The sequence below is a fragment of the Mycobacterium sp. IDUB_24 genome, from assembly GCF_055419385.1.
This window is the reverse complement of record NZ_JBVAXO010000005.1, coordinates 395202-451458: the sequence shown is the minus strand read 5'-3', so window position 1 is coordinate 451458 and position 56257 is coordinate 395202. Positions and strand designations below refer to the sequence as shown.

57 protein-coding genes (1 of these 57 running past the window's edge) are annotated in these 56257 nt (G+C 65.4%); 31 read left to right on the top strand and 26 right to left on the bottom strand.

Annotated features, from left to right (window positions below; translation table 11 throughout):
* The 6 genes from ACZYZF_RS20195 to ACZYZF_RS20170 form a co-directional block, all read left to right on the top strand.
* Positions 1–515, top strand: partial view of a steroid 3-ketoacyl-CoA thiolase gene (locus ACZYZF_RS20195; protein WP_463744065.1) — the 3' portion only. Its footprint begins 637 nt before the window's first position; 515 of the gene's 1152 nt are visible here — the last part of the coding sequence; its start codon lies off the left edge, out of view; the stop codon is at positions 513–515.
* The gene (locus ACZYZF_RS20190; RefSeq protein WP_463744064.1) at positions 515–913 is read left to right on the top strand and encodes a DUF8021 domain-containing protein; all 399 of its coding nucleotides are present in this window, start codon (positions 515–517) and stop codon (positions 911–913) included. Before ACZYZF_RS20195 ends, ACZYZF_RS20190 begins: the two co-directional genes overlap by 1 nt.
* Positions 914–923: 10 nt before the next feature.
* Entirely contained in the window at positions 924–1403 is a 480-nt protein-coding gene (locus ACZYZF_RS20185; RefSeq protein ID WP_463744063.1) for a nitroreductase family deazaflavin-dependent oxidoreductase, read from the top strand.
* A 196-nt stretch (positions 1404–1599) separates the two neighbouring features.
* On the top strand, positions 1600–3063 hold the full coding sequence (locus ACZYZF_RS20180) for a histidine phosphatase family protein (RefSeq protein ID WP_463836613.1): 1464 nt from the start codon (positions 1600–1602) through the stop codon (positions 3061–3063).
* A gap of 248 nt (positions 3064–3311) precedes the next feature.
* Positions 3312–4748 (top strand): histidine phosphatase family protein, encoded by a 1437-nt coding sequence (locus ACZYZF_RS20175; protein ID WP_463836612.1) that lies wholly within the window; start codon positions 3312–3314, stop codon positions 4746–4748.
* A 265-nt stretch (positions 4749–5013) separates the two neighbouring features.
* Positions 5014–6249 carry a histidine phosphatase family protein gene (locus ACZYZF_RS20170; protein ID WP_463836611.1) on the top strand — a complete coding sequence of 412 codons (1236 nt, stop codon included), beginning with the start codon at positions 5014–5016 and terminating at the stop codon, positions 6247–6249.
* 70 nt (positions 6250–6319) lie between these two features.
* Here the strand turns inward: ACZYZF_RS20170 and ACZYZF_RS20165 are convergent, their stop codons facing one another.
* Entirely contained in the window at positions 6320–7225 is a 906-nt protein-coding gene (locus ACZYZF_RS20165; protein ID WP_463744201.1) for an SDR family oxidoreductase, read from the bottom strand.
* A 21-nt stretch (positions 7226–7246) separates the two neighbouring features.
* Entirely contained in the window at positions 7247–8029 is a 783-nt protein-coding gene (locus tag ACZYZF_RS20160) for an SDR family oxidoreductase (RefSeq protein WP_463744059.1), read from the bottom strand.
* Positions 8030–8088: 59 nt separating this feature from the next.
* Between ACZYZF_RS20160 and echA20 the strand changes: the two genes are divergently transcribed.
* From echA20 to narI, 10 genes are all read left to right on the top strand, one after another.
* Positions 8089–8847 carry a (7aS)-7a-methyl-1,5-dioxo-2,3,5,6,7,7a-hexahydro-1H-indene-carboxyl-CoA hydrolase gene (gene echA20, locus ACZYZF_RS20155; protein WP_463744058.1) on the top strand — a complete coding sequence of 253 codons (759 nt, stop codon included), beginning with the start codon at positions 8089–8091 and terminating at the stop codon, positions 8845–8847.
* Positions 8844–9731, top strand: coding sequence for a cholesterol ring-cleaving hydrolase subunit IpdA (ipdA, locus tag ACZYZF_RS20150; RefSeq protein ID WP_463836610.1), 888 nt, complete (start codon positions 8844–8846; stop codon positions 9729–9731). The genes echA20 and ipdA overlap by 4 nt, the downstream gene beginning before the upstream one ends.
* Positions 9728–10477, top strand: a complete 750-nt coding sequence (gene ipdB / locus ACZYZF_RS20145) for a cholesterol ring-cleaving hydrolase subunit IpdB (protein ID WP_463744056.1) — start codon at positions 9728–9730, stop codon at positions 10475–10477. Before ipdA ends, ipdB begins: the two co-directional genes overlap by 4 nt.
* A 3-nt stretch (positions 10478–10480) precedes the next feature.
* Positions 10481–11551 (top strand): (3aS,4S,5R,7aS)-5-hydroxy-7a-methyl-1-oxo-octahydro-1H-indene-4-carboxyl-CoA dehydrogenase, encoded by a 1071-nt coding sequence (gene ipdC, locus ACZYZF_RS20140; protein ID WP_463744055.1) that lies wholly within the window; start codon positions 10481–10483, stop codon positions 11549–11551.
* Between the two features lie 130 nt (positions 11552–11681).
* On the top strand, positions 11682–12386 hold the full coding sequence (locus ACZYZF_RS20135) for a class I SAM-dependent methyltransferase (RefSeq protein WP_463836609.1): 705 nt from the start codon (positions 11682–11684) through the stop codon (positions 12384–12386).
* Between the two features lie 433 nt (positions 12387–12819).
* Positions 12820–12945, top strand: coding sequence for a hypothetical protein (locus ACZYZF_RS20130; protein ID WP_463744053.1), 126 nt, complete (start codon positions 12820–12822; stop codon positions 12943–12945).
* 352 nt (positions 12946–13297) lie between these two features.
* Entirely contained in the window at positions 13298–16945 is a 3648-nt protein-coding gene (locus ACZYZF_RS20125; RefSeq protein ID WP_463836636.1) for a nitrate reductase subunit alpha, read from the top strand.
* Between the two features lie 3 nt (positions 16946–16948).
* Positions 16949–18553, top strand: coding sequence for a nitrate reductase subunit beta (narH, locus tag ACZYZF_RS20120; RefSeq protein ID WP_463836608.1), 1605 nt, complete (start codon positions 16949–16951; stop codon positions 18551–18553).
* A complete protein-coding gene (gene narJ, locus ACZYZF_RS20115; RefSeq protein WP_463836607.1) occupies positions 18550–19221 on the top strand; it encodes a nitrate reductase molybdenum cofactor assembly chaperone in 672 nt (223 codons plus the stop codon). The genes narH and narJ overlap by 4 nt, the downstream gene beginning before the upstream one ends.
* An 11-nt stretch (positions 19222–19232) precedes the next feature.
* Positions 19233–19976, top strand: coding sequence for a respiratory nitrate reductase subunit gamma (gene narI, locus ACZYZF_RS20110; protein ID WP_463744199.1), 744 nt, complete (start codon positions 19233–19235; stop codon positions 19974–19976).
* 3 nt (positions 19977–19979) lie between these two features.
* Here narI and ACZYZF_RS20105 read toward each other — a convergent pair whose 3' ends face one another.
* The 12 genes from ACZYZF_RS20105 to ipdE1 all read right to left on the bottom strand — a co-directional run bounded on the left by ACZYZF_RS20105 (position 19980) and on the right by ipdE1 (position 31462).
* Complete coding sequence (locus ACZYZF_RS20105; RefSeq protein ID WP_463744050.1) at positions 19980–20615, bottom strand: DUF1345 domain-containing protein; 636 nt, start codon at positions 20613–20615, stop codon at positions 19980–19982.
* A 72-nt stretch (positions 20616–20687) separates the two neighbouring features.
* Positions 20688–21662 (bottom strand): cation diffusion facilitator family transporter, encoded by a 975-nt coding sequence (locus tag ACZYZF_RS20100; protein ID WP_463836606.1) that lies wholly within the window; start codon positions 21660–21662, stop codon positions 20688–20690.
* An 83-nt stretch (positions 21663–21745) separates the two neighbouring features.
* Positions 21746–22894: a steroid 3-ketoacyl-CoA thiolase FadA6 gene (gene fadA6 / locus ACZYZF_RS20095; protein WP_463744048.1), complete on the bottom strand. Its 1149-nt coding sequence runs from the start codon at positions 22892–22894 to the stop codon at positions 21746–21748.
* A complete protein-coding gene (locus ACZYZF_RS20090; RefSeq protein ID WP_463744047.1) occupies positions 22887–23504 on the bottom strand; it encodes a TetR/AcrR family transcriptional regulator in 618 nt (205 codons plus the stop codon). The genes fadA6 and ACZYZF_RS20090 overlap by 8 nt, the downstream gene beginning before the upstream one ends.
* A 32-nt stretch (positions 23505–23536) precedes the next feature.
* The gene (locus ACZYZF_RS20085) at positions 23537–24190 is read right to left on the bottom strand and encodes a DNA alkylation repair protein (RefSeq protein WP_463836635.1); all 654 of its coding nucleotides are present in this window, start codon (positions 24188–24190) and stop codon (positions 23537–23539) included.
* Positions 24191–24330: 140 nt separating this feature from the next.
* Positions 24331–24978 carry an AmiS/UreI family transporter gene (locus ACZYZF_RS20080; RefSeq protein WP_463836605.1) on the bottom strand — a complete coding sequence of 216 codons (648 nt, stop codon included), beginning with the start codon at positions 24976–24978 and terminating at the stop codon, positions 24331–24333.
* The gene (locus ACZYZF_RS20075; protein ID WP_463836604.1) at positions 24978–25736 is read right to left on the bottom strand and encodes a cysteine hydrolase family protein; all 759 of its coding nucleotides are present in this window, start codon (positions 25734–25736) and stop codon (positions 24978–24980) included. Before ACZYZF_RS20075 ends, ACZYZF_RS20080 begins: the two co-directional genes overlap by 1 nt.
* A gap of 64 nt (positions 25737–25800) precedes the next feature.
* Positions 25801–27357, bottom strand: a complete 1557-nt coding sequence (locus ACZYZF_RS20070) for a DUF4153 domain-containing protein (RefSeq protein WP_463836603.1) — start codon at positions 27355–27357, stop codon at positions 25801–25803.
* Positions 27354–28373 (bottom strand): HAMP domain-containing sensor histidine kinase, encoded by a 1020-nt coding sequence (locus tag ACZYZF_RS20065; RefSeq protein WP_463744198.1) that lies wholly within the window; start codon positions 28371–28373, stop codon positions 27354–27356. The genes ACZYZF_RS20070 and ACZYZF_RS20065 overlap by 4 nt, the downstream gene beginning before the upstream one ends.
* A 19-nt stretch (positions 28374–28392) precedes the next feature.
* Positions 28393–29058 carry a response regulator transcription factor gene (locus tag ACZYZF_RS20060; protein WP_463744043.1) on the bottom strand — a complete coding sequence of 222 codons (666 nt, stop codon included), beginning with the start codon at positions 29056–29058 and terminating at the stop codon, positions 28393–28395.
* Positions 29059–29522: 464 nt separating this feature from the next.
* On the bottom strand, positions 29523–30314 hold the full coding sequence (gene ipdF / locus ACZYZF_RS20055; protein ID WP_463836602.1) for a (5R,7aS)-5-hydroxy-7a-methyl-1-oxo-2,3,5,6,7,7a-hexahydro-1H-indene-carboxyl-CoA reductase: 792 nt from the start codon (positions 30312–30314) through the stop codon (positions 29523–29525).
* On the bottom strand, positions 30314–31462 hold the full coding sequence (ipdE1, locus tag ACZYZF_RS20050) for an acyl-CoA dehydrogenase IpdE1 (RefSeq protein WP_463744041.1): 1149 nt from the start codon (positions 31460–31462) through the stop codon (positions 30314–30316). The genes ipdF and ipdE1 overlap by 1 nt, the downstream gene beginning before the upstream one ends.
* A 47-nt stretch (positions 31463–31509) precedes the next feature.
* On the opposite strand from ipdE1, the gene fadD3 reads away from it, so the two are divergent.
* From fadD3 to ACZYZF_RS20025, 5 genes are all read left to right on the top strand, one after another.
* A complete protein-coding gene (gene fadD3, locus ACZYZF_RS20045) occupies positions 31510–33093 on the top strand; it encodes a 3-((3aS,4S,7aS)-7a-methyl-1,5-dioxo-octahydro-1H-inden-4-yl)propanoate--CoA ligase FadD3 (protein ID WP_463744040.1) in 1584 nt (527 codons plus the stop codon).
* The gene (locus ACZYZF_RS20040; RefSeq protein WP_463744039.1) at positions 33084–34226 is read left to right on the top strand and encodes an acyl-CoA dehydrogenase family protein; all 1143 of its coding nucleotides are present in this window, start codon (positions 33084–33086) and stop codon (positions 34224–34226) included. The genes fadD3 and ACZYZF_RS20040 overlap by 10 nt, the downstream gene beginning before the upstream one ends.
* A gap of 73 nt (positions 34227–34299) precedes the next feature.
* Positions 34300–35256 carry an acyl-CoA dehydrogenase family protein gene (locus tag ACZYZF_RS20035; RefSeq protein ID WP_463836601.1) on the top strand — a complete coding sequence of 319 codons (957 nt, stop codon included), beginning with the start codon at positions 34300–34302 and terminating at the stop codon, positions 35254–35256.
* A complete protein-coding gene (gene ipdE2, locus ACZYZF_RS20030) occupies positions 35253–36188 on the top strand; it encodes an acyl-CoA dehydrogenase IpdE2 (RefSeq protein ID WP_463836600.1) in 936 nt (311 codons plus the stop codon). The genes ACZYZF_RS20035 and ipdE2 overlap by 4 nt, the downstream gene beginning before the upstream one ends.
* A gap of 105 nt (positions 36189–36293) precedes the next feature.
* Positions 36294–37451 carry a pyridoxal phosphate-dependent aminotransferase gene (locus ACZYZF_RS20025; protein WP_463836599.1) on the top strand — a complete coding sequence of 386 codons (1158 nt, stop codon included), beginning with the start codon at positions 36294–36296 and terminating at the stop codon, positions 37449–37451.
* Between the two features lie 10 nt (positions 37452–37461).
* Here ACZYZF_RS20025 and ACZYZF_RS20020 read toward each other — a convergent pair whose 3' ends face one another.
* Genes ACZYZF_RS20020 through ACZYZF_RS20010 form a run of 3 tightly spaced genes read right to left on the bottom strand, consistent with a single transcriptional unit; the run spans position 37462 to position 40298 of the window.
* Positions 37462–38838 carry an MFS transporter gene (locus ACZYZF_RS20020; protein ID WP_463836598.1) on the bottom strand — a complete coding sequence of 459 codons (1377 nt, stop codon included), beginning with the start codon at positions 38836–38838 and terminating at the stop codon, positions 37462–37464.
* Positions 38839–38877: 39 nt separating this feature from the next.
* Positions 38878–39534 (bottom strand): 3-oxoacid CoA-transferase subunit B, encoded by a 657-nt coding sequence (locus ACZYZF_RS20015; protein ID WP_463836597.1) that lies wholly within the window; start codon positions 39532–39534, stop codon positions 38878–38880.
* Complete coding sequence (locus ACZYZF_RS20010; protein ID WP_463744033.1) at positions 39531–40298, bottom strand: CoA transferase subunit A; 768 nt, start codon at positions 40296–40298, stop codon at positions 39531–39533. The genes ACZYZF_RS20015 and ACZYZF_RS20010 overlap by 4 nt, the downstream gene beginning before the upstream one ends.
* 163 nt (positions 40299–40461) lie before the next feature.
* Between ACZYZF_RS20010 and ACZYZF_RS20005 the strand changes: the two genes are divergently transcribed.
* Genes ACZYZF_RS20005 through ACZYZF_RS19990 form a run of 4 tightly spaced genes read left to right on the top strand, consistent with a single transcriptional unit; the run spans position 40462 to position 42771 of the window.
* Positions 40462–41250 (top strand): IclR family transcriptional regulator, encoded by a 789-nt coding sequence (locus ACZYZF_RS20005; protein WP_463836596.1) that lies wholly within the window; start codon positions 40462–40464, stop codon positions 41248–41250.
* A 29-nt stretch (positions 41251–41279) separates the two neighbouring features.
* On the top strand, positions 41280–41528 hold the full coding sequence (locus tag ACZYZF_RS20000) for a ribbon-helix-helix domain-containing protein (RefSeq protein ID WP_463744031.1): 249 nt from the start codon (positions 41280–41282) through the stop codon (positions 41526–41528).
* Positions 41488–41943 carry a TA system VapC family ribonuclease toxin gene (locus ACZYZF_RS19995; RefSeq protein ID WP_463836595.1) on the top strand — a complete coding sequence of 152 codons (456 nt, stop codon included), beginning with the start codon at positions 41488–41490 and terminating at the stop codon, positions 41941–41943. The genes ACZYZF_RS20000 and ACZYZF_RS19995 overlap by 41 nt, the downstream gene beginning before the upstream one ends.
* Positions 41944–42000: 57 nt before the next feature.
* Positions 42001–42771: an alpha/beta hydrolase gene (locus ACZYZF_RS19990; RefSeq protein WP_463836594.1), complete on the top strand. Its 771-nt coding sequence runs from the start codon at positions 42001–42003 to the stop codon at positions 42769–42771.
* On the opposite strand, the gene ACZYZF_RS19985 is transcribed toward ACZYZF_RS19990, so the two are convergent.
* Positions 42768–43334: a TetR/AcrR family transcriptional regulator gene (locus tag ACZYZF_RS19985; RefSeq protein WP_463744028.1), complete on the bottom strand. Its 567-nt coding sequence runs from the start codon at positions 43332–43334 to the stop codon at positions 42768–42770. The genes ACZYZF_RS19990 and ACZYZF_RS19985 overlap by 4 nt on opposite strands.
* 86 nt (positions 43335–43420) lie before the next feature.
* Here ACZYZF_RS19985 and ACZYZF_RS19980 point away from each other — a divergent pair, with 86 nt between their 5' ends.
* From ACZYZF_RS19980 to ACZYZF_RS19960, 5 genes are read left to right on the top strand one after another with little or no spacing between them, the layout of a single operon-like run.
* Complete coding sequence (locus tag ACZYZF_RS19980; RefSeq protein WP_463744027.1) at positions 43421–44251, top strand: mycofactocin-coupled SDR family oxidoreductase; 831 nt, start codon at positions 43421–43423, stop codon at positions 44249–44251.
* Positions 44248–45051: a mycofactocin-coupled SDR family oxidoreductase gene (locus ACZYZF_RS19975; protein WP_463836593.1), complete on the top strand. Its 804-nt coding sequence runs from the start codon at positions 44248–44250 to the stop codon at positions 45049–45051. The genes ACZYZF_RS19980 and ACZYZF_RS19975 overlap by 4 nt, the downstream gene beginning before the upstream one ends.
* Positions 45048–45845: a carboxymuconolactone decarboxylase family protein gene (locus ACZYZF_RS19970; RefSeq protein ID WP_463836592.1), complete on the top strand. Its 798-nt coding sequence runs from the start codon at positions 45048–45050 to the stop codon at positions 45843–45845. Before ACZYZF_RS19975 ends, ACZYZF_RS19970 begins: the two co-directional genes overlap by 4 nt.
* A complete protein-coding gene (locus ACZYZF_RS19965; protein WP_463836591.1) occupies positions 45842–47227 on the top strand; it encodes an aldehyde dehydrogenase family protein in 1386 nt (461 codons plus the stop codon). The genes ACZYZF_RS19970 and ACZYZF_RS19965 overlap by 4 nt, the downstream gene beginning before the upstream one ends.
* Before the next feature lie 12 nt (positions 47228–47239).
* Positions 47240–47665 (top strand): ankyrin repeat domain-containing protein, encoded by a 426-nt coding sequence (locus ACZYZF_RS19960; protein ID WP_463836590.1) that lies wholly within the window; start codon positions 47240–47242, stop codon positions 47663–47665.
* Positions 47666–47735: 70 nt separating this feature from the next.
* Here the strand turns inward: ACZYZF_RS19960 and ACZYZF_RS19955 are convergent, their stop codons facing one another.
* Positions 47736–49013: a cytochrome P450 gene (locus tag ACZYZF_RS19955; protein ID WP_463744022.1), complete on the bottom strand. Its 1278-nt coding sequence runs from the start codon at positions 49011–49013 to the stop codon at positions 47736–47738.
* 3 nt (positions 49014–49016) lie between these two features.
* A complete protein-coding gene (locus tag ACZYZF_RS19950; protein WP_463744021.1) occupies positions 49017–49253 on the bottom strand; it encodes a ferredoxin in 237 nt (78 codons plus the stop codon).
* A 141-nt stretch (positions 49254–49394) separates the two neighbouring features.
* Between ACZYZF_RS19950 and ACZYZF_RS19945 the strand changes: the two genes are divergently transcribed.
* Entirely contained in the window at positions 49395–49988 is a 594-nt protein-coding gene (locus ACZYZF_RS19945; protein ID WP_463744020.1) for a TetR/AcrR family transcriptional regulator, read from the top strand.
* Here ACZYZF_RS19945 and ACZYZF_RS19940 read toward each other — a convergent pair.
* The 6 genes from ACZYZF_RS19940 to hsaA form a co-directional block, all read right to left on the bottom strand.
* A complete protein-coding gene (locus ACZYZF_RS19940; RefSeq protein ID WP_463744019.1) occupies positions 49981–50820 on the bottom strand; it encodes a mycofactocin-coupled SDR family oxidoreductase in 840 nt (279 codons plus the stop codon). The two genes, ACZYZF_RS19945 and ACZYZF_RS19940, sit on opposite strands and share 8 nt — an antisense overlap.
* A gap of 170 nt (positions 50821–50990) precedes the next feature.
* Complete coding sequence (locus ACZYZF_RS19935) at positions 50991–52490, bottom strand: hypothetical protein (protein WP_463744018.1); 1500 nt, start codon at positions 52488–52490, stop codon at positions 50991–50993.
* A 171-nt stretch (positions 52491–52661) separates the two neighbouring features.
* Positions 52662–53231 carry a 3-hydroxy-9,10-secoandrosta-1,3,5(10)-triene-9,17-dione monooxygenase reductase subunit gene (gene hsaB / locus ACZYZF_RS19930; RefSeq protein ID WP_463744017.1) on the bottom strand — a complete coding sequence of 190 codons (570 nt, stop codon included), beginning with the start codon at positions 53229–53231 and terminating at the stop codon, positions 52662–52664.
* 13 nt (positions 53232–53244) lie between these two features.
* Positions 53245–54144, bottom strand: a complete 900-nt coding sequence (gene hsaC, locus ACZYZF_RS19925; RefSeq protein ID WP_463744016.1) for an iron-dependent extradiol dioxygenase HsaC — start codon at positions 54142–54144, stop codon at positions 53245–53247.
* Positions 54145–54147: 3 nt separating this feature from the next.
* Positions 54148–55014 carry a 4,5:9,10-diseco-3-hydroxy-5,9,17-trioxoandrosta-1(10),2-diene-4-oate hydrolase gene (gene hsaD, locus ACZYZF_RS19920; protein WP_463744015.1) on the bottom strand — a complete coding sequence of 289 codons (867 nt, stop codon included), beginning with the start codon at positions 55012–55014 and terminating at the stop codon, positions 54148–54150.
* A gap of 3 nt (positions 55015–55017) precedes the next feature.
* A complete protein-coding gene (gene hsaA / locus ACZYZF_RS19915) occupies positions 55018–56208 on the bottom strand; it encodes a 3-hydroxy-9,10-secoandrosta-1,3,5(10)-triene-9,17-dione monooxygenase oxygenase subunit (protein ID WP_463744014.1) in 1191 nt (396 codons plus the stop codon).
* Positions 56209–56257: the final 49 nt, after the last annotated feature.

Below are 56257 nucleotides of genomic sequence, written 5' to 3'. Positions count from 1 at the left end.
GCGACACCACCGCTGAAGGCCTGGCGGGGCTGAAGCCGGTGATAGAAGGCGGCATCCACACCGCCGGTACGTCGTCGCAGATCTCCGACGGCGCCGCGGCGGTGCTGTGGATGGATGAGGACAAGGCAAAGGCACTCGGCCTCAAGCCGCGCGCCCGCATCATCAGCCAGGCCAACGTCGGCGCCGAGACCTACTACCACCTCGATGGCCCGGTCCAGTCCACCGCGAAGGTCCTGGAGAAGGCTGGCATGAAGATGGGCGACATCGACCTCGTCGAGATCAACGAGGCGTTCGCCTCGGTGGTGCTGTCCTGGGCTCAGGTCCACGGCGCCGACATGGACAAGGTCAACGTCAACGGCGGTGCCATCGCGCTCGGCCACCCGGTCGGATCGACGGGCGCGCGCCTGATCACCACCGCTCTGCACGAACTGGAGCGCACCGACAAGAGCACGGCGCTGATCACCATGTGCGCCGGCGGCGCGCTGTCCACCGGCACGATCATCGAAAGAATCTAGTGACTTCTTCCGAGTCTTCCGCTGGGCCTGCTTCAGAGGCCGAGCGCGTCGCCGCCGCACAGGCATATATCGATGCGCTCGTGAGCCATCGGGCGGATGCGGTTCCGTTCACGGCGGACTGCATCCGCATCGAGATGGGTCTGAAGACCGGCCGTTCCGGTGATCACTTGCGCCGCAGCCTGAATCGCGGGCCGCAGTTCAAGTTGATCGAGAAGACGACGCCACCGGAATACAGCGTCGACGGCGACAACATCCGCGCCAAGTTCGACGTACTGACCAAGCCGCGCCTGTTCGGATGGCGGGTGTGCTCGCACGTCGACGAGACGTTCCTGATTCCCGCCTCCGACGGGCAGATCCATCACATCCGCGCTTCCCTGACCCCGTTCCTCAGCCGTTAAGGTCCACCGCATGGCCAACACCCCTCGCCCGCTGAACCCCAAACAGGTCGAACGGCTCAACGCGAAATCGACCGGCACCGCCATCAAGTGGATGTCGCGCGCCCAGACCTGGATCTTCAAGAAGACGGGCGGGCGGTTCGGCGACAAATTCCTGCGTGGCGCCGAGGTCGGCATCCTGACCACGATCGGGCGCAAGTCGGGCGAGGAACGTGACAGCCCCCTGCTGTTCCTGCAGGAGGGCAAGCGCATCGTGCTGGTCGCCTCGCAGGGCGGCCGGGCCACCAATCCGATGTGGTACCTGAACCTGGTGGCCAATCCCCGGGTGAAGTTCCAGACCAAGCACGAGACCCTGGAACTCACCGCGCGCGACGCCACCGACGCCGAGCGCGACGAGTATTGGCCCAAGTTGGACGCCATGTACGCCGACTTCGTGAACTACCGGTCCTACACCGACCGCAAGATCCCGATCGTGATCTGCGATCCAGCCTGACCGCTGAACGAGCAACGCCCCCGGACATTGTCCGGGGGCGTTTTCTGTTGCCAAGGTGTCCCGCCGCTGACCAATTACGCAACTCTGCGTAGCAGAATTGACGAGTGAACAGAAATTTGATTATGTTCTGTGAGCGCGCACACAGTGAACAGCGAGTGAGCGGCAGCCCACATTTTCGTGAACCGATGGAGACCCTATGCAACGACCCAATCGACGCCGGGCTGCCGGTGCCGCCGCAACGACCCTGACTGCGTGTTCTTTGTTCGCCGCAGCCACCCTGCCCGCCGCGGCGATGACGGTGACGTTCATCCGGCACGCCGAGTCGCAAGCCAACGCCTCGGGATACATCGACACCAGCACCCCGGGGCCCCATCTGACCAACGACCAGGTGGACCAGACCGGCGGCGAGACCGGCGAAGAGCAGGCGCAGGCCTGGGCCGATGGCCAGTCCGCCAGCGCGTTCGACGCGCTCTACGCCTCGACCATGATCCGCACCCAGGAGACCGCGAAGCCCTTCTCCGAAAAGAGTGGATTGCCCGTCACAATCCTGGGCGCCTATGACCCGACTCGTCCCCAGCGGGAGTCGGGCGTGCAGGAGATCAGCGCCGGCATCTTCGAGGGCCTGTCCGAAAAAGAGGGCATCGGCCGCATCGGCTACATTCTCGCACCGCTGGCTTGGACCATGGGCCTGCAGTTCGTCCCAGTACCCGGCGGCGAGACCGGCCTGGAGTTCAACGAGCGCGTGACGAACGCACTCGCCGACGTGGAGTCAGGGACCACCGACACCAATGGCGACGGCGAGATTGACGCCGCGGTGTTCTCACACGGCGCCACCATCATGATGTGGACGATGATGAACGTCGACAACCCGAACCTGCTGCTGTTCGCGCAGCATCAGTTGAACAACACCGACACGGTCGTCGTGGAGAAGAATGCCGACGGCAGTTGGACCCTCAAGGAATGGGCCGGCGAAGCGGTTGGCGAGGCCGACTATGCGACCAAGATGTTCGTCAATGTGCGTGATCTCATCGTCGCCCCACAGAAGGCGATCTACAACATGCGCATTCCGGTTCTCTCGCTGGATGCGCAGGGCATGGTCACCACGGGCGCCCAAGGCATCCAGGACGTCGCGCAGGCCGGCGTCAAGTTCGTCACGGACTCGGTTACCGACACCGTCAACGCGATCAGCGGCATCCCCGGCTCACTGGGCCAGTCGACATCGCAGGTGTCGAAGCTCAGCACCGTGAGCACCGTGGCCGACACCAAGGCCGACGTGGTCACCGACGATGTTGCCGAAAAGGCAAAGCCGGCAACCGAGAACGTCGTGGCGGAGGTCAAGTCGGCCGTCGAGAACGTGACCGAAGCTCCCACTACAGCGCTCGAGAAGACCGCCGAATCGGCCAGGGCCAAGATCACCACGGCGCGTCCCACCATCGGCGCCACCAAACTGACCGATGGCAACAAGGCACAGCCGGGTACGGCGGCCTCCGCGGTTCGCGACCGGGTCCACCGTGCCTCAGATGACGTGCGCAGCGGGATCGAATCCTCGGCCAAGCAGGCGCGTGAGACCGTCAAGAAGCTCGCCGGCGCCGACAAGGCTGGAAAGTCAGACAAGTCGGACACCAACACGGCCAAGCCCAAGGCCAAACACGCCGCGTGAAATAGGCGGTAGCGCAAGGTAATACCAACCGGGTCGGTCCCCCTCCTCGCTCGAGGAGGGGGACTGAGCGGCATCTACGCCCCGAGAACGCGGCCGTAACAGAGTTGAAAATTTGAGCGAAATTCCTTCCCGCACACTGGGATAACTGCTCGACCTCACAGCGGACGGTCAGACAATTCATCTGGCCGGCCAGCGAACCGTCACCGGCAGGTCACGTGAAATCCGCACAGCCGCAATGGAGGAAGCATATGAACCGCCGCAAGGGTGACGCGCCGGCGTCACGATATCGAAGTCTTCTAGGGGGTGTCGCCCTGGCATTCCTCGCGTTCTTTCTGGCGATGCCCGTCGCCCACGCCGCCGAGGTCATGCGCGTGACGTTCGTGCGTCACGCTCAGTCGGAGGGCAACGCCTCCGGCCTGATCGACACCAAGACTCCGGGTCCGGTTCTCACTCCCCTGGGTCAGCAGCAGGCCCAGGCCGTCGCCGACAAGCTGGGTGACAACAACTACGACGCCATCTACGCGTCGCAGATGGTGCGGACGCAGCTCACTGCCGCGCCGATGTCGCAGCGCCTCGGCCTACCGATCCAGGTGCTGCCCGGTCTCCAAGAGATCGAGGCCGGCGTCTTCGAGGGCACACCGGAGGCGAACGCTGCCGGCGGGTACGGGCTGTATCCGATCGCGTGGGCGCTCCCGGGCGTGATCCCGCAGATCCCGTTCGACAAGAGCACGTACATGCCAGGTACCAGCGTCAACGGATACGTGTTCGACGAACGGGTCAGGGGCGCGCTTCAGACCATGTACGACAACGGCGACCGCAACGCCGTGGTGTTCTCGCACGGCGGCACGATCATGTTCTGGACGTTGATGAACGTGAACAATCTGACCGTCATGGAGAAGCTCCAGCTGCTGCAGACCGCCCAGTTGAGCAACACCGATTATGTCGTCATCGAGGGCAACAACGAGGACGGCTGGACCCTGGTGAACTGGAACGGCAAGCAGTTCAGCCCGGAAGCGACCTTCGGGAACGAGGTGAAACTCCAGCTCCGGACGTTGTCCCGCCAGCTGACCGCCGCCGCGGACCAGGTCAAGGCAGCCTTCCAGACGGGCGACTTCGTGACCATTGCGACGGCCATCAACCACAGTGTCGCCGACGCAACCTTCTCGGTCACCAAGTTCAACCGTGCGATCAACGCGCAGATCATCAAGCGCGTCAGCGATGCATTCTCGAGCGATACCAACGATCTGCGGGACAAGGTGTCCACCGGGGTCGAGGACGTCAAGAGCACGCTGAAGGTGACCACGGACAGCTTCGAGCAGAAGGTTCAGTCCGCTCCCGAGACGGAGACTGTCTCGGACACAACGAAACCGGCTGATTCCGCACCCATCGCGGGGGCGAAGTCGAAGCTCAAGGCCGCCGTCGACGGCATCGTCAAGCCTCGTGGTGCGACCGATCTGTCCGACGGCAACAAGGCTCTGCCGGGCGTCACGAAGTCGCTCAGCCGTAGTGGCGAGAAGGTTCAGAGCGCCGTCAAGGACGCCCAGGACCAGGTGTCGTCGTCGCTCAAGAAGCTCGGCGACGTCGTCAAGAAGGCCACCGGCCGGCCCGGCAAGGCTGCCGCTGACAACGACGGTGCCGGCAACACCGCCGGCAACGACACCGCCGGCAACAAGGACGCCGCCTGAGCAGTCGGCATTGCCGAGGGTGCCCCAGACCTGTTGGTCTGGGGCACCTTTTTCATTCGGATCATCGAAAACAATTCGACCAATTCGTCTGCTTTTCAACCCGCGGCAATAACAAGTCTCAAACACCGGGACATCTGCACAATTACACATAATTCAGCCATACGTTCATTTCGCTCCACCTGTACACAACGATTGGAGGGAACGCAGCAAGATGAGTTATTTCAGATGCTCGGGTATCCGAGCGACGATTGCAGGCATAGGAATGATGTTCCTAGCATTTCTCCTGGCCATTCCGGTCGCGCACGCCGCGGAAGTCATGCGCATCACGTTCATCCGCCACGGTGAATCGACAGCGAATGCAGCGAACGTTGCCGACTCTTCGGTTCCGGGTCCAGTTCTCACCGAGAAGGGCCGGCAACAGGCCCGCGACATCGTCAAAGTGTTGGGTGACAACAACTATGATGCAATCTACGCCTCGACGATGGTCCGGACACAACTGACCGCCGCACCGATGGCCGAGTATCTGGGCCTTCCGATCCAGGTAGTTCCCGGCCTCCAGGAAATTGAGGCCGGAATCTACGAGGGCACCCCCGAATCCGATGCCGTCAAGGGCTATCTGCAGGCGCCGCTTAAATGGCTGCAGGGTGACCTCGATGCCCGCATTCCCGGTTCCGTCAACGGCCGAGAATTCGACGCCCGTATGGACGGTGCAATTCAGACGATGTACGACAACGGTGACCGGAACGTAGCCGCATTCTCGCATGGCGGTGCCATCATGTTCTGGGTTTTCCTGAATGCAGAAAATGCAGACCCGATGTGGCTGATGACCAATCCACTGCGAAATACCGGATACGTCGTGGTCGAGGGAAATCCCGAGGACGGCTGGCGCGTCGTCAACTGGAACGGTACCGAGATCGGGCCCGAAACCCCGTTCCGGGTCGAGGCCTTCCGTCAGCTGCGCACGCTGTCGAGGCAGTTGCAGCAGGCCGCAGACGGTGTCGCGCAGTCCTTCGACACACGCGACCCGGCAGCCATCGCCACCGCGATCAACCGTGGCCTCGCCGACGCCAGCTTCTCCATAGCCAAGTTCAACCGGGCGATCGGCGCCGAGGTCATCGACCGGGCGAACAAGGCAATCCCGAAGAGCGAGAGCCAATTACGCGACCAGGTGTTATCGGGAATCGAGGATGTGAAGAAGGCCGTCAGCAACACCGTCACGTCGGCGGCCGGCGATGTTCAAGACGATGTTGAGGCAGCAGGCGACACGGCTGCCCAGCAGGCCCAGCAGTCCCCCAAGCCGAATGTCACCGAGCTGCAGTCCAAGCGCAAGATACGCCCTGGTGCAACGGAACTCACCGGCGGCAACAAGGCGGTTCCCGGCCTCAGAAAGGCCGTCACCGAGTCGGGCGACAAGGTTCGCGCAGGTGTGGAAGACACGCGTGATCGGGTCTCGTCCTCGGTGCGCAACATCAAGGATTCGATCAAGAAGGACGCCGCCTAACGCATGAGCAGACGCAAAACTGCCCCAAATCGCTTGATTTGGGGCAGTTTTGCGTCTGCTCGCGGAAGGGTTAAGCGCCGTAAACGGGAACCGCGGGACGAGCCTTGGCCAACAGGTCGTTGACGACCGGGCCCAGCTCGGCGGGATCCCACTTGGCGCCCTTGTCGATCTGCGGTCCGTGTGCCCAGCCCTCGGCGACGCGGATCTTGCCGCCCTCGATCTCGAACACCTTGCCGGTGACGTCACGCGACTCGACGCTGCCCAGCCACACCACCAGCGGGGAGATGTTCTCCGCGGCCATGGCATCGAAGGCGTCGTCCTGGGTGGCCATCATGTCAGCGAAGACGGTCTCGGTCATCCGGGTGCGGGCCGAGGGCGCAATGCCGTTGACGGTGACGCCGTAGCGCCCCATCTCGGCCGCGGCCACCAGGGTCAATGCGGCGATGCCGGCTTTGGAGGCGCTGTAGGTGGCCTGCCCGACGCTGCCCTGCAGGCCGGCGCCCGAGCTGGTGTTGATGATGCGCGCATCGACGGTCTCGCCGGCCTTGGACTTGGCCCGCCAGTATGCGGCGGCGTGCTTCATGGTGGCGAAATGCCCCTTGAGGTGGACGGCGGTGACGGCGTCGAATTCCTCTTCGGTGGCGTTGGCGAACATCCGGTCACGCACGATGCCGGCGTTGTTGACCAGGACGTCGAGGCCGCCGAAGGCATCAACGGCGGTCTGGATCAGGCCTTCGGCCTGCGCCCAGTCGGCGACGTTGGCACCGCTGGTGACGGCTTCGCCCCCCGCAGCGACGATCTCGTCGACCACGTTCTGCGCCGCACTGCCACCGCCGGCCGGCGAACCGTCGAGGCCGACCCCGATGTCGTTGACCACGACGCGGGCACCTTCGGCGGCGAACGCGAGCGCGTGCTCACGCCCGATTCCGCCACCGGCACCCGTCACGATGACCACCCGGCCGTCGAGCAATCCCATTGTCATGTCTCCTTTTTCGAGTTACTTGATGTCGGCGGTCGTGGTGGACAGGTAGTGCGGCGGCTCGCCGCCGCCGTGCACCGCCAACGACGCGCCGCTGATGTACGACGCCGCATCCGAGGCCAGAAATGCTGTGGCCCAGCCGATATCGGCCGGCTTGGCGAGACGCCCCAACGGGACATTCCGTGAGATGGCCGCGATGGAGTCGGCATCACCGTAGAACAGTTCGGATTGTTCGGTCTCGACCATTCCGACCACCACCGAGTTCATCCGGACCTTGGGCGCCCACTCGACCGCCAGGGTCGAGGTGAGGTTGTCGATGCCGGCTTTCGCCGCACCGTACGCGGCGGTTCCCGGGGTGGGCCGATGACCGCTGACGCTGGAGATGTTGACGATGGAGCCGCCGGAGGCCTGGTTCTGCATCACGGCGTTGGCACGGGTGGACACCGAGAGCGCGCCGATCAGGTTGAGCTCGATGATCTTGGTGCTGAACTTCGCCGACGCATCGGCGGCGAGCACATACGGCGAGCCGCCGGCGTTGTTGACGACCACATCGAGGCGGCCATGCTTGGCCACGATGGCCTCGATCAGCCCGGCCACCGACTCGTCATCCCGAATGTCGCAGGCGTGGAATTCATAGGGCAATCCCTCAACCGGACGGCGTGCGCAGGTCACCACGGTGGCGCCCTGACCGGCAAAAACCGCGCTGATCCCAGCGCCGACCCCTCGCACTCCGCCGGTCACCAGGACCACCTTGCCGGCCAAACCCAAACTGATGGCACCGGCTTCTGGCGTAACTGTCACTGTGCTAGCGTACCAAGCAAGTGCTTGCTTAGGTAGCGACCCCTTCAGGAAGTGGATTGATGACGATCACCACCAAGACAGTCGAGCCGGGCATCGTCTCGGTCACCGTCAACTACCCGCCCGTCAACGCCATCCCGTCTGCCGGCTGGTTCGAACTCGGCGATGCGATCACCGCAGCCGGCCGCGACCGCAGCACCCACGTGGTGATCCTGCGGGCCGAGGGCCGCGGCTTCAACGCCGGTGTGGACATCAAGGAGATGCAGAACACCGAGGGCTTCACCGCGCTCATCGACGCGAACCGTGGCTGCTACCACGCGTTCAAGTCCGTGTACGAGTGCGAGGTGCCGGTCATCGCAGCTGTCAACGGATTCTGCGTGGGCGGCGGGATCGGCCTGGTCGGTAACGCCGATGTGATCGTCGCTTCCGATGACGCCAAGTTCGGTCTGCCCGAGGTTGAGCGTGGCGCGCTCGGTGCCGCCACTCACCTGTCCCGCCTGGTCCCCCAGCATCTGATGCGTCGACTGTTCTTCACCGCCGCCACTGTTCCCGCCGAGACGCTGCACCACTTCGGTTCGGTGCACGAGGTGGTTCCGCGCGAGGATCTCGACGAGTCGGCATTGCGGGTGGCGCGCGACATCGCCAGCAAGGACACCCGGGTGATCCGGGCGGCCAAGGAGGCGCTGAACCTCATCGACGTACAGCCCGTCAACGCGAGATACCGCATGGAGCAGGGCTTTACGTTCGAGCTGAACCTGTCCGGTGTCTCCGACGAGCACCGCGACGCGTTCGCCGGAACCGAGAAGGGATCCAAGGCATGACAGATAAAAGGACAACTCTCGACGAGGCGGTGGCCTCGATCGAGAGCGGTATGACCATCGGCATCGGCGGCTGGGGCTCGCGGCGTAAGCCGATGGCCTTCGTACGCGCCCTGCTGCGCACCGACGTCAAAGACCTCACTGTGGTCACCTACGGCGGCCCCGATCTGGGCCTGCTGTGCTCGGCGGGCAAGGTCAAGCGCGTCTACTACGGCTTCGTCTCCCTGGACTCGCCGCCGTTCTACGACCCGTGGTTCGCCAAGGCCCGCACCACCGGTGCGATCGAGGCCCGCGAGATGGACGAGGGCATGCTGCGCTGCGGCCTGCAGGCTGCCGCCCAACGGCTGCCGTTCCTGCCGATCCGCGCCGGCCTCGGCAGCGACGTCCGCACGTTCTGGGGCGACGAGCTCAAGACAGTGAAGTCGCCATACCCCACCGAAGGTGGCTACGAGGAACTCGTCGCGATGCCGGCGCTGAACCTCGACGCGGCCTTCGTTCACATGAATCTCGGTGACGCCCAGGGCAATGCCGCCTACACCGGTATCGACCCGTACTTCGATGACCTCTTCCTGATGTCGGCACAGCGTCGCTTCCTGTCCGTTGAGCGCGTGGTCTCCACCGAGGAACTGGTCAAGGCTGTTCCGACGCAGGCCCTGCTGATCAACCGGATGATGGTCGATTCGGTGGTCGAGGCTCCGGGCGGTGCGCATTTCACCACCAATGAGCCCGATTACCGGCGCGACGAGAAGTTCCAGCGCCACTACGCAGAGGCCGCAGGGTCGGACGAGACCTGGGCCGAGTTCGTCAAAACGTATCTGTCCGGTAGCGAGGCCGATTACCAGGCGGCCGTCCGGAAGTTCAAGGAAGATCAGGAGGCCAGCAAGTGATTGCCGTGACCCGCGCCGAGGTGTGCGCCGTTGCCTGTGCCGAACTGTTCCGCGACGCCGGCGAGATCATGGCCAGCCCGATGACCACCGTCGTCCAGATCGGTGCCCGGCTGGCCCGGCTCACCTTCTCGCCCGACATCGTGCTGACCGACGGTGAGGCCCGGATCCTGGCCGATACCCCGGCGATCGGCGCCCCCTTCACCGTCGAGGGCTGGATGCCGTTCAACCGCGTCTTCGAGACACTGGCCTGGGGCAAGCGCCATGTGGTGATGGGCGCCAACCAGATCGACCGTTACGGCAACCAGAACCTCTCGGCGTTCGGCCCGATCCAGCACCCGACCCGGCAGATGTTCGGCGTCCGCGGCGCCCCGGGCAACTCGATCAATCACGCCACCAGCTACTTCGTGGGTAACCACTCCAAGCGCGTCTTCACCGAATCGGTGGACATCGTGTCCGGAATCGGCTGGGACAAGATCGATCCGGAGAACCCCGCCTACCGGTTCGCCAACATCTACCGCGTGGTGTCCAACCTGGGCGTGTTCGACTTCAACGGCCCCGACCACCAGATGCGGGCAGTCTCGCTGCACCCCGGCGTCGAGGCCGATCAGGTCGCCGACAACACCTCCTTCGAGGTGCACGGCCTCGATGCCGCCGAGACCACCCGGCTGGCCACCGATGAGGAGCTCAAGCTCCTGCGCGAGGTCATCGATCCGAAGTCATTGCGCGACAAAGAGGTCAAGGTCTAAAGAATGGGTAAGCTCAAGACTCCGCTGACCGAGCTGGTCGGCATCGAGCATCCCGTCGTGCAGACGGGAATGGGCTGGGTGGCCGGGGCACGACTGGTCGCCGCAACCTCCAACGCCGGCGGGCTCGGCATCCTGGCGTCCGCGACGATGACGCTCGAGGAACTCCAGACCGCCGTCACCAAGGTCAAGGCCGCCACCGACAAGCCCTTCGGCATCAACATGCGTGCCGATGCGGGCGATGCCGGTGCGCGCGTCGACCTCCTGATCCGCGAAGGAGTCAAAGTCGCCTCCTTCGCTCTAGCACCCAAGCCCGAGCTGATCGCCAAGCTGAAAGACGCGGGCGTCGTGGTGATCCCGTCGGTCGGCGCGGCCAAGCACGCCAAGAAGGTGGCCGGCTGGGGCGCTGACGCGGTGATCGTGCAGGGCGGGGAGGGCGGTGGTCACACCGGTCCGGTCGCCACCACGCTGCTGCTGCCCTCGGTGCTCGATGCCGTCAAGGACACCGGTATGCCGGTGATCGCAGCGGGCGGCTTCTTCGACGGGCGCGGCCTGGCCGCCGCACTGTCCTACGGTGCGGCCGGAGTCGCCATGGGAACCCGGTTCCTGCTGACCTCGGATTCCACTGTGCCCGACGCGGTCAAAGAGCGGTATCTGCAGGCGGCGCTGGACGGCACCGTGGTTTCCACCCGCGTCGACGGCATGCCGCACCGGGTGCTGCGAACCGGCCTCGTGGAGAAGCTGGAAAGCGGCTCGCGGGCACGCGGTTTCGCGGCCGCGATCGGCAACGCCCAGAAGTTCAAGAAGCTCTCGGGCATGACCTGGTTGTCGATGGCGAAGGACGGCCTGGCCATGCGGCACGGCAAAGAGCTGACCTGGTCGCAGGTCGTGATGGCGGCCAACACCCCGATGCTGCTCAAAGCCGGTCTGGTGGAGGGTAATACCGACGCCGGCGTGCTGGCCTCGGGACAGGTCGCCGGCATCATCAGCGACCTGCCGTCGTGCGCTGACCTGGTCGAGAAGATCGTCGACGAGGCGATCGAGCATCTGCAGTCCGCGTCGGGCTACATCCAGTAACCTTCCCTGCCGAGCAGACATAGAACTGCCCCTTTTCATGTGAAAAGGGGCGGTTCTGTTGGGGGCCCCTCCCGCTTGCGGGGGACTGCTCGCGGGAGTACCGAGCGTCGGCGCTTGGCACAGTGGAGGCATGGACATCCGACGCGTCGAGAACCCCGTGGTGAGGCGGGCCGCCCAGGGACTGCACAACTTCAACAGCAGGCACCCGTGGAGCCACAACGACCATTTCCACGGTTGGATCCTGGCGAACCTGCCCGCGCATCGTGGAACCGCGATCGACATCGGCTGCGGTCAGGGCGGGTTGGTGGCTCAACTGGCAGGTCAGTTCGCACAGGTCCGTGGCACGGACCTCGATGCGGGCATGCGCGCCGAGGCGGCCCGGCGGTGTGCCGGCCTGACCAACGTCACCATCGACGACAGCCAACTCACCGAACTCGACGGGCCGGTCGACCTGATCAGCATGATCGCGGTGCTGCACCACCTCGACGTCGAGCGAGCGCTGATCGACATCCAACGACTCCTGGCTCCCGGCGGGCGGTTCCTGGCCGTCGGGCTGGCCGCCCGCAGCTCCCTCCGGGATACCGCGTGGGATCTGGTGTCCGCGGTGACCAACCCGCTCATCGGCCTGATCAAACACCCACGGCCGGTGCCCGGCGGTCCGTTGCCCCCGCCCTTCCCGGTGCGGGATCCACAGCTCAGCTTCGACGAGCTTCACGCGATGGTCCACGACGTCATGCCGGGCGCGCAGATGCGCCGCCGATTGGCCTTCCGGCACACCATCGTCTGGACGAAACCCGGCCGGGCGGCTCAGCGCAACAGCGCCCCGCCGAAGTAGTGACACCGCACCCGAATCCCGCGGCGTGACACATGTTTTCCTGCATATGGCGGGATTACGCGGCTGAGAACGACGAGGCCGGCAAGTTTCTTGCCGCTATGTTCCACGACTGGGCCGATCGTGCCGCGGAACGAGCAGGCCGGTCGCGCTGGACATGGTCGACGAAGAGTCGGGCCGGCTCACCCGCAGCGTGCTGGTCGTGAGGTAGCGATCATGACCGTTGTCGGTGGCGCGATCATTCGCGTCGTCAGGAGGCGACGATGACCTACGCCCGGGGCAATTTGTACGCCGAACACAAAGCAGAGGCGATTCTTCGTTGCCTGAGTCCGTCGTCACACTCACGGCGCCTCCGTAACGTACGTCATATCCGCAGCGCCTAGCTCCTCTACCTGGTGCGACAGCGGAAAATCCACTCGAGAAAGCGAGCACCACCATGTCCGTCTTCGGTTTCTGCCTGCTGTTCTTCATCGGGCTGTTCCCGGTCCTGATCCCGGCCACCACCTCGACCGTGCGCGCCATCGCGGGCTGGCGGAGCCGCCGCGCGGCCACCGCTCAGTAGCACTGATTCCGCCCGCCGGCACACTCCGCGAAGTGTTACCGCGGTGATAAATCATCTACCTCCACCCCGGGCATGTGAGCGCCCACGCCCCCGTCCCCGGCACCCTTGATTTCTCTCGAATCTGACGATCACTGCTGGTAGATGGCGGAAATCCCAGGCCCTTGCCGATCCGGCCCATCGCCGCCATGTCCCTGCGAAATAACTGCCGCGTTAACGCGATTTCACACTGGTCAGCGACCCTCAGTGCGTTCTTTTGAACCTCTCCGCACCGCCCTTACGCTCGTCCCTCTACAGGCTGGAGGGACGGATCGTGGTCGATTCACACGCAGGCGGCACAACACCTGCCGATGCATTGCTGCGGCTGGGCAAGTACTTCCACCGTGGTGAGATCTCCGACGATCAGCGGACCCTGCACAAGGTCGGCGGGCGCTCGGCAGATGACTTCTATCGCGACCGCTGGGCGCACGACAAAGTGGTCCGCTCGACCCATGGTGTCAACTGCACCGGGTCCTGCTCATGGAAGATCTATGTCAAGGACGGCGTGATCACGTGGGAGTCGCAGCAGACGGACTACCCGTCGGTCGGTGCGGACAAGCCCGAGTACGAACCACGCGGATGCCCGCGCGGCGCGTCATTCTCGTGGTACACGTATTCGCCTGCGCGCGTTCGCTATCCGTACGTCCGAGGCGTGCTGCTGGAGTACTATCGCGAGGCCAAGGAGCGACTGAACGACCCGGTGCTGGCCTGGGCCGACATCGTCGATGATCCGGAGAAATCGAAGCGCTACAAGACCGCCCGCGGCAAGGGCGGGTTTGTTCGTGCCGAATGGTGGGAGGCCGCCGAGATCGCCGCCGCCGCCCACGTCCACACCGTCAAGAAGTACGGTCCGGACCGAGTGGCCGGATTCTCGCCGATCCCGGCGATGTCGATGGTGAGCCATGCCGTCGGCGCCCGGTTCATCTCGCTTCTCGGTGGGTCGATGCTGTCGTTCTACGACTGGTATGCCGACCTGCCGGTGGCCTCGCCACAGGTGTTCGGTGACCAGACCGATGTACCCGAGTCGGCCGACTGGTTCGACGCCGGATACCTGATCATGTGGGGTTCCAACGTCCCCGTCACCCGAACTCCTGACGCGCACTACATGACCGAGGCGCGGTACCGCGGCCAGAAGGTGGTCGTGGTGTCGCCGGACTACGCCGACAACACCAAGTTCGCCGACGAATGGCTTCCGGCCCGCCCGGGCACCGACGCCGCTCTCGCGATGGCGATGGGGCACGTGATCCTCAAAGAGTTCTTCGTCGACAACCAGACGCCGTACTTCACCGACTACGTCAAGAAGTACACCGACCTGCCGTTCCTGGTCACCCTGGTCGAACGAGACGGGCGGGTGCTGCCCGGGAAGTTCCTCACCGCGGCCGATCTCGGCGGCGAACACGCGGACACGGAAGCGGCGTCCTCGAAGACGGTGCTGCTGGACCAGGCCGGGCGGCCCGTAGTTCCCAACGGCTCACTCGGGCACCGATTCACCGCGTCCGGCGAGGGCCACTGGAACCTCGACCTGCAGGGGGTGCACCCGATGCTGACCCTGCACGGCAACAACGACGACACCGCGAATGTCGCGCTGCCGCGGTTCGACAGCGACAAGCCCGGCGTGCTGGAACGCGGCGTGCCGACGAAAATGGTTGCCGGACACCGCGTGACGACGGTCTTCGACCTGATGCTCGCGCAGTACGGGGTGGCCCGCGACGGACTGCCGGGACAGTGGCCGTCCGGTTACGACGATGCCTCCGAGCCCTACACACCGGCCTGGCAGGAGGAGATCACCGGTGTGCCCGCGCAGGCCGCCGAGCGCATCGCACGGGAGTTCGCCGACAACGCCGAACGTTCCAAGGGCCGGTCGATGATCCTGATGGGCGCGGGCACCAACCACTGGTTCCATTCCGATCAGATCTACCGCTCGTTTCTCACGCTGGTCATGCTCACCGGTTGTCAGGGCGTCAACGGCGGCGGCTGGGCACACTATGTCGGCCAGGAGAAGTGCCGGCCGGTCACCGGTTGGGCCACCTTGGCATTCGGCCTCGACTGGCAGCGGCCGGCACGGCAGATGCAGGGCACGATCTTCTGGTATCTGGCGACCGATCAGTGGCGCTACGACCCGTTCACCTCAGAGGTGATGGCCTCTCCCCTGGCCGAGGGCCGCTTCGCCGGTCGCACCGTGGCGGACAGTATCGCGCTGGCCACCCGGCTCGGCTGGATGCCGAGTTACCCGACCTTCAACCGCAACCCGCTGGATCTGGCCGATGAAGCCATCCGGATGGGCAAGGACGCGGCGGAATACGTTGTGGACGGGCTCAAGTCGGGTCATCTGCAGTTCGCCTGCGAGGATCCCGACGCCCCGGAAAACTTCCCGCGGTGCCTGACGGTGTGGCGGTCCAACCTCCTGGGCTCCTCGGCCAAGGGCAACGAGTACTTCCTCAAACATCTGCTCGGCACCGATTCCGCGGTGGCCGCGCGCGACGAGGACGGCATCCGCCCCCAGGAGGTGCGCTGGCGCGACGAAGCGCCGGTTGGAAAGCTCGACCTGTTGCTGTCGCTAGATTTTCGCAACACCAGCACCACGTTGTTCTCCGACATCGTGCTGCCCGCCGCTACCTGGTACGAGAAGCACGACCTGTCGAGCACCGATATGCACCCGTTCGTGCACGCGTTCTCGCCGGCCATCTCCCCACCCTGGGAGACCAAGACCGACTTCGATGCGTTCCACCGCATCGCCCGCGGCTTCTCGTGGCTGGCCGAGAAACACCTCGGCAAGCGCAAGGACATCGTGGCCATGCCCCTGCAACACGACAGCGCCGATGCCACCGCGCAGCCCGGGGGTCACGTGCTGGACTGGAAAGCCGGTGAGTGCGAACCGATTCCCGGCAAGACCATGCCCCGGCTGGTCACGGTGGACCGCGACTATCCGGCAATCGCCGAGAAGATGGCCGCACTCGGGCCGATGGTGGAAACCGTCGGACTCACCACCAAGGGCGTGACCACCCATCCCGATGAGGAGGTCGAGTACCTGCGCGGTGTCAACGGCACGGTGGTCAGCGGCGTCGCTGTCGGACGCCCGTCGCTGGCCAAGGACACCCACGCTGCCGAGACCATCCTCGCGCTGTCGGGCACCACGAACGGTCGCCTGGCCGTCGAGGGCTTCGAGGCACTGGAACGACGGACGGGAACCGAGCTGGTCGACCTGGCCAAGGAGAACGAAGGCAAGCGAATCACGTTCGCCGACACCCAGGCCCGGCCGGTCCCCGTCAACACCTCGCCGGAATGGTCCGGGTCGGAAACCGGCGGCCGGCGCTACTCCCCTTTCACCATCAACACCGAACGGCTCAAGCCGTGGCACACGCTGACCGGCCGCCAGCATTTCTATCTGGACCACGACTGGATGAGTGAGCTCGGCGAACAGCTGCCGACGTTCCGGCCACCACTGGACATGACGGCGCTGTTCGACGAACCCGTTGTAGGTAGCACAGTCGGGGACGCGTCCAGTCGCTCAATCACGGTGCGGTACCTGACCCCGCACTCCAAATGGTCGATTCACTCCGCCTACCAGGACAACCTGTACATGCTCACGCTGTCGCGTGGCGGTCAGTGCATCTGGATGTCGGACGTGGACGCCGCCAAGATCGGGGTCAAGGACAACGACTGGATCGAGTGCACCAACCGCAACGGGGTGGTGAACGCCCGCGCGATCGTCAGCCACCGCATGCCCGAGGGCCTGGTGTTCATGTACCACGCCCAGGACAAAGCGGTCGACGTGCCGCGCACCGAGAAGAACGGGAAGCGCGGCGGTATCCATAATGCGCTGACCCGCATCATGATCAAACCCACCCACCTGATCGGCGGATACGCGCAGCAGTCCTTCGCCCTGAACTACCACGGGCCCACCGGCAACCAACGCGACGAGGTCACCACGATTCGTCGTCGCTCACAGGAAGTGGAGTACTGACGCATGAGAGTCATGGCGCAGCTCGCGATGGTGATGAACCTCGACAAGTGCATCGGCTGCCATACCTGCAGCGTCACGTGCAAGCAGGCTTGGACCAACCGCAGCGGTGTGGAGTACGTGTGGTTCAACAACGTGGAAACCCGTCCCGGACAAGGGTATCCACGCCAGTACCAGGATCAGGAGAAGTGGAAGGGCGGCTGGACGCTCAATAAGCGCGGCAAACTCACCCTGAAATCCGGCTCCCGGCTCAAGCGACTGCTGAACATCTTCGCCAACCCCGATCTGCCCACGGTATCGGACTACTACGATCCTTGGACCTACGACTACGAGAACCTGCTGTCGGCGCCGGCGATGGACACCACGCCGGTCGCGCGGCCCAAATCTCTGATCACCGGCCGGGATACCAAGGTCACCTGGGGTGCCAACTGGGACGACGACCTGGGCGGTGGGCCCGAGCAGGTGGGCCGAGACCCGTTGTTGGCCAAGGTCGCCGAAGTATCCGAGAAGGTCAAGCTCGAGTTCGAGCAGACGTTCATGTTCTACCTGCCCCGGATCTGCGAGCACTGTCTCAACCCGGCGTGTGCGGCGGCATGCCCGTCCGGCGCGATCTACAAACGGTCCGAAGACGGCATCGTGCTGGTGGATCAGGACAAATGCCGCGGCTGGCGACAGTGCGTCACCGGGTGTCCCTACAAGAAGATCTACTTCAATCACAAGACCGGCAAGGCCGAGAAGTGCACGTTCTGCTACCCGCGCGTCGAGGTCGGCATCCCCACGGTGTGTTCGGAGACCTGCGTCGGGCGGCTGCGCTACATCGGCGTGATGCTCTATGACGCGGACGCGGTGTTGGAGGCGGCTTCGGTCACCGACGACAAGGACCTCTACCCGTCACAGCTCGGCGTGTTCCTCAACCCGCACGATCCACGGGTGGTCGCCGAAGCCGAACGTGCCGGCATCTCACCCGAATGGATTGAAGCGGCCCAGAATTCACCGGTGTACCGGCTGATCGTCGACTATCAGGTGGCACTGCCCCTGCATCCGGAGTACCGCACCATGCCGATGGTCTGGTACGTGCCGCCGCTCTCGCCGGTGGTGGACATCCTCAAGGAGACCGGTCACGACGGCGAGAACAAGAACAACTTGTTCGGCGCCATCGACACGCTGCGGATCCCGATCGAATACCTCGCCGAGTTGTTCACCGCCGGTGAGGTGGGCCCGGTGCGGGCCTCGCTGCAGCGGCTGGCGGCGATGCGCGCCTACATGCGGTCGGCCAATCTCGGCGAAGAGTTCGACGAGACCATCCCGGAATCGGTGCGCTTGAGCGGCGAGGAGATCGAGGCGATGTACCGGCTACTGGCGATCGCGAAATACCAGGACCGCTACGTCATCCCGACCGGGGCCGGGTCCGACGCGCACCGCCTCGACGCGATCGCCACCGGCTGCAGCCTGGACGGTGACGGCGGGCCGGGAATGACCGCGTACGACACCATGGTGGACAAGTTCCACCTGACCAATACCAATGATGCTGTTCCACAAGGCGATCCGACCCGGGTCAACCTGCTCAACTGGGACGGCCGGAGCACAGATGGGTTGCTGCCGACCACATGAAACTACTCACTCTGGGTCGCAGAACAGGTACCGGTACGAGCCTGTCCGAACGTCAGCAGCGTCTGGTATGGCGGATGACTGCGCTGCTGCTCGACTACCCGACGGCCGAAACAGCCGAACTTGCCGGACAACTCGACGCTGTCGCCGCAGAGTTGCCCGAGGGGGTCCGAGTACCGCTGAGCGAGTTCCTGCGGGAGTTCGGCGAAACCGACCCGATGCAGCGTGCGTCGAACTACGTCGCGACGTTCGATATGCAGCGGCGCAGCAGCCTGCATCTCACCTATTACGCCTACGGCGACACCCGCAAACGGGGCATGGCCCTGTTGCGGTTCAAGCACGCCTACCGCCAGTCCGGCATCGACATCGGGGACTCAGAGCTGCCCGACTATCTGCCCATGGTGCTGGAGTTCGCCGCGACCGTCGACCAGGTTCAGGGTGAGCGGCTGCTGGCCGAACATGTCCCCGTGCTCGAACTGCTGCGGCTTTCCCTGCAGGACAACGGGTCCTACTACACCGGGCTGCTGGCGGCCGTCCTCGCCACTTTGCCTCCGGTGAACACCGCGGATCGCCGCCGCATCGCTCAGCTCGCCGCCGAGGGCCCGCCCGACGAGGATGTCGGACTCGACCCGTTCGCGATGGACCCGATGGCATCCGGAGGAACCCGATGAGCGCGCACCCGATGAGCAATGTGCTGTGGATGACCTTGCCGTACATCGCGTTCACGTCGTTCGCGCTCGGGCATATCTGGCGTTACAAGGCCGACCAGTTCGGTTGGACCACACGGTCTTCGCAGATCTACGAGAGCAGGCTGCTGAGACTGGGCAGCCCGCTGTTCCACTTCGGCATCCTCGGGGTGCTCGCCGGGCACGTGGTCGGACTGCTGATCCCGCAATCCTGGACCTCGGCGGTGGGCGTCTCCGACCATGCCTACCACCTGATGTCGGTGAGCATGGGGTCGCTGGCCGGAGTGGCCGTCGTCGCCGGCGTGACCATCCTGCTCTACCGCCGAGTCGCCGTCCCGGAAGTGCGCACGGCGACCACCCTCAACGACAAAGTGATGTACCTGCTGCTCGTCGGGGCCCTGGCGACCGGGATGCTGAACACCCTGACCAACGTCTTCTCGACCTACAACTACCGCGAAACCGTGTCGCCGTGGTTCCGCAGTTTGTTCACGCTGCACCCGGCACCACAGCTGATGGCCGATACTCCGTGGACGTTCCAGGCGCACGTGCTCATAGTCGTTGCCCTGCTCGGGCTTTGGCCATACACGCGGTTGGTGCACATGTTCAGCGCACCGATCGGCTATCTGGTCCGTCCGTACGTGATCTATCGCAGCCGGGACCCGCAGCGTGCGGGCAAGAACCGCTACTCCAAGGCGTGGGTGACACCGCAGGCACCACCTCCGCGCAGCCGCTGGGTGTGAGCCTCAACTGGACACGATGCCGACGACCAGATTGATGGTGGTCGCCAGGATGACGGTGCCGAACAGGTATGACAGCAGGCAGTGCCGCAGTGCCACCGAGCGGATGACCGCATCGGTGACGCTGGTGTCGGACACCTGATACGTCATACCGAGGTTGTAGCTGAAGTAGAAGAAATCGCGGAACGCCGGTGCGTCTGGAGAGTTGAAGTCGATGCCGCCGACCGGCGGCGTGTAGTAGAGGTTCGCGTAACGCGCCGCGTACATCAGGTGCATCCCGGCCCAGGCCATGAAGACCCCGGCCAGCGCCGCGGTCGCCGCAGTCGGATCACTGTGCGAGCCACCGTGCACGAGCATGAAGACGATGCTGACCAGGGCCCCGACTGCCGCGGCCACGATCACGAGCTCCTCGACCACCGGGTTGAAGGCTTCCTGGTGTGCGTGATGGTGGGTGCCCTCGGCGTCCATCGGCCACAACAGGATCCAGCCGGCGAGTACGAACATCGCTCCCGTGGTGGCGATCCCGACCAGCACACCCAGAGGCGCGTCGGTCAACCCGCCGGTGATGGCGCCGGCGGCGACTCCCACGAGCACCGAACCGCCGAGCCGGCCGGGCGCGGAGAGCAGTCTGGTCGTGTCCATCAGCAGGACGCGGTCGCGATGTCATCTGGCATGAGGTAAGTCTGCGCGCCGCAATCGCTGTTGGCACGCACACTAGCGGTATCCGTCGGGCAGCTCCTCTGGCCGCAAGTCGGTGGGGTCACCCGGACGGGTCAGCGTGAGGACCGCGCGCACGATCTCGGGTCGGGTCTGCAGTGCGTCGGCGATGGCGTTGAGCCGTTCTGCGACATTGGATTCGGCGGCGTCACCCGCGAGGTCGACCGCGGCAACCAGGTACATCCGGTCAGCCCCAACCCATTCCATGTGTAAGTAGCTGATCCGCTCGATGTCGGTATGGTCGAGTAGAGATCGCAGGACGTAGTTGCGGGCGGGCGGAGTCACCGCCTCCCCCGTGAGGAAGTCCATGTTGCGCCCAATGAGGAACAGTGCGACGCCGCCCAGCAGCACACCGATCAGGATCGAGCCGACTCCATCCCACACCGCGTTGCCGGTGAGTTGGTGCGCCAGGATGCCCAGCGCCGCGATTGCGACGCCGATCAGCGCCGAGAGGTCCTCGGCGAATACCGCACGCAACATCGGATTCGACGTCACCCTGATGTAGCGCAGCGGGTGAATGCGTCGCCGCACCGCAGTCGATCTGGTCTGGTGCAGCGCCTGCAAAAACGATGTGCCTTCGAGCACGAATGCGACGCCGAGCACCGCGTAGGCCCAGCCATACGACGTCGCGTCGGCCTCCCCGCCCAGCGAGGCAACGCCGTGCCAGATGGACACCACCGCACCGACGGTGAACAACCCGAAGGCGGCGAACATCGACCAGATGTAGCCGGCCCGTCCGTATCCCAACCGATGTTGCGCGTCGGCCGGTTTCATCGACTTACGGGTCCCGATCAACAGAAAGACCTCGTTGCCGGTGTCCGCCCAGGAATGAGCCGCCTCGGCCAGCATGGACGCCGAGCCGGTGATGCCCGCCACGACGGTCTTGGCGAGCGCAATCAGTACGTTGGCGCCGAGCGCGATGATGACGGTCAGGGCACTCTCGTTGTGTGTTGCCTCCCCGTCCGTGCTCATGCCCCACACTTACCCGTTGGCGGCCGGACGCAAAAGTGCCCCGAAACTCGCGTTTCGGGGCACTCGTGCCCGGGGTGTGAAACCTAGAGGCGTTCGATGATCGTGACGTTGGCGGTGCCGCCGCCCTCGCACATGGTCTGCAGGCCGTAGCGGCCGCCCGTGCGCTCCAGGGTGTTGAGCATGGTGGTGAACAGCTTGGCGCCGGTGGCTCCCAGCGGGTGGCCCAGGGCGATGGCGCCACCGCTCGGGTTGACCTTGGCCGGATCGGCCTTGGTCTCCTTGAGCCAGGCCAGCACGACGGGTGCGAAGGCCTCGTTGATCTCGACGGTGTCGATGTCGTCGATCGACAGGCCGGTCTTCTCCAGCGCGTACTGGGTGGCCGGGATCGGGCCGGTCAGCATCATCACCGGATCGTCACCGCGTGCGCTGATGTGGTGGATGCGGGCGCGGGGCTTCAGGTTGTACTTGTTGATCGCCTCTTCCGACGCCAACAAGACCGCCGCCGCACCGTCCGAGATCTGGCTGGCCAGCGCCGCGGTGAGCCGGCCGCCCTCGACGAGCGGCTTCAGCGACGCCAGCTTCTCCAGCGTCGACTCACGCGGTCCCTCGTCGATGCCGAAGTCGCCGACCGGGACGATCTCGTTGTCGAAGTGGCCGGCCCGGATCGCGGCGAACGCCCGTTGGTGGCTGTTGTAGGCGAACTCCTCCATCTCCTCGCGGGAGATGTCCCACTTCTCGGCGATCATCTCCGAGCCGCGGAACTGGGAGATCTCCTGGTCGCCGTAGCGGTGCAGCCAGCTCTTGGATTCGTTTGTGGGCGAGGTGAATCCGAATTCCTTCCCGACCACCATGGCCGAGGAGATCGGGATCCAGCTCATGTTCTGCATACCGCCGGCCAGGATCAGGTCAGCGGTGCCGGACATGATGGCCTGTGCGCCGAAGGAGATGGCCTGCTGGCTGGAGCCACACTGCCGGTCGACGGTGACTCCGGGGACTGCTTCGGGATATCCCGCGGCCAGCCAGGTCAGCCGACCGATGTTGCCGGCCTGCCCGCCGATGGCGTCGACGCAGCCGACGATGACGTCGTCGACGGCACCCGGATCCACGTCGGTGCGGTCGAAGATGGCGCGGAACGCGTGCACGCCGAGGTCGATCGGGTGCACCTCTGCCAGCGAGCCGTTCTTCTTTCCGACCGGCGTACGCACTGCGTCGACGATGTATGCCTCAGGCATTGTTTGTCTCCTTTGACAGGGTGATTCCGCCGAGAACTACGGCGAGGTACTGGCGGCCGACCTGCTCGGCCGTGAGGGGTCCGCCCGGTTGATACCAGCGGACCGAAACCCAGGTGGTATCGCGGATGAACCGGTACACCAGGTCGACGTCCAGATCGGGGCGGAAGGAGCCGTCGGACATGCCCTCCTCCAGGATGTCCAGCCACATCCGGCGCTGCTCTTTGTTGCGCTCGTCGACGAAACCGAACTGCGGTAACGAGGACAACCGCTTGGCCTCGTCCTGGTAGATCACGACTTGCGCATGCCGATGCTCGATGGCCTCGAACGAGGTCATGAACAACCCGGTGAGCCGTCCCAGCGGGCTGGACTCCTGCTCCAGGATCTGCTCGTACCTGGTGAACAACCAATCCAGGAAGTCCTTGAGCACTTCCTCGACCATCTGCTCTTTGGACTTGAAGTGGTGATACAGGCTGCCTGACAGGATTCCCGCGGAGTCGGCGATATCGCGGACCGTCGTCGCCTTCAGACCGCGTTCGGCAAACATGGTCGCGGCCAGGTCCAGAAGCTCGTCGCGTCGGCTTGCCGGCTGGGCAGGGGTATCCGGCTCCATCGACACAGCATAGCAACCAAGCGCTTGCTAGGTCACCCTTGGAGGGAATCCGACTTCCGACGCACCATCTCGGCGATCCAGACGGGTGCATAGGGAGATGTACATCCCGGTGACGTCGGGTAGTCCTTGAGTACCGCCAGGCGTTCGCCGATCTCGATAGCCCGAGCGCGATGTCCGGCGTGCTCGATCCCGATTTGAGCCAAGCAGGTGTTCATCGCCCACTGCAGGCGAGCCGGGGCATCGTTCATCTCAGCCTCGATGACATCGAGCAACGCGTCGAGATCGAGACCGTCGGGTTTCTTCGCCACCCGATCGGCGGTCAGAGACCACCCGGCACCGGCGACCACTGGATCCGGGTCGGCGCGCCAGGCCACACGCAGCTCTTCCGCGTTCGAGTTCTTCTTCACCACATAGTTCACGAGCCAGTCATGAACCTTGGGCGCACGGGCCTCGCGCAGCATGCTGTCCAGCTCGTCACGCCCGAAATCCTTCGGGCGACAGATCAGCAGCGCCAGGAGTCTCGCCGCGGTGTCGCCCGTCCCCCAGAGCTGTTGTGCCAGTCCCTGCTGCGATTTCAGTCGCTTCGCGAGTCCTCGCAGCTTGCTGAGGTTCACGCCGTGGTCATCGCCATGCCTCTCGTTGACCTGGCGCATCTTCGGGTCTTCGAGCCCTGCCAACTCCGCCATCACGTCGGCCAGCTTGGTCTCGGCCACATCCGCCTCCCGTTGATCGAGTGCGGAATTCAGCCTACGGCGGGCAAGTGCGCCGACCGGCAGCTGAGCTTGCTCCGGACAACGAATCGTGCCCGGACAGCAGGCGGTGCCGGTCAAGCGGGCTGGGGCACGCTCCCGACGACCGAGACCTCGGGAACCGTTGCGGCCGCACGCCCGGATAACGCTGCGGAAACCACGGTGGCCGCCAGCAGCGCCACCAACGCCACCGCGCCCGCCGCCACCGATGTCGGCCAGATACCGTTCAACAGCAGGATTGCCGGCACGGTGCAGGTGGGGATCCCGAGCAGTATCAGGAACCATCCGGTGAAGTGGCCCAGGTCGATCCGGCCGACCTTGGCGACCCCGAGCCCCAACAGCACGAAGAACAGCGTCCACATGATCGCCCACGTCGCCCAGATGACGGCGAAAACCGGATCGGTTCCGACACTCTTGATCGCGTAGTACGCCGCGATGGCCGCCACGAACGTGCTGTACCAACCGAATCCGCGAGGGTCGATGTCGAAGATCTGGATGAACGCGAACCACAGGTAGGTGAACCCGAACAGATAGCTCGGCCAGGTCGCATTGATGGTGGCGGGATCGCCGTCCGACTGCACGAGCACCAGGGTCGGCAGAACCACCTGGGCCGCACCGACGAACAGGTTGATCGGCGCGGCGCCACGCCCGGTGACCAGACCGACCGAGACCAGGCCGTTGACGAACAGCGCTACGCCGACGAGAAGCAGCCCGACGTTTCCCATCAGCGGCCGATCCATTCCACGAACTGGTCCGACGTGATGACCGGTGCGAAGAAGTTGTTGATCCGCTCGAACGCTGCCCGCTCCTGGTCGGGGTGTGCCGCACCGGTCGCATCGCCGATCACGATGGGCAACAGACCGTGATCGCGCGCGGCACGCGCGTTGCCTTCGACGCACCAGTCGAGGTGGATTCCGGTGAGCACCAACACCTCCACCCGCTGCCGGCTCAGCGCACCGGGCAGGTCTGTGCCGACAAACGCCGTTTGGAGTGCCTTCTCGTACAACTCGTTGTCACCGGGCTCGACCAATTCGCGCAATTCTCCGACAAGTTCGTTGTCCCAGGCGATCTGCTCGGGCGTGGCATCGATGTGTCCGGTCCAGCCGTCGTACTGCACCCGGTCGAATTCAGTCTTCGGATAGTCGTCGCGGAATACCGAGAACCCGATCCAATTGAACGAGACGAAGTTCGGGGCCGAGCGCGCGGCCTTCGCCGACTTCACGGTCGCTTCGAGGCTCCCGCGGAAGGCGTGGCCCTCCGCGTACTGGACCCCGCCCGGCTGGTACAGCGAGTTGGACTGGCTGATCGACAGGAAAGCCGCCGGCCGCGAGAGGATCTCACGGAAGTCGAGCCGTTCCCACTGCTTGGCCAGCGGTGGAACGGCGGCCCGGTTGTCGGGTGGGTAACCGAGCGCTTCGGGATCGAGCGCAACCGGCGCGAGCGGAGTAGTTCGAGTCGAGCCGTCGAGGGCGAGTGCGGTCACACGCGATACCTTCGACCGCCGGTGCCGAGGTTGACAGCCTTTGGATCGACGCGATTCTGGACCCCTACCGGTACTGCGGGTACGACCAGTACGACGAGCAGTGCTCGGGACGGTCCCCACCCGTCGGCCGATCGGCCCGTGCCCGCGACAGGTTGAAGGTGTACCAGGGGTCGGGATCGTGGATCCGCGCGGTCACGCATTCACGCACCGAAGCAGGCAAGCGGGCCAGGGCCGGGTCGATGTCGGACGACAGCCCGGACAGGTACTCGGCGTCGAGCGCACCGGTCTGCTCGAAGCGGTCGATGTTGCGGTCAGCGATCAATCGCTCCGGGTTCAATGCGGCCAGCCCGAGCAGCGCGAGGATGCCTGCCACCAGTACTGCCCGCGGCAGCCACCGGCCGGTCATCCGGATCCCGGCGATCGCGACGAGGACGAAGACCGTGCCCAGCCAGACCTCGGTGGTGATGACCATCAGCCTCTCGGTGCTGAAGCCGTACGCCTGTTGGTACAGCCACATCCGGTGGATCGCCGATATCACCACGACAATTGATGCAACGCAAAGGATTCCGACCAGGATCCGCAACAGTCGGCGGTCGGCGGCACTGACCCGGCCCGCCACCCGGATCACCACGCTGAGCACCAACAGCGTGAGCGCGGACACCCACAGCAACTGCCAGAACCCCTGGCGGGCGTATTCGGCGTACGTCAACCCCTCGGTCTCCAACACATGGGTGTGCCCGCCGAACAACACAGTGGCCTGCACTGCGACGAACGCGATGAACAGTGCGTCGAGCACCCCCAGCGGCAGCGCCCACTCCCACCGCGGGACCGGCTGCATCGGCGCCGGGGCCATCGCATCCAGGCGCGGCGGGAACCGCACCAGATAAGCACCGCCCAGCACGAACGTCACCACGATGCCGAAGACGACCGCCCGCGCCGCGAGGTCGACCCCATCGAACGAGGGCACCAGGTTGCCGGCGAGGTGCGCGAACGCCGGGTCGGCGGCGGCGAACAGCGCACCGAAGACCACTACCAGGCCGACGGTGAGTGCGGCCACCACGGCGACGCGGCCGAGGCTGGGCAGACCCGAGCGACCCGGCACCCAGGCCTTGACCGTCTGCTCGACCCAGCCGCGCAACCGACCGAACAACACCCACGGCAGGAACGGCCCGGTGAACACCGCAGTCCAGGTCCGGCCGCCGACCATCGTGCACCAGCCGATGATCCAGGCGGCCGTCAGACTCAGCGCGCCCATCCATTCGGCGGCCAGCAACGCCGGTACGACGAGCAGGGCCAGCGTCAGTCCGATTCCGAACCATTCGGTGCGGCTCGGGCGATGCGGCGCGGTGCCGTAGACGACGCCGAAGACCAGCAGACCGACCACCAGGTAGCCGACGCTGAGCACAGACAGACGCCACGCTGCCGTACCGACCAGGCCGGCGATCAGGGCGGATGCCAGGACCCGGCGCGGCGCCGACGTCAGCGGGGCAGTGGGCCAGACCCGGCGGGACCACACTGTCCAACCCGGCTCACCCTGACGCGGCAACGCCGGCCCGATCAGCAGCGGTGGCGTCCCCTGCTGCCCCGGATAGGGCGGCAATCCCGGAACTGTTGTCGTCATCTCGACCTCTCCCCCATCGCGGACTCAGGGATGCTGACCCTGATCCGACATCCCGACTCGGTACTCATCACCTCGATGACACCGCCGTGCAATTCGACTGCCCACCGAGCGATCGCGAGCCCGAGACCCGTGCCCCCGTCCGAGGTGGCACCACGGGTGAACCGTTCGAAGACGCGGTCACGCTCAGCCGGCGCGATACCTGGGCCCTGATCCGCCACCTCGAGCCGCAAGCCCGACACCTGACGAGTCGCCAGCACCGTCACGCGGCCACCAGGCGGGCTGTGCCTAATGGCGTTGTCCACCAGGTTGACCACCACCTGACGTAGCCGTGCTGGGTCAGCGACGGCCTTCAAGTCGGGCGGTGACACCCTGATGCCGACCGGTACGTCGGCCGCGGATACAGAGACGTGCTCGACGGCCTCACGCAGAAACTCGTCGACATCGAACCGGCTGATCTGCAACGGAATTGCCCCACCTTCGACCCGCGAGAGGTCGAGCAGATTGGTCACGAGCTCACCCAGACGTTCGGTCTGGGACAGTGCCATCCGCATGGTCTGGGCATCGGGTTCGACCACCCCGTCGACCACGTTCTCCAGCACCGCCTGCAACGCGGTGATCGGTGTACGGAGCTCGTGGGACACATTGCCGATCAATCCACGCCGGTACTCGTCGGCGGCGCCGAGGTCTGCCGCCATCTGATTGAACGCCGTTGCCAACTGGCCGATTTCGTCACGGGAAGTCGCACGTACCCGGAGGCTGTAGTCGCCGCGCGCCATGGCCCGCGCTGCCGCGGTCATCTGGCGCAACGGCGAGGTCATGCCGTGGGCGAGGAACTGCGTCAGGATCAGCGATGTGGCGAGTGCGGCCAGCAACGCATACCGGAACTGCCAGCTGGCCCCGATCCAAAACGTGAAGGAGGCCAAAAGGATCGCCCCGCCCACCAACAGGCCGGTCTTGACCTTGAAGGAGGCAAAAGGATCCAACGGCCGGGGCAGCCGGTCCCAGAACTCGGCGATGACGCTCATCGCGGGCCACTCATCGCGGAACCTCGAGGGCGTAGCCCACCCCGTGCACCGTCCGGATCAGCTCGGACCCGAGCTTCCGACGTAGTGCCTTGACATGGCTGTCCACGGTTCGGGTCTCCACTTCCGACGCCCAACCCCAGACGTGTTGCAACAGCGTCTCGCGGGGTACCGCCGCCCTGGGCCGGCCTGCCAGGAAGGCCAACAGGTCGAATTCGGTTCGGGTCAGGTGGACCTCCTGATCGCCCTGATGGACCCGGCGCTCGGTCAGGTCGATGCGGTAGTCGCCGACCGACAGAGGCTGATCACCGGTCACCCGGTCCACCCGCCGCAACAGGACCCTCACCCGCGCCACCAGTTCTCGCATGCTGAAGGGCTTGGTCAGGTAGTCGTCGGCACCGATTCCCAAACCGATCAGCATGTCGGTCTCGTCGCTGCGCGCGGTCAGCATGAGCACCGGCACGACCCGCTCGGCCTGGATGCGCCGGCACACCTCCAGTCCGTCGAAGCCCGGCAGCATCACGTCGAGTACGACCAGGTCCGGCTGGGTTGCCGCGGCGGTTGCCACGGCCGAAGGCCCGTCGACCGCGGTCTCGACCTCGAACGCCTCGGCGCGCAGCCTGGTGGCCACCGCGGACAGGATGGTCGGCTCGTCGTCGACCACCAGAATTCGCTTCACGGATCTGAGCGTAAGCGCAGGTTGTGGTGCTTATCGGCAGCGATTGTGAAGATCCCGTGGAGACCGTGGCGCGGAAGGGAGGCGAACCAGACACACATGCCCCGATGGCACCGGGTCCGTGGAGGTGCCGGCGTGCCCGCCTGTTAGCGACAATTCAGCGACAATCGCCACATCCGCCGCATCGACAACGTCTGCCGCAGACGCGGTGAGCACACGTGCCACTCTTGCCTAATCAGACACGCAGGCAACAACTTTCATGTTGCCCACCTACGAGCGACAGAGTCGCTGATAGGTGGGCACTGGACCACTGAGACTGAAGTGCTCAGTGGTGCTGGACAGCCGAAAGTATCCAGCGACAATGTGTTTGACGTGCCACATGTTGCCGGTGGGGCGATTGTCGCTGAATTGTCGCTGATAGCCGGGCACGTCAGACATGCCCGGCTAACGGTGCGACTGGGGTGACCTCAGGCGCGCTGACTCGACACCGAGATGACTTCGCCCGTCAGGTAGCTGGAGTAGTCGCTGGCCAGGTAGGCGATGGTGGTGGCGATCTCCCACGGCTCGGCAGCGCGGCCGAACGCCTCGTCCGAGGACAGCCGATCCAGCAGCGCTGCGTCGGCGGAGCGTTCCAGGAACTTGTGCCGCGCGATGCTCGGCGACACCGCGTTGATCCGGACCCCGAACTCCACGGCTTCGATTGCGCTGCAACGGGTCAGCGCCATGACTCCGGCCTTGGCGGCGGCGTAGTGCGACTGCGAGTGCTGCGCGCGCCAGCCGAGAACACTGGCGTTGTTGACGATGACGCCGCCGTGGTCAACGTCGCGGAAGTACCGCAGGGCGGCGCGGGTGGCCCGCATGACGGAGTTCAGCGTGACGTTCAGGACGCGGTCCCATTCGTCATCGGTCATGTCGACCAGCGGAGTTTCGCCGCCGAGGCCGGCGTTGTTGACCAGGACGTCCAGGCGACCCATCTTTTCGACCGACCGGGCGATCAGCGCGTCGACAGCCTCGGTGGAGGTGACATCGCAGACCACGGCCTCGACCCGGCCCAGGCCGAGTTCGGCCAGCTGGTCGCGGGTCTCATTCAGGCGCCGCTCGTGGTAGTCGGACACCACGACGTCGGCACCCTCCAGCAGCGCGCGCCGGGCGGTGGACGAGCCGATGCCGGTGCCGGCGGCGGCGGTCACCAGGACGACCTTGCCCTTCAGCAGGCCGTGGCCCTCAACCTCTTTGGGAGCTACGGAGAGATCGCTCATCAGCCTTTTGCCTCTCGGGGTAGACCGAGCACACGCTCGGCGATGATGTTGCGCTGGATTTCGTTGGACCCGCCGTAGATGGTGTCCGAACGCGAGAACAGGTAGAGCCGCTGCCACTCGTCGAACTCCCCATCGGGCAGCGTCAACCCGGCCATGCCCTGCACGTCCATGGCGATCTCGCCGAGTTCGCGGTGCCAGTTGGCCCACAACAGCTTCGACACATTGTCTTGACCGGGCTGCTCGACATCCATCGTGGCCAGCGCGTACGACCGCATCGCCTGCAGACCGGTCCACGACTCGGTCAGCTTTTGGCGGATCAGTGGATCGTCGGCCGCGCCGGTGCGCTTGGCGAGCTCGACCAGGTTGGCATGCTCACGGGCGTAGCGGATCTGCTGGCCCAGCGTGGACACCCCACGCTCGAACGTCAGCGTGCCCATGGCCACGCGCCAGCCGTCACCGGGCTGACCGACCACCAGCGACGCGTCGGTGCGGGCGTCGTCGAAGAACACCTCGTTGAACTCGGAGTCCCCGGTCAGCTGGATGATGGGGCGGATCTCGACGCCCGGCTGGTCGAGCGGCACCAGCAGATAGGACAGCCCGGCGTGCCGCTTGGAGCCCTTCTCCGTACGTGCCACCACGAAGCACCACTGCGCCCAGTGCGCCAGTGACGTCCACACCTTCTGGCCGTTTATCACCCACTCGTCGCCGACCAGCTCGGCCGTCGTCGCCACATTGGCCAGGTCACTGCCGGCGTTGGGCTCGGAGTAACCCTGGCTCCACAGCTCGGTGACGTCGAGGATCTTGGGCAGGAACCGCTTCTGCTGTTCGGGAGTGCCGTACTCGATGAGCGTCGGCCCGAGCAGTTCCTCGCCCAGGTGGTTGACCTTGTCCGGCGCGTTGGCGCGGGCGTACTCCTCATAGAAGGCGACGCGATGTGCAACCGACAATCCTCGGCCGCCGTGCTCCACCGGCCAGCCGAGGCACGTCAATCCCGCGGCGGCGAGATGCTGATTCCACGCCCGACGCTCTTCGAAGGCTTCGTGTTCACGCCCCGGTCCACCAAGGCCCTTGAGTGCCGCGAATTCGCCAACGAGATTGTCTGCGAGCCACTGCCGGACCTCGGCCCGGAACTCCTGGACCTCTATCACCCCTGTAGGCTAACCTACCAAGCACTTGCTTTGTTAAGGGAGCATCGATGACGAGCGATCGCCGCACCGTTCCAGCGGTGCTCGACCGGGTTGCCGTGCAGTATTCGGACCATGAAGCCCTGGTCAGTACCGCCGGCGACGCCGATAATCCAGCCTTAGATCAGCGGCTGACATACCGGGAACTGCGCGCACACGTACGCCAAGCCGCCGCGGCGATGATCGACCTCGGTGTCGCGCCCGGCGATCGGGTGGCGATCTGGTCGCCGAACACCTGGCACTGGGTGGTCGCCTGTCTGGCCACCCACTACGCCGGCGCGCAGATGGTGCCGCTGAACACCCGCTACACCGCGAGCGAGGCCACCGACATCCTGGCCCGCACCGAGGCTCCGCTGCTGATCGCCGCGGGGGAATTTCTGGGCTCGGACCGCGCGGCCGAATTGGACCGGGACGCGCTGCCGGCCCTGCGGCACATCGTGCGGGTGCCCATCGAAGCTGGGGATGAAGCATCCGTCGTGTCGTGGGACTCCTTCTTTGCCCGCGGGACCGACATGGATGCCGTGGACGCACGCGCCGCGGCGGTAGAACCCGACGACGTCTCCGACATCCTCTTCACCTCCGGCACCACCGGACGCAGCAAGGGTGTGCGGTGCGCGCACCGCCAATCGCTCGACGGATCGGCAGCCTGGGCCGAGTGCGGGCAGCTCACCAGCGACGACCGCTACCTCGCCATCAACCCGTTCTTCCACAACTTCGGCTACAAGGCAGGCATCCTGCCCTGCCTGCAGACCGGCGCGACGCTGTACCCGGTGCTCACATTCAAGCCCGAACAAGTTCTCAAAACCATTGCCGAACAGCGCATCACGGTGCTACCCGGCCCGCCGACCATCTTCCAGACCCTGCTGGATCATCCCAACCGCGCCGACTACGACCTGTCCTCGCTGCGCTTCTCGGTGACCGGCGCGGCCGTGGTCCCGGTGGTCCTGATCGAGCGGATGCAGTCCGAACTCGACATCGACATCGTGCTGACCGCCTATGGACTGACCGAGGCGGCCGGATTCGGCACCATGTGCAGCGCCGACGACGACGCCGTGACCGTGGCCACCACCTGCGGCCGGCCCATCGCCGATTTTGAACTGCGCCTGGATGATTCGGGTGAGGTTCTGCTGCGCGGGCCGAACGTCATGCTCGGCTACCTCGATGACCCCGAGGCCACCGCGGCTGCGATCGACACCGACGGTTGGTTGCACACCGGCGACATCGGAACCCTCGACGCGCGCGGCAACCTGACCATCACCGACCGCCTCAAGGACATGTACATCTGCGGCGGGTTCAACGTGTACCCGGCCGAGATCGAGCAGGTGCTGGCCCGGTTGGACGGCGTGGCCGAGTCGGCGGTGATCGGCGTCCCCGACGAGCGACTCGGCGAGGTCGGCAAGGCCTATGTGGTGGTCAAGCCTGGCGTCACACTCGACGAGGCCGCCGTGATCGCCCATACCCGCGAGCATCTGGCGAACTTCAAGGTGCCGCGGTCAGTGGAGTTTCTTGATGTGCTGCCGCGAAATCCCGGCGGCAAGGTGATCAAACCGGTGCTGCGCAGCAGAGGGACCCGAGAAGGGGTGCAATGGACCTGACATTCGACGACGAGACCGAGGCCTTTCGGGCCGAGGTCCGCGAATTCCTGGCGGCAAACCGGGAACACTTCCCGACGAAGTCGTACGACACCCTTGAGGGTTTCGAACAGCACCGCCGCTGGGACAAGGTGCTTTTCGACGCCGGTCTGTCGGTGATCGCCTGGCCCAAGGAGTACGGCGGCCGCGACGCCTCCCTGCTGCAGTGGGTGGTGTTCGAGGAGGAGTACTTCCACGCCGGCGCCCCCGGTCGGGCCAGCGCCAACGGCACCGCGATGCTGGCGCCGACGCTGTTCGCGCACGGCACCGAGGAACAACTCCAGCGCGTGCTGCCGAAAATGGCCAGCGGCGAGGAGATCTGGGCCCAGGCCTGGTCGGAGCCCGAGTCTGGCAGCGACCTGGCCTCGCTGCGCTCGACGGCCACCAAGGTCGACGGCGGCTGGAAACTCAACGGGCAGAAGATCTGGAGCTCGCGGGCGCCCTTCGGTGAGCGCGGGTTCGGTCTGTTCCGTTCCGACCCGGAGGCGCAGCGCCACAAGGGTCTGACCTACTTCATGTTCGATCTCAAGGCTCCCGGGATCACCGTGCGCCCGATCGCCCAGCTGGGCGGAGACACCGGATTCGGCGAGATCTTCCTCGACGACGTGTTCGTGCCCGACAACGACGTGATCGGCGGCGTGCACGAGGGCTGGCGCGCAGCGATGAGCACGTCGAGCAACGAACGCGGCATGTCGCTGCGTAGCCCGGCCCGCTTCATGGCCCCGGCGGAACGGCTTGTCGCCCAGTGGAAGTCCAACCCCGATCCGGTGTTCACCGACCGGGTCGCCGATGCCTGGATCAAGGCCCAGGCCTACCGGCTGCACACTTTCGGCACCGTGACCCGGCTGGCCAACGGCGGTGAACTGGGTGCCGAGTCGTCGGTGACCAAGGTGTTCTGGTCCGACCTGGACGTCGCTCTGAACCAGACTGCTCTGGATATGCAGGGTCCTGACGCCGAGCTCGCTGACCACTGGACCGAAGGCCTGCTGTTCGCGCTTGGCGGTCCGATCTACGCCGGCACCAACGAGATCCAGCGCAACATCATCGCGGAGAGATTGCTCGGCCTACCGCGTGAATCGGGAGGGAAGCCGAAGTGAACACCCGAAGACGACCACGAGTGAGGATCGCAGCGAGGCACGAGCGAGGACCGGAGCGAATGGGAGTCGAGGCATGAACTTCGAGATCGACGAACAGCAGCGGGACTTCGCGGCCAGCATCGACGCGGCACTGAGCGCCGCCGATGTCCCGGCTGCGGTACGAGCCTGGGGCGAAGGTGACACCGGGCCGGGCCGCAAGGTTTGGGCACAGCTGACCGACCTCGGGGTCACCGCGCTGTTGGTGCCCGAAAAGTACGACGGCATCGAAGCCCATCCCGTCGACCTCGTCGTCGCCCTGGAGCGGTTGGGTTACTGGTCCGTGCCCGGTCCGGTGACCGAGTCCATCGCCGTCGCACCCATCCTGCTCGCGGACGACGAGCGCTCGGGAGCGCTCGCCTCCGGCGAGCTCATCGCCACGGTCGCCATGCCGCCGCAGGTGCCGCGCGCCGTCAATGCCGATTTCGCCGGGCTGACGCTGCTGGCCTCCGACGGTCAGGTCGGTGAGGCCACCACAAGCGCTGCTCACGATTCTGTCGACCCGGCCCGAAAGCTGTTCGACGTCAGCGCATCCGGTGCCACCCAGGTCGCCGACACCGCCCGGGCCTATGAGTTCGGTGTCCTGGCGACCGCTGCCCAGTTGGTCGGCGCCGGCCAGGCCATGTTGGACCAGTCCGTCGAATACGCCAAGCAGCGTGCGCAATTCGGCCGGATCATCGGCTCGTATCAGGCCATCAAGCACAAGCTGGCCGACGTGCTCATCGCCGTCGAACTAGCTCGTCCGCTGGTCTACGGCGCAGCACTGTCGCTGGCCGAAAATTCATCGGACACCGCTCGCGACATCAGCGCCGCCAAAGTCGCTGCCGCCGACGCCGCTCTACTGGCCGCCCGTTCGGCGCTGCAGACCCACGGCGCCATCGGGTTCACCCAGGAACACGACTTGTCCCTGTCATTGCTGCGCGTGCAGGCCCTGCGCAGCTCCTGGGGCGATCCCACCGCACATCGGCGTCGACTGCTGGAGGTCCTCTCGTGAGTGAAGAACGGCAACTGCTGCGCGAAACCGTCGCCGCACTGGTCGACAAGCACGCCTCCCCCGAGGCGGTGCGCGCGGCCATGGAATCCGAGCGCGGCTACGACGAGAAGCTGTGGAGCCTGTTATGCGAGCAGGTCGGCGCCGCCGCCCTGGTGGTGCCCGAGGAACTCGGCGGCGCCGGCGGCGAACTTGCCGACGCCGCAGTGGTTCTCGAAGAACTCGGCAAGGCCCTGGTGCCCGCCCCGCTGCTGGGCACCACCCTGGCCGAGCTTGCCCTGCTGGCCGTCGATAACCACGAACCACTCGAAGGGTTGGCTGAAGGCACCTCGATCGGCACCGTGGTATTCGACGCCGACTACGTGATCAACGGTGACGTGGCCGATGTCGTGATCGCTGCCGACGGTGAGAACCTGACCCGCTGGACCACATTCACCGCCACCCCGAAATCCACCATGGATCTCACCCGCCGGCTGTCCGCGGTGATCTCCGGTGACACCGCTCCCCTCGGCGCCGATCCCGGCCTGGCCGACACCGCGGCGCTGTTGATGGCCGCCGAACAGATCGGCGCCGCCTCGCGCTGCCTCGACCTCACCGTCGCCTACACCAAGGACCGGGTGCAGTTCGGCCGCGCCATCGGAAGCTTCCAGGCGCTCAAGCACCGGATGGCCGACCTCTACGTCAAGGTGTCGTCCGCGCGCGCTGTCGTCAACGACGCCATCGTCGACCCGTCCTCCACGTCGGCCTCGCTGGCCCGCTACTTCGCCAGCGAGGCGCTGTCCGCCGTGACCGCCGAGGCCATCCAGCTGCACGGCGGGATCGCGATCACCTGGGAGAGCGACATCCAGCTGTACTTCAAGCGGGCACATGCCAGCGCCCAATTGCTGGGTCCGCCGCGTCAGCATCTGCGCCGGCTCGAAGCCGAAGTGTTCTAACCTGTCCAGCTCTCGCCGAAACCGCATTCCAGCAGCTCCTTACTCACACTTTTGCTGCCGGAATGCGGTTTCGGCGGTTGGAGCGACGTTGCTAACCTCAGTTCGATGACCGATCACGTCGCACTGCGAGCCGGTATTCCGCCGTTTCACGTCATGGACGTGTGGCTGGCTGCGGCCGAACGCCAGCGCTCGCACGGCGACCTGGTCAACCTCTCGGCCGGGCAGCCCAGCGCCGGGGCGCCGACGGCAGTGCGTGACGCCGCAGTCGCCGCGCTGAACCGGGGCGCCCTCGGTTACACCGTCGCGCTCGGCATCCCGGAGCTGCGCGCCGAGATCGCCGCGTCGTACCGCAGATACGACGTCGAGGTGAGCGTCGACGAAGTGGTGCTCACCACCGGCTCCTCCGGCGGATTCCTGCTGACCTTCCTGGCGTGCTTCGACGTCGGCGACCGGGTCGCGATCGCCAGCCCGGGCTATCCCTGTTACCGCAACATCCTCACCGCGCTCGGCTGCGAGGTCATCGAGATCCCATGCGGCCCCGAAACCCGATTCCAGCCGACGGTCGAGATGCTCGAGGCGCTCGATCCTCCGGTGGCCGGCGTGATCGTCGCCAGCCCGGCGAACCCGACCGGCACCGTCATCCCCCCCGAGGAACTGGCCGCGATCGCACGCTGGTGTGACCAGACGGGCGTGCGGTTGATCAGCGACGAGGTCTATCACGGCCTGGTCTACCCCGGCGCGCCGGAGACCAGCTGCGCCTGGGAAACCTCGCGGAATGCCGTGGTGGCCAACAGCTTCTCGAAGTACTTCGCGATGACCGGCTGGCGGTTGGGCTGGTTGCTGGTGCCAGGAGAACTGCAACGCGCAGTGGACCGGCTCACCGGCAACTTCACCATCTGCCCGCCCGCGCTGGCCCAGCATGCTGCGGTGGCCGCGTTCACACCGGAGTCACTGGCCGAGGCTGAAGGCCTGCTCTCCCATTACGCCGACAACCGCAGGCTGCTGCTCGACGGGTTGCGCAGCATCGGTATCGATCGGCTGGCCCCGACCGACGGCGCCTTCTACGTGTACGCCGACGTCAGCGATTACACCGACGACTCCCTGGCCTGGTGCTCAAAGCTGTTGGCCGACACCGGCGTAGCCATCGCACCCGGTATCGACTTCGACACCGTGCGAGGCGGCTCCTACGTGCGACTGTCCTTCGCAGGCCCCACCAGCGACATCGAAGAAGCGTTGCGCCGCATCGGCTCCTGGCTGAGCTGACTCGACTCTGTCACGCCCTGAGCGCAGAATCGACGGCTATCACGTCGGCACGGTCCACATCGGCCAGGTCGATGCCCTTGGTCTCCCTGGCGAAGTACAGAGCGACCAGCGTGATCACCGAGGCGCCGGCCAGGTAGATCGCTATCGGCACCGACGACCCGAACTCCTCCAGGAGCTTTACCGCGATGATCGGAGCCAACGATCCAGCGACGATCGCCGTGACCTGATAGCCAAGGGAAACACCGGAATAGCGCATTCTGGTCGGGAACATCTCGGACATCATCGCCGGCTGCGGGGCGTACATGAAGGCGTGGAACAGCAGGCCGATGACGACGGCCGACATGATCACCATGTTGTGCTTGCTGTCCATCATCGGGAAGGCGAAGAACCCCCAGGTGCCGGTGGCAACGGTACCGATCAGATATACCGGGCGCCGGCCGATCCGGTCCGATAATTTGCCGACCAGCGGGATGGCCACGAGGTGCACCGCGTGCGCGACCAACAACCAGCGCAGGATCGCACCGGTATCGGCGTGCGCGTGCACCTTCAGGTACGTGATCGAGAAGGTGACCACCAAGTAGTACATGATGTTCTCGGCGAAGCGCAGCCCCATCGCGGTCAGCACACCGCGCGGATAGCGCCGCAGCACCTCCACGGCGCTGAACGACGACGCCTTGAGCTGTTCGGCTTCCTGTTGTGCCGCAACGAAGATCGGCGCGTCGGTCACCTTGGTACGAATGTAGTAGCCGATCAGCACCACCACCGCCGACAGCCAGAATGCGACCCGCCAACCCCAGGACAGGAACTCCGGATCCGAGAGCGTGCTGGTCAACACCAGCAGCACGACGGTGGCCAGAATGTTGCCGACCGGAACCCCCGCCTGCGGCCAACTCGCCCAGAAACCACGGCTGCGGTCGGGACTGTGCTCGGCCACCAACAGCACCGCGCCGCCCCATTCACCGCCGACCGCGAATCCCTGGAGGAATCGCAACACCACCAGCAGGGCCGGCGCCCAATATCCGATCTGCCCGTACGTCGGCAGACAGCCCATCAAGAAGGTCGCGGCGCCGACCAGAAGAAGCGAGAACTGCAGCAGCTTCTTCCGGCCGTACTTGTCGCCGAAATGACCGAACACAATGCCGCCCAACGGACGTGCCACGAACCCGACCGCGTACGTGACGAACGCCGCCAGGATGGCGTCCAGGTCACTACCGGACTGCGCGAAGAACACCTTGCTGAAAACCAACGTCGCGGCCGTGCCGTACAGGAAGAACTCGTACCACTCGACGACCGTGCCGGCCATCGACGCGGTGACGACACGTTTCAGGCCGGTGGTCGTCGAGATCTCGGTGAGGGCCTCGGGTCCCTTGTGATCGGCGGCACACATGGTGTGTGAGTATGCAGGCCGAGCCAGGCCCGCGCTGCGCTAACCCTGAATCAGTGGCGCGCCGGTGGCGGCTTGAACCTCGTCGAAGGTGAGACCCGGAGCCGACTCGACAAGCGTCAACGTTCCGTCGCCGGAGATGTCGATGACTGCCAGATCAGTGATGATCCGGTGGACGACGCGTTCTCCGGTCAGCGGCAAGGTGCAGCTTTCGACGATCTTCGGCTCCCCCGATTTGTCGACATGTTCCATCAGGACGATCACCCGGCCGGCCCCGTGGACCAGGTCCATCGCTCCGCCCATGCCTTTGACCATCTTGCCCGGGACCATCCAGTTCGCCAGGTCCCCGAAGCGCGACACCTGCATACCGCCAAGCACCGCGACATCGATGTGGCCGCCGCGGATCATCCCGAAGGACAACGCCGAATCGAAGAACGCCGCGCCGGGGAGCACAGTGACCGTTTCCTTGCCCGCGTTGATGAGGTTGGCGTCGATCTGATCGGGGCTCGGGTACGGGCCGGTGCCCAGAATCCCGTTCTCCGAGTGCAACGTGACGTGGACGGCGCGGTCCAGATAGCCGGGAATCAGTGTGGGCAGGCCGATTCCGAGGTTCACGTACTGCCCGTCGGACAGTTCGCGGGCGGCGCGGGCGGCCATCTGCGCGCGGGTCCAGCCTTTGGTGATCACCGAATCCGTCATGCGGACACCTCTGTCTCCTCGCGCACGGTGCGCTTCTCGATACGTTGTTCCTGCGGCCCCGTCTCGACGATGCGCTGTACGAACACACCCGGCAGATGGACCTGCTCAGGGTCCAGTTCTCCTGGCTCGACCAGCTTTTCGACCTGGGCGATGGTGATCCGGCCGGCCATGGCGACGAGCGGGTTGAAGTTCATCGCAGTCTTGTCGAAAAGCAGGTTGCCGTGAGTGTCACCGACCGCGGCGTGCACGAGGGCGAAATCGGCGTGGATGCCGGTCTCCATCACGTAGCGTTTGCCGTCGAACTCGCGGGTCTCCTTGGGCGGCGAGGCGACTGCGACCGAACCGTCCGCCGCGTAGCGCCACGGCAGCCCGCCGTCGGCGACGAGAGTGCCCACCCCGGCCGGCGTGTAGAACGCCGGAATACCGGCCCCGCCGGCGCGCAACCGCTCAGCGAGCGTGCCCTGGGGAGTCAGTTCGACTTCGAGTTCACCAGCGAGGTACTGACGCGCGAATTCCTTGTTCTCCCCCACGTAGGAGGCGGTCACACGGCGGATACGCCCCAGGCCGAGTAGAACGCCGAGACCCACGCCGTCGACACCGCAGTTGTTGGAGAACACCGAAAGATCCCGAACCCCGGAATCGGCCACGGCCTGGATCAGGCTGTCCGGAATCCCGCAAAGCCCGAATCCTCCGACTGCCACCGATGCGCCATCACCGATGTCGGCGACCGCCTCGTGGACGTCAGCGACCTGCTTACTGGCCATACTCCATGCTCCCGCGTTCGTTCAGTGGATCACTTGCCTATGCGAGAACATCACCATCGGACTGGGTAACGCAAGACCCATCAGTGCACCGGCCGGGTTGTGTCCGCTCAGATGACACCACGCGCCACCGGCGTCCACTGAGTGGACGCTAGAGTGGGTGGCTGTGACCGACGGTGCACCTGGGCCTCCCGTGATCACGCGGGCCGCAGCGATCCTGCGTGCCCTCGCCGACGCCCGGTCGGAGGGGCTCACCACAACCGAGCTCGCCCGCACGACGGACATGCCCCGGGCGACCGCGCACCGCATGCTCACCGCGCTGGCCGGCGAAGGCCTCGTCGACCGCGCATCCGACTCCGGGTTGTGGTTCCTGGGTCCGGAGGTCTACCTGCTGGGTTCGGTGGCCGCCACCCGCTATGACGCCGCTCCGCTGGCCACCGACATTCTCCGCACGCTGACGCGCGATACCGGGGAAAGCGCATTCCTGTCAGCCCGCCGGGGCGATGAATCGGTATGCGTGTCCGCCGAAGAAGGCAGCTTCCCGCTCCGCTCACATGTGCTGTATCCGGGCAAGCGGTTCCCCCTCGGTGTCGCGTCGGCCGGGATCGTCATGCTCGCGCATCTTCCGGATTCGGAGATCGCGGCGTATCTCGATCGTGTTGACCTGACCGCGGATTGGGGTGCGGCGCACTCACCGGCCCAGCTTCGACGCCGCATCGAACAGACCAGGGCCAGCGGGTACTCGGTCAACCCGGGGCTGATCGTCGAGGGCAGCTGGGGTATCGGGGCAGCGGTGTTCAACGAGCTCGGTCAGCCGATGTGGGCGCTGAGCCTCACCGGAGTGGAGATGCGTTTCGATGCCCGACGCCAGGCCGCGCTCGGTGAGGCGTTGCTGCTGGCCGCACACGCGCTCGGCCAGCGCCTGAAGCGGAGGACGCCTCCGTACGCATCATGATGCATCATGGTTGATGTTATGATGATGGCATGCGGACGACGGTCAACATTGCCGATGATCTGCTGGCCGAGGCCAAAATTGTCGCGGCGCGCACGTCCCGCTCACTCGGCTCGGTAGTAGAGGATGCACTGCGCGAGATGCTGAGTCGCATCGGCGCCGAAAGCGGCACCACACAGTTTCGATTGCCGACCCACGGCAGCGGTGGCCTGCGCCCCGGAGTCGACCTCGACGACCAGGATGCGCTCGCCGATCTGTTGGGCGACAATGCTTCTCCCTGACGTCAACATTTTGATCTACGCCATCCGCCAGGACAGCGTCCAACATGAGCGATACGTGGCATGGCTTTCGGACGCCCTCAGGGCGGACGAGCCCGTCGGCATCAGCGATCTGGTGCTCTCCGGCGTGATTCGGCTGTTGACCAACCACCGGGTCTTCCGCGAACCGAGTTCAACGGCTCAGGCATTCGATGCGTGCCGGGCGATCCGGTCGGCACCCTCGGCGGTGCCGCTACGGCCGGGGCCGCGGCACTGGGCCATCTTCGACTCGCTCTGCGCCGATACCGGCGCGAAGGCGAATGCCGTTCCCGACGCCTTCCACGCTGCGCTGGCCATCGAGAACGGCGCCACTTGGATCACTACCGATCGCGCGTTCGCGCGGTTCCCCGGACTGCGCTGGCGGCCACCGTTCGACTGATGTGCTCGCTGAGCCAAATCCTTGCGGCTGCGGGCCGACCTTGGTGCAGTGGTGGACATGCCATTCATCGAGCACGACCGCGGGCGGGCCTACTACCGGCACTGGGCCGCCCCGCAACCCCGCGCAGCCGTGATCTTTCTGCACGGATTCGGTGAGCACACCGGGGTCTATCACCGCTACGGATTCGCCCTCAACGCCGCCGGCGTCGACCTGTGGGCAGTCGACCAGTTCGGCCATGGCCTGACTCCGGGCGCCCGAGGCGACTTCGGCTCGATCGAGGACAGTTCGTCCCTGGCCGAGGCGCTCACCGCCGTCGCCGAGCACGAGACACCCGGCATACCGCTGGTGGCACAGGGACATTCGTTCGGTTCGGTGGTGACCCTGTTCCGCTTGCTCGGCCAACCGGACCGGTACCGCGCTGGGGTCATTTCCGGCGCCCCGCTGGTGCCGCTCCCCGAAATGCTGGACCGGGACACCTCATTGGACCTGGATCCGAACTGGCTCTCGTCCGATCCGTTCTACCTCGACAGCCTGGAGAACGACCCGCTGGCCTTCGTCGACGCCGACGGAGCCGCGCTCACCCGCGAGTTGGACCGAGCCTGGGACCGGTTCGGTGCGGAACTGCCCAAGCTCGCGGTGCCTACGTTGGCCGTGCACGGTTCGGCCGATGTCATCGCCCCGGCCGGGCCCGTGAAAGCCTGCGCCGAGCAGATAGAACCGTTGCAGTTCAAGGAGTTTGACGGCGGCCGCCATGACATTCTCAACGAGTCCGTGCACCGTGAGGTAGCAGCGGACATCGTGGAGTTCATCGACGCGCAGATCGGCTAACGGCCGGCCTCGTACCCTGCGGTGAGCCAGTAGATCGTCCGGTCGAGGCTGGGCAGGATCTCGGTGATGTCGATCTCGCCCGCGGTGAATCGGCCGACCAGGCCGAACACCAGGCTGGTCACGATGGTGTCGACATCGTGCACGAATTCCTCGTCGACCCCGGACAGGATGGACAGACCCGTGGGCACGACGGTGTCGAGACCGCGGCGCACCAGACGGTCGCCGCCGGGTGCGGCCCTGGCGCGCGAGTATGCCCGGAGCATGTCGGGGTGTTTTTCCCACGGTTCGAAGATGGTGCGAAACATTCGCATCAGCCCGTCGTACAACGACTCGCCGCGTTCCAGCGCATGCCCGGTCATGGCGAGTCCCGAATACCGGTTCTCGGCCATCCACGAATCAAGGGCGGTGAGGATCAACTCGTCGCGGGTGGAATAGCGCTTGTAGATCGTGGCCAGTGAGGTCTTGGCCCTGCGTGCCACCTCCCGCAATTGCACCGCGTCGTAGCCCTCGGTCTCGAGGAGTTCCACCACGATGTCGAGGATCCGATCCCGTTCTTCCACCACTGTTGAGAACACCCTTGCCGTTGGAGAGTAACCAGGTTACCGTACCGCTGTAACACGGTTACAGCCATTCGGCGGAGTGAGGATCAATGGGAAATCTGGACGGAAAAGTCGCCTTCATCACCGGGGTGGCCCGTGGTCAGGGCCGGAGTCACGCGGTGACGCTCGCCAAGGAAGGCGCCGCGATCATCGGTGTGGACATCTGCGCCGAGATCGCTTCCAACCCCTACCCGATGGCCAGCCGCGCCGAACTCGACGAGACGGTCGCTCTGGTCGAGGCCGCGGGCGGAAAGATGGTCGCCACGGTCGCCGATGTCCGCGACTTCCATGCACTCAAGGCCGCACTCGACGCGGGTGTCGAGCAGTTCGGGCGGTTGGACATCGTGCTCGCCAATGCCGGCGTTGCCCCCACAGCGTTTCGCGAAGTGACCATCGAAGAAGACCTCGAGATGTGGACCGATGCGGTCAGCGTGAACCTGGTCGGCTCGTTCCACACCGCCAAGGCCGCCATCCCCCACTTGATCGAAGGTGGACGGGGCGGATCGATCGTCTTCACCAGTTCCACCGCCGGACTGCGCGGCTTCGGCGGCATGCAGGGCGGCGGGCTGGGCTATGCGGCATCCAAGCACGGCATTGTCGGGCTGATGCGCACGCTGTCCAATGCCCTTGCCCCACACAGCATCCGGGTCAACACGGTGCACCCGACCGCGGTCAACACCATGATGGCGGTCAACCCGGCGATGACGGCGTTCCTGGAGAACTACCCCGACGGTGGCCCGCATCTGCAGAATCCGATGCCGGTCTCGCTGCTGGAACCGGAGGACATCAGCGCGACCATCAGCTACCTGGTGTCCGACGCCGCCAAGTACGTCACCGGGGTCACCCTCCCCGTCGACGCCGGCTTCACCAACAAGCTATGAGCGGGCGGGTAGCCGGCAAGCGCGTGCTGATCACCGGCGCAGCACGCGGTATGGGCCGAAGTCACGCGGTACGCCTGGCCGAGGAAGGTGCCGACGTGATCCTCGTCGACATCTGTGAGTCGCTACCCCAGGTGGAGTACCCACTGGCGACCCGCGATGATCTGGACGAAACCGCGCGTCTCGTCCGGGAACTCGGCCGTCAGGCACTGCCCTACGTGGTCGACGTGCGTGACGGCGAGGCTTTGAGCGCCGCGGTCGCCGACGGCGTCGAGAAGCTGGGCGGTCTGGATGCCTCGATCGCCAACGCCGGGGTGCTGACCGCGGGCACCTGGGACACCACCACCGCCGAGCAATGGCGCACCGTCGTGGACGTGAACCTGATCGGCACCTGGAACACCTGCTCGGCCGCACTGCCGCACCTGGTGGAACGCGGCGGCAGCCTGATCAACGTCAGTTCGGTGGCCGGGATCAAGGGCTCACCGCTACATACCCCGTATACGGCATCGAAGCACGGTGTGGTCGGCCTCAGTCGCGCCTTGGCCAATGAGCTTGCCGCGGCGAATGTCCGGGTCAACACAGTGCATCCCACCGGAGTCGCCACGGGCTTGCGGCCGGATACCCTGCACACCCTGATCCACGAGACCCGACAGGACCTCGGGGCGATTTTCCAGAACGCGCTGCCGATCCAGATGACCGACGCGCTGGACATCAGCAATGCGGTGCTCTTCCTGATCTCCGACGAGGCCCGACACGTCACCGGGCTGGAATTCAAGGTCGACGCCGGGGCGACGATCCGATGACCGCATCCGATACCCGGACCGAGCGCGGACGCCGCGAGTTCGCCGAGGTGATGACGTTCGCCGCGCCCGAGGATGATTCCCCGGCGACCACCAACCTCGTGGACTTCGTGTTCGCCGAGGTCTGGCCGCGCACCGCATTGAGCCGTCGGGACCGGCGATTCGTCACGCTGGCCTGTGTCGCGGATGCCGATGCGGAAGAGCCCTTGCGCGACCACGTCTATGCCGCACTCAACAGCGGCGACGTCTCTATCGTCGAAATGCGGGAAACCGTCCTGCATTTCGCCGTTTACGCCGGCTGGCCCAAGGCATCACGGTTCAACGGCGTGGTCGACGAGGAGTGGGCCAGAATCCACCGCGAACGTGGCCTGACCCCGCCTGCGCCCGAGCCGTTGCTGCCGTTGACGACGCCGAGTGATCCGGAGGACCGGTTGCTGTGCGGCGAGCAGTCCTTCCGGGACGTCAACTGCATGCCATACACGCCGACTCGGGACAATCCCTTCTCAGGTGCCGGCATCCTCAACTTCGTCTTCGGGGAGATGTGGCTGCGTCCCGGGCTCGGCATGAAGGAACGTCGCCTGGTGACCGTGGCATGTGTGGCGTTTCAGGACGCACCCATTCCGATCATCAGCCACGTCTACGCCGCATTGAAGAGTCGCGACGTGTCCTTCGAGGAAATGGACGAGCTGGCACTGCATTTCGCGGCCTACTACGGGTGGCCCAAGGCCTCGCACCTGAACCAGGTGATCGGCGAGCAGAAGCAACGAGCGCTCGAGGAGTGGGAAGCCGAAGCATGAAGTTCGAGCACATCTACCCCGCCACCGGCCAACCGAACGGGACCGTGGATCTGGCCGGCGCGGCCGAGATCGACCAGGCGGTACAGACGGCGGCCAAGGCGCAGCGCGAGTGGGTCTCACTGACCGTCGACCGGCGTCGGGACATGCTGATCGACCTGGCCGACGTGGTGCACGAGCACCTCGACGAACTTGCGAAGCTCAACGTGGCCGACTACGCGGTGCCGGTCTCGTTCGCCGGCACCGCAACGCTTCTCGAACGGTTCCTCCGACACTTCGCGGGTTACGCCGACAAGCCGCACGGGGTGACCACGCCGGTCGACGGGTCATTCGACATCAATCTCGTCGAACGCGAGCCGTACGGGGTCGTCGGCGTCATCACGCCGTGGAACGGCTCTCTGGTCGTCACGGCATCGTGTGTCGCCCCGGCACTGGCCGCCGGCAACGCCGTGGTTCTGAAGCCGTCCGAACTCGCACCGTTCGCGGCGCTACGCTTCGGCGAGCTGTGTCTCGAGGCGGGACTACCGGAGGGGCTGGTGACCGTCGTCCCGGCCGACGCCGAGGGCGGCGACGCCCTGGTACGTCATCCCGGTATCGGCAAAATCGCCTTCACCGGCGGAGGCGCGACCGCGCGCAAGGTATTACAGGCCGCCGCAACGAATCTGACTCCGGTGGTGACCGAGCTGGGCGGCAAATCGGCCAACCTCATCTTCGCCGAAGCCGACCTGGACCTGGCCGCCTCGCTGTCGGCGCATCAGGGCCCACTGATGCAAGCGGGACAGAGCTGCGCGTGCGCCAGCCGGATACTGGTGCACGACGCGGTGTACGACGAATTCGTGGAGCGGTTTCTCCGGGTGGTCGGTGCGGCCCGGATCGGCGATCCGATGGATCCCTCGACCACATTCGGGCCGGTGATCAGCCAGGCCGCCGCCGACCGGATCCTGGCCGCCGTCGACACCGCGGTATCGAGTAGTGCGGGTGAATTGCTGCTGGGCGGCAAGCGGATCGGTGGCGATCTCTCCGATGGCTACTACGTCGAGCCGACGGTGTTCGGGGGCGTGGACAACTCATCGGATCTTGCGCAGCTGGAGACCTTCGGGCCCGTGGTCTCCGTGATGAGGTTCCGCGACGAGGACGAGGCGATACGGATCGCCAATGACACCCCGTACGGTCTGAACGCATTCGTCCAGACGACCGACCTCAACCGCGCGCATCGCGTGGCCCGCCGGCTGGAATCCGGGTCGGTGTGGATCAACCAGTTCAGCCAGATCTCTCCGCAGGGCCCCTACGGCGGCTACAAGCAGAGCGGGTCCGGCAGGACCGGAGGCATCGAAGGGCTCAACGAGTTCCAGCAAGTGAAGAACATCCGTATCGCCGTGCGTTGATACGGTTTGCCGGTGAAGTTCAGGTTCACTCCTGGCCGCCGGAACGACCGCCGAGTGGTGCCGCGCGATGATCCGGTCGGTACCGATCGTGCGGGCCGGACGGCACTGCACTATGCCGTGACGAGCGATCCGGTCGGCCTGAACTACACCGCCGCTTTGAAGGACCCTCAGCTTGCGGCCGAGAATTTCCGGATCGGCAACCAGTTTCGGATCGAGAACACGACGCGACTGCTCGCGTTGGGCGCCGACGTCAACGCCGTCGACAACGTCGGGATGACACCGTTGCACTTCGCCGCCCAGAGCGACAGCGTCGACATCGTGACCATCCTGCTAGACGCCGGCGCCGACGTGACTGCCGTTGCCGAAGACAACCACACGCCGCTGTATCAGGCGGTCCGGAACACGACCGCGGGGTCGGCAACGGACCGGCAGTGCTGAGATTCATTGCCCGCGTGGGAGATGCCCAACTGCAGGCAATCATGGCCGAGTACGGGTACTCCGGTGAGTCCTAGGCTGGGGTGAACTCGATGTTCAGTTCGGTGAGTCCCCGCAACAGGAACGTCGGCTCGTAGTTGTAGTTCCGTTGCCCGGCCGGGCCGTGTACGGATGCATCGATGGTGATGTCGCGCATGCGGTCCAGCAGACGACGGACGGTGATCTGCCCTTCGACCCGCGCCAACGGCGCCCCGGCGCACGTGTGGATGCCGCGGCCGAAGGCGATGTGCTCGCGGACGTTCTTGCGATCCGGGTGGAACACCTGTGGATCCTCGAACTTACGGGGATCGCGGTTGGCCGCACCCAGGCACAACATCACGATGGTGCCGGCCTTCAGGTGCACTCCCCCGAGTGTGGTGGTCTTGCGGACCAGCCTGAAGTCGACCTTCGTCGGCGCGTGCATGCGCAGGGCTTCCTCGATGAAAGTCGGTATGCCGTCCGGATTCTCGCGCAGCTTCTGCTGGTACTCGGGATAGTCACCCAGCGTCTGCACGGCGGCAGTGAGCAGCTTGGTGACGGTTTCCTGCCCGGCCGCGAACAGGAAGGTCGCCGGCTTGACCACCTCGAGCAGCTCCGGGGTCGAGCCGTCGGGATAGGTGGCGGTGGCCATGCCGGACAGCACATCTCCGCGCGGCTCGCGTCTACGCTCGGCGAGGTACCCGGCGAATTTGTCGTCCAGATACCCCAGCGGATCGCGGCCCACGGCCGACCCGTCCAGGGCTCCGACATGGTTGCCCTCCGGAGGCCCCGCGCCCAACTCGGCGAGGAACTCGGGCCGGTCTTGCTCCGGAACGCCCAGCAGGTCGATGATCGCCGAGGTCGCAAAGGGTTTGGCGTATTCGGACAGGAACTCGCATTTGCCGTTGCCGATGAACTGGTCGATCTGGTGATCGACCAGTTGCCACATGTAGTCCTCGTTTTCCTTGAGGCGCCGCGGCGTGAGCAACCTGCTCAGCAGTGAGCGGGCCCGCTCGTGCTGCGGCGGGTCCATCACCACCATGTGCTCATGGATCGGGAACAGGTGGCGGTGCGCCTCGATCTGCTCACTGATGTCGTCGCCCTCGGGCTCGAACGGCAGCGGCGGAAACAGGCCACCGATCGCGTTCACCGCCGAGAACGACCCATGGTCCTTGAAAGCCGCCATCACTTCCTGGTAACCGGTCACCGCCACCACACCGTGATGCGGTTCGGCGAACACCGGCCCGTTGCTGCGTAGGTACTCGTAGTAGTCGTACGGATCCTGAGTGACGGCCGGATCGGCGAAATAGTCGACTGCGGCGAGATCGGTCATGGCTCACTGGCCTTTCATGCTGGTGTTGAGCAGGCTGATCGCCTGACGCGGGCAGGCGTCGACGGCGGATTTGACGTTGTCCCAGGTGCCTTGACTCCACTGCCCTTCCGGCCGGGCAGCACTGGCCACCTCGTCGTCGGACAGGTCGAACACCTCGGGGGCAAGTTGGATGCACAGCGCATGGCCCTCGCACAGGCCGGCGTCGACCCGGACCTGGACCGCGCTCACGTCATCGGGCATCTGTTTCCTCAGTTCTGAATTTGATCAATCGATCAAACCGTTAGGATGGCTCATGCTTACCACCCCCGGCCTTTGGCGGTCAAGGTTCTTGGACGGCCAGAAACATCCTTTGTCCGGCAATGTTTTTCGGAGGCTGGGCTGATGGCCGGGGCACGCGCGGTCAAGGACAAGGACGCGGGCACCCGCAAGCGCCTGATCGAGGCGACCGCCCAGGTGATTCGCGACGAGGGCTACGCGGCGGCCACCACCCGGCGCATCGCGGCCGTGGCCGGCGTGCGCTCGGCGCTGGTCTACTACTACTTCGACACCCTCGACGACCTGTTCATCTCGGTGCTGCGCAGCGGCGCCGACGCCGCCCTGGCGCGACTGCGCGAGGCCATCACCACCGACGATCCGCTCCGGGCGCTGTGGTTGATCAACTCCGACTCGCGGGTGACGGGGCTGAACACGGAGTTCATGGCGCTGGCCAATCACCGCAAGGCAATTGGTGCCGAACTCAAGGCCTACTCCGAACGGGTCCGCGACATCGAAGCCACGGCCATGGCCGGAGTGCTGCGCGCCCACGGCGTGGACATGGAGGAGTTTCCGCCGGTGGTGATGTCGATGCTGCTCACCCAGTCCGCCCGCAGCCTGTGCAACGAAGAGGCGGTCGGCGTGACCGAGGGCCACGCCGAGTTCCGCGCCTTCGTCGAACGATTCCTCCGCCGCTTCGGCACCGGCCGGGCTGCTACTTGAGCATGCTCCCGGCGTCCACGGTGACCGGCAGACCGGTGATGTAGCGAGCCTCGTCGGAAGCCAGGAACAGCACCGCGTTACTGATATCGACCGGTTCCACCCACCCGACCGGAAGCACGTGCATGAGCTGTGCGACGACGGCCATGTCGTCGGGGCCCGGGTTCTCCAGGTCGGGACGGAACAGCTTCATAGTGCCCTCGTTCATGAACATCGGGGTGTTCACGTTCGTCGGGCACACCGCGTTCACCCGGATCGAATGCTGACCCAACTCGACGGCAAAGCTACGCATCAGGCCGATCACCCCGTGCTTGGCCGCGATGTAGTGACCGGTGTGGGGGTAGGCCTTGAGCCCGCCGACCGAGCTGGTGAGGATGATCGATCCGCCCCGGCCGCCGGAAATCACATGGGGGACCGCGGCTTTCACCGTCTTCCAAACACCCGACAGGTTGACGCCGATCATGTCGTCCCAGTCGGATTCCTTGGTCTCGTGCAGCACATCCCCACCGTTGCCGATACCGGCGTTGGCCGCCACGATGTCGAGGCGGCCAAGCTGCTCGACACCGCTGTCTACCGCCGCCTTGAGTGCATCGAAATCCCGCACGTCGAGTTCGGCCGTGACGATCCGGCGGTTCAGCCCCTTGACCAGATCAGCCGTCTCGGCCAGATCGTCCGGGGTCGACGCCGGGATCGCACTGGTGTCTGTGATCGGGCTGCAGACGTCGACGGCGATGATGTCGGCGCCCTCCTGCGCCAATCGCAGCGCATGGCTGCGCCCCTGCCCGCGTGCCGCTCCGGTAACGAGGGCTACCTTGCCCTCGACTCTGCCTGCCATGGCCATCCTTTCGATGATTTGATCGTTCGATCAAACCGTTACATTCGCGGGCCTGGTTGTCAATGGCATCTTTGATCAGTTGGTCAAGCTGATAGTCGGTCGTGTCGAGGCGCAAACGAAACTGGGCCCCACCCTGGCGGGTGGGGCCCAGCTACGCATCGTGCTACTTGTTACGAGTCAGAGCCCGAGCTCCCCTTGGAGTCGCCGGACTTGCCGGCATCGCCGGCCTTGGTCGCCTTGGCCTTGGCCTTGGTTTCCTTCGACTTGGCCTTCGCCTCCTTGGCTTCCTTCGCCTTGGCCTGGCGGGCTTCCTTGGCCTCGTGGACCTTGGCCTTGATCCGGTCCGTGATCTTGGCCTTGCCCGTGGTCTTCGCATCGGCATCGGCGTCGGCCGTCTTGTCGGCAGCAGGCGTGGCGACAGACTTGTCGGCGGCCTCTTCCGTGGCTGCCGGAACAGCACTGGCGACCGGGGTCTCAACCTTCACGGCCTCGACGACGGGGGTTGCGACCTTCGGGGTCTCGACGGCGACCTTGGGAGACTCCACTGCCGGGGTCTCGGCCTTCGGAGCCTCGACGGCCAGAGTCGCTTCCTTCGCAGACTCGACGACCGACTCAGTCAGCGCCGCCTTGGGTGTAACCGCGGAAACCAGCTGCGCCGCCACACTCGTCGGCACCGCCGACGGGGCGGGGACCTCCGGGGTGTTGTCGATGGCATCGGCGAAGCTCTTCGGCAGGTTCACCAGCAGATTCTGGAGAAGACCCGCGACCACCCGGGCACCTCCCTGCTCGCCGGGCTCGGCCCAGGTGAGCAGGGCCGGCCACTCGGTGTAGCCCCCGGTTCCCGACTCAGGGTCGGGATCGGCGTACTTGAATCCGTTGAGCGCCGCGTTGACCAGGATCCCCGGCGTGTTGACGACGGCATTGAAGGCGCCCTGCGCGTCTCCGGCGGCCACGCTGGTGCTGATCGCCTCAGCAACGCGGGCGAGCTCGAACGCCGGGCCGCTGACCGAGGCAAAGGCGCCCTGGAACAAGGCGCTCACGACCACGCTCGAGGTGAAGGTCGCGCCGATCAGATTCGTGAAGTTCTGCGCGATCTGCTCCGGGATCCCGGTCAGGTACTCGGTCCCGCCACGCGGAATGCCCGAGAGGATGAATCCGGGAGCGATCAGCGAACCGAAGGCGCCCTGGAACGCGTACAGCATGGAGTGGTTGAACCACCGGTACGCCTCACCGATATCGCCGGCCTCGAGTGCGGCCTGGGCCTGCGCCAACCGCTCCTGCCCGTTGGGGCCGTTGTACCAGTTCTGCAGGTTGGTGGGGATCGCCTCGAACGCGGCGCCGAACTTCCCGGCGTAACCCAGCTGGTTCTCCAGCACCTGGTTCAGCAACGGCGCCGGGTTCGCCGCGAGTGCGGCACCCAGAGACTGGAGGTTGCCGAATGTGTTGCTGACCAGGGTCCCGTAGACGTCGATCGGCGAGGCGGTGGCGTCCATCGTCGCCGCCGTCAGGTCATAGGCGAAGCTTTGCGCCTGCTGAATGACCGTGCTGTTCTGGGCCACCGGGGTGACCGCGATAGCGCTGGCACTCACCATTGCGACGCCGGCGAGAAGGAACCGATCCTTCCGACTCACCACTGGGGTGTCGCCGGAGGAGAGGGCAGGTAGGGGCACGAAATCTCCTGAAACTGATAATTGACTGAGGAACGACCAAAAATTAGCTTAGGTTTCCCTAAATATCAATAGGTATGCCTACCCTGACTTTCTGGCACGTAAATATGTGCTGAAACACGAACTGGGCCCCCTCCGTGAGGAGAGGGCCCAGCCTGTGTCAACGAAGAAAAGTTAGAGCCAGGTATCGGACGTGGTGGTGGTGAGGAACGCTTCCAGGTCATCACGCCACTGCGCCGGAGTGTTCTTGTCCGGTTCGATCCCGGTGTACTCGCCGCGGTAGAACAGCAGCGGCCGAGGCTTGAGTTTGGGCACTTCGGACAGCGAATGCACCGAACCGAACACCACGAAGTGGTCTCCACCGTCGTGCACGGAGTGCACGTTGCAGTCGATGTGGGCGAGGGTCCCGTCGATCACCGGGGAGCCGAGTTCCGAGGGCGTCCAGTCGATCCCGGCGAACTTGTCCGGAGCCTTGGAGCCGAATTGCGCGGACACGTGCTGCTGTTTCTCGTGCAGCATGTTCACACAGAACTTCCCGCTGGCCTCGATGGCCTGCCAGGCGCGGGACTGCTTGGTGGGGCAGAACAGAACCAGCGGCGGGTCGAGCGACAGCGCGGCGAACGACTGGCAGGCAAAGCCGACCGGCACGTCGTCGTGAACGGTGGTGATCACCGTGACGCCAGTACAGAACTGGCCGAGCACATTTCGGAAGGTGCGCGGGTCGAGCGGCTGAGCCTGTGTCATGAAAAAGCCTGTGTCACTTGAATCCGACGGAGAAGTCGTGGCCCCAGAGGCTGATCCCCACGCTTTCGCGGGCGATCCAGCTCTCATCCTCGACTTCCAGTCCCTCACAACCGAATTCCATGTCGAACCCACCCGGGGTCTTCATGTAGAAGGACAGCATCTTGTCGTTGATGTGCCGGCCGAGTGTCGCCGACATCTTCACGTTCCGGCGGTTGGCACGGTCCAGGCACAGGCCGACGTCGTCGGAGTTCTCCACCTCGACCATCAGATGGACGATGCCGGTCGGGTTGGGCATCGGCATGAACGCCAGCGCGTGGTGGCGCGGGTTGCAGCCGTAGAAGCGCAGCCAGACCGGATCGCCGTCGGCCGGGCGACCCGCGAGCTGCGGGGGCAGCTGCATCGAATCGCGCAGCTTGAAGCCCAGCACGTCCTGATAGAACGCCTGGGCCGCGGCGTCGTCGTTGCACGTCAAAACCACGTGCCCGAGGCCCTGCTCGGCGGTGACGAACTTGTGGCCGTAGGGGCTGACGAACCGGCGACCCAGATACTGCGCACCGTAGAACGCCTCGAGCACGTTGCCGGCGGGATCGGAGAACCGGATGAGACCCTCGACCCGGCGCTCACGGACCTCGTCCCTTGTGCCTTCGACGAAATCGACGCCCGCCTTGGACAGGCTCTCGCGCAAGCTCTGCAGGGCAGGAGCGTCGGCAACTTCCCAGCCGGAGATCAACAGCCGGTCCTGGTCGCCGGGCACGATCACCAGACGAGCCGCGAAGTCATCCATCCGCAGGTAGAGCGCGTCCGGGATCGAACCCTCGCCCTCCACCATGCCGAGAACCTTCACGCCGAACTGGCGCCACGCCGCCACGTCGGTGGCCTCGATGCGCATGTAGCCGAGTGCCTTGATGCTCATCTGCTAACCCCCAAGGAAATCGATGGTGAGTTTGTTGAACTCGTCGAACTTCTCGACCTGAGCCCAGTGTCCACACTGCCCGAAGACATGGAGCTGAACCCGCGGAATCTGCTTCAGCGCGACCAATGCACCGTCGAGCGGATTGACCCGGTCCTCGCGGCCCCAGATCAGCAGCACGGGCTGACGCAGCTTGTACACCTCGCGCCACATCATGCCGAGCTCGAAGTCGGCACCGGCGAACGACTTACCCATCGCTCGGGTGGCGGCCAGCGACTCCGGCGTGCTGGCGATCGCGAACCGCTCGTCGACCAGTTCAGGGGTGACCAGCTTCTGGTCGAACACCATGATCCGGATGAAGGCTTCGAGGTTCTCACGCGTCGGTTCGAAGTTGAACTTGGCGAGCGCCTTGACGCCCTCGGTCGGGTCCGGCGCGAACAGGTTGACCGACAGGCCGCCCGGGCCCATCAGGATCAGCTTGCCCGCGCGGTCCGGGTAGTCCAACGCGAAGCGGACCGCGGTGCCGCCGCCGAGCGAGTTGCCCAGCAGCGGGATCCGGCCCTGCAGGCCGAGGTGGTCGAACAGACCGAGCAGTGCCTTGGCGCTGTAGCGGTTGTACTGCTCGTGCTCGGTGTGCTTGTCGGAGTGTCCGTAGCCGGGCTGGTCGACGGCGATCACGTGGTAGTGCTCGGCGAGCACCGCGATGTTGCGGCCGAAGTTCGACCAGCTCGATGCGCCGGGCCCACCGCCGTGCAACAGCACGATGGTCTGCGCATTCGGGTCACCGGCCTCGTGGTAGTGCAGCCGCATGTCATCGCGGACCTGCGCGTACCGCGAGGTGGATTCGAACGTAATCTCTTGCGTAGCAGTCATGTATCAGACCATCGTGTCGGCCGGGGGCAGGCCGAACTCGTTGTTGCCGAAGATGAGGTAGGCGCGCTCGGGATCGTTGGCCGCGTGCACCCGGCCGGCATGGGCGTCACGCCAGAAGCGCTGCACCGGAGCATCGTTGGACAGCGCGGTGGCACCCGAGGCCTCGAACAGCCGGTCGATCGAGGCGATGGCGCGGCCGGTGGCACGCACCTGATCGCGACGGGCGCGGGCACGCAGCTCGAACGGGATCTCCTCGCCGGCCTTCAGCAGTGCGTACTCGTCGGCGACGTTGCCGGACAGCTGACGCCAGGCGGCGTCGATGTCGCTCGCGGCCTCGGCGATCCGGATCTTGGCGAACGGATCGTCCTTGGCCTTCTCACCGGCGAAGGCGGCGCGGACACGCTTGCCCTGATGCTCGACGTGCGCGTCGTAGGCGCCGTAGGCCATACCGACGATGGGGGCCGAGATGGTGGTGGGGTGGATTGTGCCCCAAGGCATCTTGTACACCGGAGCCGTGTTGGTCTGGTACCCACCGGCCGTGCCGTCGTTCATCGCCTTGTAGGAAAGGAAGCGGTGCTTGGGCACGAACACGTCCTTGACCACGACGGTGTTGCTGCCGGTGCCACGCAGGCCGACGACGTTCCAGACGTCGTCGATCTGGTAGTCGGTGCGCGGGATCAGGAAGCTGCCGAAATCGACCGGCCGGCCGTCCTTGATGACCGGGCCACCCAGGAACGCCCAGCTGGCGTGATCGCAACCCGAGGACCAGTTCCAGGCGCCGTTGACGATGTAGCCGTCAGCAGCCTCGGTCACCACACCGGCACCCATCGGGGCATAGGAGGAGGAGATCCGCACCGCGGTGTCCTCACCCCAGACATCCTCCTGGGCCTGCTGATCGAACAGGGCCAGGTGCCAGTTGTGCACACCGATGATGCCGGCCACCCAGCCGGTGGAACCGCAAGCGCTGGCGAGCCGCCGGACCGCCTCGTAGAAAACCGTCGGGTCGCATTGCAGACCACCCCACTGCTCGGGCTGCAGGAGCTTGAAGAAACCGATGTCCTCCAGTGCCTTGACGTTCGCGTCGGGCAGTTTGCGCAGATCCTCGGTCTCCTGAGCGCGCTCACGCAGCGTCGGCAGCAGTTCGTCGATGCCGGCCAGAACCGCCTGCACGTCACGCTGTTCAATGGATGTCACGGAAATGCCTCCCAAGAATCGGACTGCGATGAGCGCGAGCTGACCGCCT

Bases quoted from the DNA above. Each gene is read 5' to 3' on its own strand.
- ACZYZF_RS20000 (WP_463744031.1), top strand. From the start codon at position 41,280: ATGCGGACGACGGTCAACATTGCCGATGATCTGCTGGCCGAGGCCAAA.
- ACZYZF_RS20085 (WP_463836635.1), bottom strand. From the start codon at position 24,190: ATGGCGGAGTTGGCAGGGCTCGAAGACCCGAAGATGCGCCAGGTCAAC.
- ACZYZF_RS19955 (WP_463744022.1), bottom strand. From the start codon at position 49,013: ATGACCGATCTCGCCGCAGTCGACTATTTCGCCGATCCGGCCGTCACT.
- ACZYZF_RS20090 (WP_463744047.1), bottom strand. From the start codon at position 23,504: ATGGAGCCGGATACCCCTGCCCAGCCGGCAAGCCGACGCGACGAGCTT.
- narJ (WP_463836607.1), top strand. From the start codon at position 18,550: ATGAAACTACTCACTCTGGGTCGCAGAACAGGTACCGGTACGAGCCTG.
- ACZYZF_RS20025 (WP_463836599.1), top strand. From the start codon at position 36,294: ATGACCGATCACGTCGCACTGCGAGCCGGTATTCCGCCGTTTCACGTC.
- ipdA (WP_463836610.1), top strand. From the start codon at position 8,844: ATGACAGATAAAAGGACAACTCTCGACGAGGCGGTGGCCTCGATCGAG.
- ACZYZF_RS20130 (WP_463744053.1), top strand. From the start codon at position 12,820: ATGTCCGTCTTCGGTTTCTGCCTGCTGTTCTTCATCGGGCTGTTCCCG.
- ACZYZF_RS19945 (WP_463744020.1), top strand. From the start codon at position 49,395: ATGGCCGGGGCACGCGCGGTCAAGGACAAGGACGCGGGCACCCGCAAG.
- ACZYZF_RS19965 (WP_463836591.1), top strand. From the start codon at position 45,842: ATGAAGTTCGAGCACATCTACCCCGCCACCGGCCAACCGAACGGGACC.
- ACZYZF_RS20100 (WP_463836606.1), bottom strand. From the start codon at position 21,662: ATGAGCACGGACGGGGAGGCAACACACAACGAGAGTGCCCTGACCGTC.
- ACZYZF_RS19940 (WP_463744019.1), bottom strand. From the start codon at position 50,820: ATGGCAGGCAGAGTCGAGGGCAAGGTAGCCCTCGTTACCGGAGCGGCA.
- ACZYZF_RS20070 (WP_463836603.1), bottom strand. From the start codon at position 27,357: ATGACGACAACAGTTCCGGGATTGCCGCCCTATCCGGGGCAGCAGGGG.
- ACZYZF_RS20175 (WP_463836612.1), top strand. From the start codon at position 3,312: ATGAACCGCCGCAAGGGTGACGCGCCGGCGTCACGATATCGAAGTCTT.
- ACZYZF_RS19970 (WP_463836592.1), top strand. From the start codon at position 45,048: ATGACCGCATCCGATACCCGGACCGAGCGCGGACGCCGCGAGTTCGCC.
- ACZYZF_RS20165 (WP_463744201.1), bottom strand. From the start codon at position 7,225: ATGGGATTGCTCGACGGCCGGGTGGTCATCGTGACGGGTGCCGGTGGC.
- ACZYZF_RS20035 (WP_463836601.1), top strand. From the start codon at position 34,300: ATGAACTTCGAGATCGACGAACAGCAGCGGGACTTCGCGGCCAGCATC.
- echA20 (WP_463744058.1), top strand. From the start codon at position 8,089: ATGACGATCACCACCAAGACAGTCGAGCCGGGCATCGTCTCGGTCACC.
- hsaC (WP_463744016.1), bottom strand. From the start codon at position 54,144: ATGAGCATCAAGGCACTCGGCTACATGCGCATCGAGGCCACCGACGTG.
- ACZYZF_RS20015 (WP_463836597.1), bottom strand. From the start codon at position 39,534: ATGACGGATTCGGTGATCACCAAAGGCTGGACCCGCGCGCAGATGGCC.
- fadD3 (WP_463744040.1), top strand. From the start codon at position 31,510: ATGACGAGCGATCGCCGCACCGTTCCAGCGGTGCTCGACCGGGTTGCC.
- ipdF (WP_463836602.1), bottom strand. From the start codon at position 30,314: ATGAGCGATCTCTCCGTAGCTCCCAAAGAGGTTGAGGGCCACGGCCTG.
- ACZYZF_RS20105 (WP_463744050.1), bottom strand. From the start codon at position 20,615: ATGGACACGACCAGACTGCTCTCCGCGCCCGGCCGGCTCGGCGGTTCG.
- ACZYZF_RS19980 (WP_463744027.1), top strand. From the start codon at position 43,421: ATGGGAAATCTGGACGGAAAAGTCGCCTTCATCACCGGGGTGGCCCGT.
- ipdC (WP_463744055.1), top strand. From the start codon at position 10,481: ATGGGTAAGCTCAAGACTCCGCTGACCGAGCTGGTCGGCATCGAGCAT.
- ACZYZF_RS20020 (WP_463836598.1), bottom strand. From the start codon at position 38,838: ATGTGTGCCGCCGATCACAAGGGACCCGAGGCCCTCACCGAGATCTCG.
- ACZYZF_RS19950 (WP_463744021.1), bottom strand. From the start codon at position 49,253: ATGCCCGATGACGTGAGCGCGGTCCAGGTCCGGGTCGACGCCGGCCTG.
- ACZYZF_RS19995 (WP_463836595.1), top strand. From the start codon at position 41,488: ATGCGCTCGCCGATCTGTTGGGCGACAATGCTTCTCCCTGACGTCAAC.
- fadA6 (WP_463744048.1), bottom strand. From the start codon at position 22,894: ATGCCTGAGGCATACATCGTCGACGCAGTGCGTACGCCGGTCGGAAAG.
- ACZYZF_RS20040 (WP_463744039.1), top strand. From the start codon at position 33,084: ATGGACCTGACATTCGACGACGAGACCGAGGCCTTTCGGGCCGAGGTC.
- narH (WP_463836608.1), top strand. From the start codon at position 16,949: ATGAGAGTCATGGCGCAGCTCGCGATGGTGATGAACCTCGACAAGTGC.
- ACZYZF_RS20135 (WP_463836609.1), top strand. From the start codon at position 11,682: ATGGACATCCGACGCGTCGAGAACCCCGTGGTGAGGCGGGCCGCCCAG.
- ACZYZF_RS20185 (WP_463744063.1), top strand. From the start codon at position 924: ATGGCCAACACCCCTCGCCCGCTGAACCCCAAACAGGTCGAACGGCTC.
- hsaB (WP_463744017.1), bottom strand. From the start codon at position 53,231: ATGACACAGGCTCAGCCGCTCGACCCGCGCACCTTCCGAAATGTGCTC.
- ACZYZF_RS20080 (WP_463836605.1), bottom strand. From the start codon at position 24,978: ATGGGAAACGTCGGGCTGCTTCTCGTCGGCGTAGCGCTGTTCGTCAAC.
- ACZYZF_RS19975 (WP_463836593.1), top strand. From the start codon at position 44,248: ATGAGCGGGCGGGTAGCCGGCAAGCGCGTGCTGATCACCGGCGCAGCA.
- ACZYZF_RS20170 (WP_463836611.1), top strand. From the start codon at position 5,014: ATGTTCCTAGCATTTCTCCTGGCCATTCCGGTCGCGCACGCCGCGGAA.
- ACZYZF_RS19990 (WP_463836594.1), top strand. From the start codon at position 42,001: ATGCCATTCATCGAGCACGACCGCGGGCGGGCCTACTACCGGCACTGG.
- ACZYZF_RS20010 (WP_463744033.1), bottom strand. From the start codon at position 40,298: ATGGCCAGTAAGCAGGTCGCTGACGTCCACGAGGCGGTCGCCGACATC.
- narI (WP_463744199.1), top strand. From the start codon at position 19,233: ATGAGCAATGTGCTGTGGATGACCTTGCCGTACATCGCGTTCACGTCG.
- hsaD (WP_463744015.1), bottom strand. From the start codon at position 55,014: ATGACTGCTACGCAAGAGATTACGTTCGAATCCACCTCGCGGTACGCG.
- ACZYZF_RS20180 (WP_463836613.1), top strand. From the start codon at position 1,600: ATGCAACGACCCAATCGACGCCGGGCTGCCGGTGCCGCCGCAACGACC.